The sequence below is a fragment of the Methylobacterium crusticola genome (genome assembly GCF_003574465.1).
Lineage (GTDB): Bacteria > Pseudomonadota > Alphaproteobacteria > Rhizobiales > Beijerinckiaceae > Methylobacterium > Methylobacterium crusticola.
The window spans coordinates 1-54,708 of record NZ_QOWC01000012.1 but is presented as its reverse complement, the minus strand read 5'-3'; the positions used below and the strand labels follow the sequence as shown (position 1 = coordinate 54,708).

Below are 54,708 nucleotides of genomic sequence, written 5' to 3'. Positions count from 1 at the left end.
GCCGGCGCTCGACGATCCGGCCGTGGCGGCGCGCAACGCCGAGCGGCAGACGCTGAGCGAGGCCCGCACCGCGCGGCTCGCCGAGCGGGCCGAGGCCCGGGCCGCCGAGGCGGCCCGGCTGACGGCCGAGCAGGCCGAGCGGCGCGAGCGCGAGGCCGCCGACCAGGCCCGGGCCGCCGCCGACGCGGTGGACCGGACCTCGAAGCTCCAGGCCGACCAGAAAGCGGCGCGCGACGCGCGCTACGCCGCCCGCAAGGCGCGCCGGCACGGCTGACGCGGCCGCCCTCCCCGCGCGGCCCAGGCGACACGCCGCGCGCACCGACCTTCGCCCGGAGACGACAACGCCCATGGCCCACAAATTCAAGCTTCGCCAACAGGTCCGCATGGTTCGGACCGGGTTCTCCGACAGCCAGGTGAATGCCGGCGAGACCTTCGAGGTCATCCGCCTGCTTCCAGAAGACCAGACCGGCGAGTTGTCTTACCGGATCCGGGCCGGCATGGCCGAGCGGGCGGTCCGCGAGAGCGAGATCATCCTGGCCGGCTGACCGGCGCCCCCGGCACAGCCGCGGGGCCCCGCACCCCGGAGCGCCGGCGCGGGGGCGGCCGGAAGCCCTTCGCCCTTCGCTCAGGCGGGACGGATGATCCGTCCGCCCACGGCAGGTGCCCCCGGCCCTGCCTCCCGGCACGGTGCCTCGTCCGCACGCGGACCCCGGCTTGCCGCGGCGCGCACGCGCTTGGTCGCGGGGTTCCGACCCTCCGGCGCGCGGGGTTGAGCTTGGCGGGGCGGCGCGGATCGCGTACCGGCCCGGGAGGGCGGTGTCCGGCGCGGGCACGCCCCTGCCGTCACCGCGGGGCCGTTCGATGCGAGGTGGAAGCGAGCCGACGACGCGGCGCCCCCGGGCCTGCCCGGCGCGGGGGTCCGGGCAGCCGGGCCGCGCGCCGCGCGGGCGGTGCCGCCGATGAGCGCCCGCACCCTCATGATCCAGGGCACCGGCTCCGACGTCGGCAAGTCACTGATCGTCGCGGGCCTCGCCCGCGCCTTCACCCGGCGGGGCCTGCGGGTGCGCCCGTTCAAGCCGCAGAACATGTCGAACAACGCCGCCGTCACGCCGGGCGGCGGCGAGATCGGCCGGGCGCAGGCGCTCCAGGCCCGGGCCGCCGGCGTGGCGCCGAGCGTCCACATGAACCCGGTGCTGCTCAAGCCCCAGAGCGAGACCGGTGCGCAGGTGGTGGTGCAGGGCCGCATGGCCGGCACAGCCCGGGCGCGGGAGTACCAGGCCTGGAAGCCGCGCCTCCTCGGCGCGGTGGTCGAGAGCTTCTCGCTCCTGTCCGCGCAGGCCGACCTCGTGCTGGTGGAGGGGGCGGGATCGGCCTCGGAGGTGAACCTGCGCCGGGGCGACATCGCCAACATGGGCTTTGCCCGCGCCACCGGGACGCCCGTGGTGGTGCTCGGCGACATCGACCGCGGCGGCGTGATCGCGAGCCTCGTCGGCACCAGGGCGGTGCTCGACCCGGAGGACGCGGCCCTGGTGCGGGGGTTCCTGGTCAACCGCTTCCGCGGCGACCCGGCGCTCTTTGCCGACGGCATGGACCTCATCGCGGCCCGGACCGGCTGGCCGGCGCTCGGCCTGATCCCGCACTTCCCCGAGGCCGCGCGGCTGCCGGCCGAGGACGTGCTGGGCCTCGCGGGCGCCGAGAGGCCCGGCGGCCGCGTGGTCGCGGTGCCGGTCCTGCCCCGCATCGCCAATTTCGACGACCTCGACCCGCTGCGCGCCGAGCCCGGCGTCAGCGTGGTGCTGGTCGAGCCCGGCCGGCCGCTGCCGGCCGCGGCCGACCTCGTGCTCCTGCCCGGCTCGAAGACGACGATCCCCGACCTCGCGTTCCTGCGCGCGCAGGGCTGGGACATCGACATCGCGGCCCACCGGCGCCGGGGCGGCCGGGTGCTCGGCCTGTGCGGCGGCTACCAGATGCTCGGCACCCGCATCGCCGACCCGCACGGCATCGAGGGGGCCGCCTGCGAGGTGCCGGGGCTCGGCCTCCTCGACGTCGCGACCACCATGACGCCCGAGAAGCGCCTGGCCGCCGTCGCGGGCGTGAGCCTGCCCGAGGGGACGCCCTTCTCCGGCTACGAGATGCATATCGGCGACACGGCCGGGCCGGACGCCGCCCGGCCGCTCCTGCGCCTCGCCGACGGCCGCCCCGACGGAGCGGTCTCGGCGGACGGCCGGGTCTGCGGCACCTACGTGCACGGCCTGTTCGCGGACGACCGGCAGCGCGCCCTCTGGCTCGGCCGGCTCGGCGCGGCGCCCGGGATCGAGGCCTACGAGGCCGGCATCGACGCCGTCCTCGACGGCCTCGCCGCCCACCTCGAGCGGCACGTGGATTGCGACCGGCTGCTCGCCCTCGCGGCCGCGGCGGGCTGAGCCGCGAGGCTCCGCCGGCCGGCGCCCGCCGCCCGCGGGTGCGGCCGGGCGCGGGCGAACGATCCCGGCGCCGCCGGGTTGTCCGGCATGGCATCACACCGTCCGCCCGCGCGGTCCCGCGGTCCCTCCCCGGGCATGGGGCTCGCCCTCGCGGGCGCGGCCGCGCTCGGGGCCTCGGCCCTCGTCAACCACCGCAACGCCGCCGAGGCCGAGCGCGCGACGCCGCCGGTCGGGCGCTTCGTCGAGGTCGGCGGCACCCGGCTGCACATCCTGGAGCGCGGCCGCGGGCCGGTCCTGGTCCTGCTCCACGGCAACGGCAGCCTGATCCAGGACTGGCTCGTGAGCGGCCTCGTCGAGCGGGCGGCCGCGCGCTTCCGGGTGCTCGCCTTCGACCGGCCGGGCTTCGGCTACAGCGACCGCCCCCGCAGCCGGATCTGGACGCCGGACATGCAGGCGGGGCTGATCCGCGGCGCCCTGCACCTCCTCGGTGTCGACGCCGCGACGGTGCTCGGCCATTCCTGGGGCAGCCAGGTCGCCCTCGCGCTGGCGCTGCAGGATCCCGGGCGCGTGCGCGCCCTGGTGCTCGCATCCGGCTACTACTTCCCGTCGCCCCGCCTCGACAGCGTGATGTTCGCCGGGCAGGCCGTGCCGGGCCTTGGCGACGCGATCAGCCACACCGTGGCACCCGTTCTGACGCGGCTGCTCTGGCCCTGCATCCTGGCGCGGCTGTTCGGCCCGAGCCCGGTGCCCGAGCGCTTCGCCGCCTTCCCGTCCGCCCTGGTGATGCGGCCCTCCCAGCTCCGGTCGGCGGCGGCCGAGTCCGTCCTGCTGGTGCCGGACGCCCTCGCGCTCCGCCCGCGCTATCCGGAGGTGCGCCCCCCGGTGACGATCCTGTCGGGCACCGGCGACCGCATGGTGGACCACGCCGGCCAGTCGGTCCGGCTCCGGGACACCATCCCGGGCAGCCGACTCGTCGCCGTCGCGGGCGCCGGCCACATGCTGCACCACAGCGCGCTGGACGCGGTCATGGCGGCGCTCGACGCCGCCCGGGCGGGCGCCGCGTAGAGCGCGGGAGCCGCGGGCGGCCGCGGCCGCCTCGGGCCCGGCTCATTCGGCGGCCCGCGCGAGCGCGGGCGCGCCGCCCGGCCCGAGCCTCGCCTCGTAGAGCCGCAGCAGGTCGGCGCCCTGCTCGGCGGCCGTGCGGATCGGGCGGGTGGAGGCCGGCCGCTCCCGGTAGCGGGCCGGATCGCGGTCGATCGCCTGGAGCGCCGCGCGCAGGCCGTCCGGGTTCGCGACGTCCACCACGAAGCCGTCGACGCCCGGCTCGATGTCCTCCCCGATGGCGCCCCGGTCGCTCGCCACCACCCACAGGCCGAGCGCCCTGGCCTCGCGGGCGACGAGCCCGAAGCTCTCCGGCCACAGGGAGGGCACGAGCAGCACGTCGAGATCCGCGTACAGGGAGGCGACCTCGCCCTGCGGCACCGGCCCGACGATGCGCACCGGGGTGGTGCCCCAGGTCTCCGCGTGGGCGTAGCCGCGCTCGACCGCGAGGTCGACGAGGGTGAAGCTCAGGTTCTCGAACGAGGTCGTGCGCAGCACCGCTTCGATCAGCGGCGCGCCCTTGTGGGCCTCGCGGCCGCCGACGTGGCCGAGCCGGACGCGGTGCGTCGCGGCGGGCCGGCGCGGCACCGGCGCCAGCGCCGGCAGGCCGTTCGGCACCGCCCGCGTGGCCGGGAAGCCGGCCTCGCGGTAGACCTGCGCGAAGGTCTCGGACACCGCCAGCAGGGCCTCGGCGCCCCGCAGCGCCTGGCCGAGCCGGCGGCGGCGCACGATGGCGGTGGCCTGCCCGCGGACCGGGTCGGGCTCGCTCGCCAGCCAGTCGGTGCCGGGACGGACCGGCCGGCCGCTGCGGTCGATCAGGAACTGGTGGTCGGAGATCCACCAGCCGTCGTGAAGGGTGACGAAGTACGGGATCCGGCGCGCCCTGGCGGCCTCGACGGTCGAGGCGGTGAGGCGCTGCACGCAGTGGAAATGGATCAGGTCCGGGCGGAGCCGGTCGAGGAGGGTGCCGAAGATCTCGCCGATCTCCGGGTTGAACGGGCGCCAGTCCATGTCGCGCTCCATCGGGGTCGCGATCCGCAGGACCGGCACGTCCCCATAGGCGTCGACGCGGACGCGGCCCACGGGCTGCGCGCCGTCGTCGCTCGCCACCACTGCGACGTCGTAGCGCCCGCCCGCCAGGGCGATCAGGGTGTCGAGGTTGTCGCGCACCACCCGCGTCGCGCCGCCGATGGTCTGGGGCGGGAAGAACACGTTGACGATGAGGAGGCGCGGCTTGCCCGGGCGACGGGCGGCCGGGAGGCCGGGCGACGCCTCGCGCCCGGACGCGCGGGCCGCCGGCGGCAGGACCCCCGGCGCCAGGACTCCCGGCGGCGCATCCGCCGGCGCCAGCCCATCCGGCGGCGGCAGGAAGGCCGCCAGGGTCGCGGCGGCGGCGTCGAGCGTGTAGGCGGCCAGCGCCTTGCGCCGCGCCGCCGCCCCGATGCGCCGGCGCAGGGCCGGATCGGCGACGAGGCGCTCGAGCGCGCCGGCCCACTCCTCCGGCGTGTCCGCCAGGAGGACGTCCTCGCCGTCGGCGAGGATCTCCCGGTAGGTGCGGGTGCGGCTCACCACCGAGGGCACGCCGCAGGTCGCGGCCTCGAGCCACTTGATCTCGCTCTTGGCGTCCGCGACCGGCCCCGGCAGCAGCACCGCGAGGTTGATGTCGACGCCCGACAGGATCTCCCAGTACTCCCCGACATCCGCCGTGAAGCCGAGGCGCCGGATCCGGTCCTCGAACGGCGCGAAGGCCGGGCCGAGCGTGAGGTGCCCGGCGATGACGAGCCGGGCCGCGGGGTGGCGCCGCAGGGTGGCGACGAGGGCCGGCCCGGCGAGCTCGGAGAAGTCCTGGTTGTGGGCCTTCGTGCCCGAGCCGTAGAAGATCGTGACCGGACCCTCCGGCGCCCCGGCCTCCGGCAGCGGACGGGCGAGGAAGCGGTCGTTGCGCTGGTCGAGGGCGTTGCGGACGACGTGGCAGACCTCGCGCCGCACCAGCGGCCCCACGGCCTCCGCCAGGGCCGGCGTCGAGGCCATTCCCTCGTCGCAGAGCGACATGGCGAACCGGAACAGCGGCACGCCGAACTCGAGGCCGACATACTCGTCGCGCGAGATCTGGCCCTCGAAGCTCGCGAACGGGTCGGGGTAGGCCGAGGGATCGAAGATCAGGTCGTCGATGTCGTAGAAGGTGGGCAGGCCGAGCGCCCGCGCCGCCAGGATGGCGGCCGCGATGTCGGGGAAGGCCGGCACCCGGTAGAAGATCGCCGCGCCCGCGCCCGGCAGCGCCTGGCGGAACCCCTCGACCTCGCCCTGCCCGAACACCCGCACGGACCAGCCGCCGTGCTCCAGCTGCCGGCGGCGCTGCTCGACCCGGTAATGCACGCATTGCGGCAGGTCGACGTTGGCGAGCATCACCAAGGTGGAGCGGTCCGCCGGGGGCAGCGGCGCCGGCAGCGGCTCGGCGAGGGGCCAGTCCTCCACGAAGGACCGGAGGGCGCCGGCCATGATCGCGTCGGCCTGCGCGCGCTCGCCGACCCGGTAGGCCGCCCGGGCGGCCTCGCAGCGCGCCTCGAAGGCGCGCCGCAGGATGCCGGCGGCCGCCGCGCGCCACTGGGCACTGCGCACGAAGAGCGGGCTCGAGGCCCTGACCTGCGCGAGGGCGCCCGCGAGGTCCCCGGCCTCGAACAGGCCGTCGGCCGCGTGGATGTGGCTCCACACCCCGGCCTCGGGCAGCGCCGCGGCGGCCCGGAAGTCGGCCGTGGCGGCGGCCTCGCCGAGCGCCCTCAGGGCATCGCCGCGGCCGTGCAGGCGCGCGGCGGTCGCTCCCCCGAGGCGCAGGGCCTCGTCGAAGGCCTCCCGGGCGAGCCTGAAATGGCTCTGGTGCAGCATCCGGAGGGCGAGGGCCGCGTAGAGGTCGGCGACGCCCGGGCCGGCGACACCCGCCCGGATGCCGGCCGCGAACCCGATGTCGCGCCAATGCTCCAGGGCGTGGATCCGCCCCGGCTTGTCGAGGTGCAGCGCCTTCGGGACGGCCCGCCGGTAGGCGTCGGCATCGAAGCAGGCGGGAAACGCCCGGGCGCCGATGGCCTCGAACACCGCCGCGGCCTCGTTGGGCGCCCGCCCGCGGCGGCATCCGGCGGCGAGCCAGTCGCGGTAGAGGTCGGCGTCGCAGAGGTCCGGGTCGACCGGGTAGGTGGCGCGGTAGAAGGCGGGATCGAACGCCAGGTCGCCGCCCAGCGGCGCGAGGCGGTCGATCCCGGATTCCACGAACAGCCGGATGCCGGCGGCGGTGCTGGCGGGAGGCGTCCCGATCCAGTCGGCGTTGAGCTGGTGGAATTGCGCGAGGTTGAACCGCGTCAGCCAGGGGCCGCGGTCGAGGCCGTGGGCGCGCAGGAAGCGCTCGAAGGCGTCCTCGGGCGCTGCCGGCAGGGCGTCCGGGTCCGCCAGCCGCGCCTCGGCGTTCAGGAGGTCGCGGAACGCGGCCGAGAGGTCGTCCGTCCCGGCCCGGTAGGCCCGGCGCTCGGCGCGGCCGTGCTTCAGGTAGTGGGCGCTGATCTCCCAGTCCTCGACCAGGATCGCGGAGAGCTCCGGGTGCAGCCAGCGGTAGGTCGCGGGAGCGAAATCGTCCGGCAGGGGTCCGAACGTGGCGGTGAGGTCCGCCATGTAGGCGGCCGGGTTCGGAAACCGGCCCTCCTGCCGCCCGTGGCGCTCGTAATGCGTGAACCAGGCGCCCGGCCCGGCCAGGTCGCGCACGTCGGGGTAGAGGCGCGCGTAGAAGTCGGGATCGAAATCCGGCGGGATTGCCCGCGCGGCCGGCGGCCTCCTGCGAAAGGTCTGGCGGACGCGTTTGGGGAGGGTCGAGAAGAGCTTCCGAGCTTGCCGCACGCCGTCGATCCCCGCCAGTCGGTGGGGCCTGCATGAGCCTTGCATTTCTGTCAATCTGATGTCGGCCGCCCGCGCGGCCCCGCCCCCGGCGGTTCGGTTGCGCCCCGCCCCGGGGGCACCGTCAGGCGGTCAGCCGGAACCCCGTGCCGGCGAGGGCGGGCGCGTCCGCATCGCGCAGGCCGGCCAGGCGCTCGGCCGCCTCGCGCTCGGCGTCCAGGATGGCCTGGGCGATGCGGCTCGCGAGGTCGCGGCCCGCGGCCTCGAGGGCGGCCTCGTCGGCGCCGTGGGCCGCCGCCGCCAGGGCAGCGCCCTCGTGCGCGACGATCGCGCGGGCGGTGCGGATCGCGTCCGCGACGGCTTCGTGGGGGCGTGGCATCACGAGCCCTCCTCAAGGCTCCCTCGGGGGCACCGGCCGGCGCAGGGGCAACGCTGCGGCACGCGGGGCCGCCTGTGGGGCTGGTAACGGCGCGGTGCCCGAACTGTTCCCGGTCCGATCTCCCGCGGCGCCGTCGTGGTTACGGATTCCCGAGGGCGGCCCGGGTGGCGGCGTCGCTGCCGATGTCGTCGGGACCGGTCATGCCCAGGACGTCGATGAGGCGTCCCCGCGCCCGGCTGACCCGGCTCTTGATGGTGCCGACCGCCACGCCGCAGATCTCGGCCGCCTCCTCGTAGGTGAAGTTCTGGGCGCCCACGAGCACCAGGGCCTCGCGCTGGCTCGGCGGCAGGGTGCTCAGGGCCCGCTGGAAGGCCGACAGCTCCACCCGGGCCTCCTGGTCCGGCAGGGCGGTCAGGCGCCCGGCCATGACGCCGTCGGCGTCCTCGACCTCGCGCCGGCGCTTGCGCTGCTCGGAGTAGAACAGGTTGCGCAGGATCGTGAACAGCCAGGCGTACAGGTTGGTGCCGCGCGCGAAGCTGTCGGACTTCGTCCAGGCCCGCACCAGCGTCTCCTGCACGAGGTCGTCGCTGCGGTCGATGTCGCGGGTGAGCGAGAACGCGAAGGCGCGCAGCGCCGGGATCGCGGCGAGAAGGAGGTCCCGCATCTCGGGATCGACGGGGCTCATCGGGGATCCTCCTGGTCGGGCGGGCCGCGCCGCGCCGCGCCCGAAGCGGGCTCGGCGGCCTCGAGGGCGGCGAGGAGCGCGGCGAAGCGGTCGGGAATCGGCGCCGCCATCAGGCCGGCGTAGTGCGCCCGCAGGGCGACGCCGATGCGCTGGCGGGTCCTCGGGTCGATGCCGGGGTCGGGACCGGACGCGCCGCCTCCGGGCCGGTTGCCGGCCCTGCCGCGCGCCCGTCCGGAACCGCCGGGGGCGCCTGTCTGGTCGTCGTGCATGCCACTCGCCTCGAGCGGCCGGAGGCCCCGGGCCCGACATCCGCACGTGTCGGGCCGCGGCGCGCCCGTCGGCCGCACCTGCTTCGATGCGTGCCGAAATAAAGCCATCGATTTTAATGCCGTCTGAAAAACGTATTCAGCCAATCTTAATGCAGCACCAGATCGTGTCGGACACCTTGACAGTAGAACCGGGGTAGCTTGGCCGTCCGGACCGGCGATATCTTGGCGCCCGCGCAAGCGCCCCGGACGGGCCGGCGGGGGTGTGACATTGCGCGCGGTGTCGGTTGCGGCGCAGTGTGGCCCGTCCGCGCTTGCCCGCCGGTCAGCGGCACCTACCCTAGGGCTCTCAGGCTCTCACGGGGATCGTCCCTTGGATTCGAAGTCTCTTCGCGTGCCGGCTGCCCTGGCGGCCCTCCTCACGATCTCCTCGGTCACGCCGGTCCTCGCCCAGCGGGACGACCCGGGCCTGCAGATGAACTGCGCGAGCGACTACTTCAAACTCTGCGCCGGCGCCGACCCGGACAGCCCGGAGGTCGAGCGCTGCTTCGCGCGCAACCGCGCCCGGCTCTCGGCCCAGTGCCGCGCCGCGATCAGCGCCTACGACCGCAACTCCGGACGGGGGGACCGCGAGCCCGAGTAGCGGGCCGTCACAGGCTCCGGTCGAGGCGCAGGATGCGGCACGGGTCGCCCGCGCGGGCGGCCGGGGCGTGGGGCGCGCGGATCAGCAGCGCCTCGGCGTGGGCCAGGACGGAGAGCATGGAGGAATCCTGGCGCGCGGCCGGGTGGGCCACCGGCAGCCGGTCGGGCGCGGTGTCGAGGCGCGCCCGCATGTAGTCCTGGCGCCCGTCGTTGGCCGGCAGGTCGCACCCGAGCCGGGCGGGCTCGGTGCGGTCGGCCCCCGCCAGGGGGTCGCCGAGGAGCGCCCGGATCAGCGGCCGCACGAAGACGAGGCCGCAGACCACCGACGAGACCGGGTTGCCGGGCAGGCCCAGCACCGCCATCGGGCCGAGGCGGCCGTGCATCAGCGGCTTGCCCGGCCGCAGCGCGACCCGCCAGAAGCCGAGTTCGAGCCCCTGGCGGGCGAGGGCCGACTGGACGAGGTCGTGATCGCCCACCGAGGCGCCCCCGAGGGTGATCAGGAGGTCGGCGCGGGCGTCCCGGGCCCGGCCGATGGCGGCCTCGAGGTCGGCGAAGCGGTCGCCCGCGATGCCGAGGTCGATCGCCTCGGCGCCGGCCTCGACCGCCATGGCGGCGAGGGCGAGCCCGTTCGAGGCCACGATCTGGTCCCAGGCGGCCGGCTCGCCGGGCCGCACCAGCTCGTCCCCCGTCGCGAGCACGGCGACCCGCGGGCGGCGCCGGACGCGCAGGTCGGGATGCCCGCCGGCGGCGGCGAGCGCCACGCGCCAGCCGTCGAGGCGCTCGCCGGCGCGCAGGAGGAGGTCGCCCTCGCGAAAGTCGAGCCCGCTCGCCCGGACGTGGCGGCCGGGCGGGTTGCCCTCGCGCACCCGGACGGCGTCGGCCTCGGTGTCGGCGTCCTCCTGGATCACCACGGTGTCGGCCCCCTCGGGCATCGGCGCCCCGGTGAAGATCCGCACCGCCTCGCCCGGCCCGACCGGCCCGCGCAGGCCGTGCCCGGCCGCGCTGGTGCCGATCACCCGCAGGCGGGCCGGCACCCGGGCGACGTCGTCGGCCCGGACCGCGTACCCGTCCATCGCCGAGGTGGTGAAGGGGGGCTGCGTGCGCAGGGCCGCCACGTCGGCCGCGAGGGTCCGGCCCGCGGCCTCCCCGATGGCGACGGTCTCGGCCTCGACCGGCGCGGCGTCCGCCAGGATGCGGGCGAGCGCCTCGGCGACCGGCAGGAGCGGGCTCACCGGGCCGCTCCCTCGGGGGAGGCCTCGTACAGGCCGGAGCGCCCGCCGCTCTTGCGCAGGAGCCGGATGCCCTCCACCCGCATGCCGCGGTCGACGGCCTTGACCATGTCGTAGACGGTCAGGCAGGCCACCGAGACGGCGGTCAGCGCCTCCATCTCGACGCCGGTGGAGCCCTGGACGCGCACCTCCGCGGTGACGCGGATGCCCGGGAGCGCCTCGTCCGGCTCGCACGCGACCCGGACCTTGGTCAGGAGCAGCGGGTGGCAGAGCGGGATCAGCTCGTGGGTGCGCTTGGCCGCCATGATGCCGGCGAGGCGCGCCGTGCCGAGCACGTCGCCCTTGCGGGCGTCGCCCTCGCGGATCAGCCGCAGGGTCTCGGGCCGCATCACCACCTGCCCCTCGGCCCGGGCGGTCCGGTCCGTCGCCGCCTTGTCGGTGACGTCGACCATGTTGGCGGCGCCGGCGGCGTCGAGGTGGGTCAGGGTCGGCATGCCGGGCTCCGGGCGGTCGGGCGGTCGCCCGTGCGCTTAGCACGGGGCGCGCGCCGGAGACCACCGCCCGATCCGCCCCCCGGGAGCGGCCCGCACGGGCGGTGCGGCTGGCTCGAGGACCGGTTCGGCCTGTCCTGGCGGGTCGTCGCGGCGTCGCCCGCCCCGACGGCAGACCCGGCCCGGGCGCCCCGCGTGATGGGCGCGCCGATGCGGACGACGAGGCTCGCCATCGCGGCCCTGCGGCGGGCCGGCGCCGGGTAGCGCCCCCGGGCTACTCCTTGTGGGCGAACAGGTAGGTGCCGCTCGCGAGCTCCAGGTTCTTCTCGTCGCTGAGCTGGCGGACGTAGGGCTGGTCGAGGAGCGTCAGGGGGTCGACCGCGAAGTCGGACAGCCGCCGGGACAGGAAGCGCTTGCGCGCCTCCGGCGGCAGGCCGGCCGCCCAGCTCTGGACCATCCAGGTCAGGCTCCAGATCGGCAGGAGCGAGGCCGGCACGTACTGGTGGTCGACCGCGAGATGGCGCTCGAACAGGTTGCGCAGCCCCTCCCCGGTCATGTTGTAGTAGTGGTGCGGGTAGCCGTGGAGCGGCTGCAGGAACGGCACCGCGCAGACGAGGCGCCCCCCGGGCTTGAGCACGCGGGCGATCTCCCGGGCGCACGCGAAGGGATCGCGGACGTGCTCGAGCACGGCGATCGAGATCACCGCGTCGAAGCTGGCGTCCCGGAACGGCAGCACCTCGCCGATGCCGAGCACGTCGGTGGTGTCGTAGTCGACGATCTCGAGGTTGACGACGTTGGCGTAGTAGCGCTCGCGCCGGCCGGCGCCGCAATCGAGGACGAGGCCGTCCGGGTAGGCGGCGATCAGCTCCTCGGCGTGGCCGTCGTAGGCGTTCTGCGAGACGTTGGCGGTCTCGTCCGCCCCGGCGAGCTCCCGCAGCGCGTCGCTGAGGTAGTCGTATTTCGGGCCGATGCGCCTGTGGGGCAGGTCGTCGCGCATGTGGGGGGCGAGGCGGTCGAGCTTGGCCGCCATCATGGCCTCGAGCCCCTCGGGGCGCCGCCGCTGCCGGCGGCCCTGGCGCTGGCCGTGCCGGTCGAAATGCGCCCGCCCGCTGGCCAGCCGCCCGGTGCGCACCGCGAGGTGCACGTCGGGGTTGGCCGCCAGGTAGGCGGCCTCCGAGAAGGTGGCCGCCGTCGCCGGCTCGACCAGATCGAGGAAGGGGACCATCGGTGACGCTTACAGCGTCTTCAGGAACCCGGCAAAGCGCATCAGCCCCTCGGGCCAGGGGCCGTGCCCGCTCTCGGCGTTCAGGTGGCCCGACTCGCCGGCATCGACAAGCTCGGCCCCCCAGGCGCCCGCGAACGCCTCCGCCCGCGCGTAGGCCGCGTAGGGATCGCTGCGGCTCGTCACCAGGACGGCCCGGAAGGGAAGCGGGTCGCGCGGGATCGGCGCGAAGGCGCGCAGGGGCGCCGGCGTGCCGGGACGCTCCACGTCGGGCAGCGCCACCAGGAAGGCGCCCCGGACCGCGCCCGCCGGCAGGTCGGGCGCCGCCTGCGCCACCGAGACCACGCCGAGGCTGTGGGCGACGAGCACCACGGGCCGCGCCGCCGCTTGCACGGCCGCGATCACGGCGTCGCGCCAGGCCTCGGGCTCGGGGCGATCCCAGTCCTCCTGCACCACGCGCCGGGCGGTGGAGAGGCGCTCCTCCCAGCGGCTCTGCCAGTGGTCGGGCCCGGACCCGGTGTAGCCCGGGACGACGAGGATGCAGCAATCGGCCGTTCTCATCGGCTCACCGTTCGAGGATGGTCGCGCCGGGCGGCCGGCGCCGGCCGGGGCGGGATGGGGAGTTCCCCCGGGCAGGGGCCCCGAGCCCCCGCGGGAGGCCAGGGCGCGCTCACGCGGCGGCGAGCGGCAGGGCGCGGGCGCCGACCTGCCCGGCGAGCGCCGTCGAGGCGAGGTTCTTGTGCTTGGCCTCGACTTCGATGTCGCACCAGGCGAGGTGGCGCGCCACGAGGTTGTTGAGGGCCCGGTTCCACATCAGGTCGGAATGCGCGGCGAGGTCCCGGCCCGTGAGCCCGGCCGCGACGAGCGCCGCGAAATCCGGCAGCCGGTCCGGGTCGTGGCCCGCGAGCACGTCCTCGCGCGAGACGCTGACGTGGCCGACCGGCCTCACCCCGCGCCAGGATTCCTGGACGCGGGCGACGAGGGGGTCGTCGGGCTCGATGTAGGCGCCCCGGCTCTGGATCCAGTGGTGGTGGAGGTCGAGCACCACCGGGACCACGTCGGCGAGGCGCAGCACCTCCTCGAGGCCGAAGGCGGATTCGTCGTTCTCGACCGTCACGAGGTCCCGGGCGGCCTGAGAGACCGCCGCCAGGTTCTGCCGGAAGGCGTCGATCCCGGGGTCCCGGGCGCCGACGTGGATGTTGACGTGGGCGCCGTGGGGGTGCCAGCCGCCGTGATAGCCCATGAGGGTCATCACCTCGGCGTGGTAGTCGAGCTCGGCGATGCCGTTCTGGAGCGCCGCCGGGTTGCGGCTCGCCAGGATGCAGAACGGGCCCGGGTGCATGCTGAGGCGCACGCCGCCGGCCCGGGCCGCCTCGCCGACGGCGGCGAGGCCCGCCTCGATCGCGCGGCGCAGGTCCGGGTCGGCGTAGAAGCCCCGCACCTCCGGGTGGGTGTAGCCCGGCAGGATCCCGCTCGCGAGGCGCAGGAGCCGCTCGAGCGGCGGCCGGCCCGCGACCCAGGCGATCTGGCGGGCAAGGGCCGCGAGGTTGTGCGTGACGACCTCGACCAGTTTCTCGCGCCCGGCCGGCGGGCCGAGGCGCCGCAGGTGGGCCATGGTCACGGTCGTGACGTTCATCGCCATCGCGGCTTCGCGGGCGGCCTTCAGGGTCGTGCCGGGGTCCGGCGCCTCGACCGGGATGAACTTGCAGCAGAAGCCGAGGCGGGGCGCGTCAGGAGGGGCGGAGCGGGTCATGGGCGGACAACGCGGAGGGGCGCGCAACGGGTCCGGCGGCGCGGGGTCCGGCGGCGCGGGCCCCGCGCACGACGAAGGCCGGCTCCGGGGAGCCGGCCTTCGGGTCCTCGCGCGGCGGGCGCCGGCTCAGTGGGTCTGGATCGTCCCGGTGGGGCGGCCCGGCTGCGGCTCGGGGCCCGCGCCGCGCTGCTTGAGCTCGTCGGTGGCCGCGGTTGCGGCCGCGGAGGCCGCGTCCTGCGCCTGGTCGAGGGCGGTCTCGACGAACTGGCGGCCGCGCTCGGTGGCGTCGCGGGCGTAGCGCATGCCCTGGTCGCGGACCTCGTCGGCCCAGGCGCCGACCGTGCGGTCCTCCTGACGGGTGCGCGGCAGGAGCGCGCCGAGCAGCAGGCCGGCGGCGAGGCCGACGACGCCCACGAGCACGGGGTTCTCGGTCACGAAGCGCTCGACGGCGGTCTGGCCCTGCGCCAGCCGGTCGGCGCCGAGGTCGCGCAGGTCGGCGTAGCGGCGCGAGCCCGTCTCGACGGTGTCGTTCGCCCAGTCGCGGGCCCGGTCGATGGCCTCGGAGCCCTGGCCCCCGATGGTGCCGTAGGCCTGGCTCGCCTGCGCGTGGGCGCGGGAGACGGCCTCGGTGGCGCCCTGCTTCAGCCGGTCGGCGGCGGCGTCGGCCTTGGCCCGCAGCTGCTCGGCGGTCTGGTTGATGGCGCCGCCCACGGAGGCGGCCGCCTCGCCGACGCGGTCGGACATGGCGCCGGCCGTCGCCTGGGCGTCGTTGGCCGCCCGCGAGGCCGAGCCCTGCGCCGCGTCGATGGCGCCGCGGACGGTGTCGTGGTCCTGATGCAGGTTCCGCTCCGGCCCGGTGGCGGGGGTGTGGGCGGAGGGCGCCCCGGGATTCGCGGGGTTGATGGTGTGCTCTGCCATGGGTCTCGACTCCTCGATGGTCGGGCGCTGCCGGCGGCGCGGTCGGGCGCCGGCGGCGGCGCGTCAGATCGTTGCGCCGGCGTCGCCGGCGCCCGCGACGCGGTCGGCGGCCGGGTGGGCGGTCGGCCGGTCCGGGTCGTAGACCCGGGCCGCGCCGGTCTTGATCACCGGCACCGCCTCGGCGCCGTCGACCGCCGCCCGGATGTGGCGCTTGCGCTCGGCCTCCTGCGCCATGCGGTGCACGAGCCAGCCGACGCCGGCGACGATCAGCATCACCGGGACGGGGTTGCGCCGCACCGCCGCGAGCGCCCCGTCGTAGGCGCCGCTGAGGGGCGACTGGCGCACGGTGCCGAGCATCTCGTCGACGATGCTCGTCGGCGACAGGCGGTCCTGGATCCGGTCGATGGTCTGGTCGAGCCGCGCGCGGGTCTGCTCGATGTCGTGCTCGAGATCGCTGATCGACTGGCTCATCCCGACACCCTCTCGGACAGCACCCGGGCGTCCTGGCGCACCTGCCGGGTGGTGCGGGTCGGCGCGAGGGTCGAGAGCGACATCGTGCTCCGGCCCCACAGGGCGAGGCCGACGGCGACGACCAGGAAGGCCAGGCCGACGATGAGGGCGGCGAGCGCCTCGGAATGCACCACCGTGGCGAGCCACTTCACCAGGGCGTCCGTGAGGACGAGCAGGGCCACCACGGCGAAGACCGCCGCCCCGACGATCATGCCGAGCCCGAGGAAGAGCGACCTCAGGTTGTTCGACATCTCGGTGCGGAAGAGGGCGATCTCCTTGCGGGCGAGGTCGGTCGTCTCGCGCAGGGCGTCCGCCAGGAGGCCCTGGATGCCGCCCGGCGGGGCGCTGCCGGGAGCGCCGCCCGGGGGGCGCGCGTTGGGGTCTGCCATCGGGACGCTCTCCTCAGGCAGGGTAGCGGGTGCCGCGGTGGGCGTCGCCGGTGCGGTAGGGGTCGGGCCGCGCCACCTCGCCGCCCGCGAACGCCTCGCGGCCCTCGAAGACGTGGGGCGGGTGGGCCGACGACTTGATGAAGCGGGCCGCCAGGAAGCCGGTGAGGAACGTCGCGACGGCGACCGCCGCGGGGCGGCGCCGGGCCACCGCCTCGATGTCGCTGTAGAAATCCTCGAAGCTGCGCTCCTTGATCGAGCCCGAGAGCTGCTCGAGCCCCTCGGCGGCGCTGTCGAAGAAGGCCTTCACGTTCGGCTGCTGCTCGAGCCGCCCGCCCGATTCGCGCAAGGCCTGGGCGAGGTCCGAGACGGACTGGGCCGCGTCGCCCTTGCGCCGGTCGACGTAGCCGTTGACCTGGTCGCGGGCGGCCTCGACGAGGCCGTAGCCGCGCTCCATGGCGACGTCGCCGAGCTGGCGCACGTCCTGCCGCAGGCCATCCCAATCCGCCGGATGCTCGGCAGGCGCGCCCGCGCCCGCCGTCCGGTGCTGTCCGTTCTGATAGCCGGCGCTCATGATTGCGACTCCTGTGCGGGCGCGGCGTGTCACGCGGACCGCCGCACCGATGCATCGACGATATTGCGGGTAACCACAGCCGGGCTGGACGGTTCCGGTGCGCCGGAGCCCGGCGATTCCTGTGGAGCGAGCCGACCCGCGCGCCCTCGCGCGGCTGCACGGCATCCCGCGCGGTCGCACGGCATGCAGCCGACAGGGTTGACCAACGCTCAAGGATCGCGCTTGCTTCCCGCGCGTTCTAACCTCGTGTCGCGCGGGCGGCCGTGACGTCCGCGACCCCCGGGCTCCCGGCCCGAGGGTGCGTCCCAAGATCCGTGCAGCCGGAGTCCGTAACTGCCGTGTCACGCCTCATCATCGTGTCGAACCGCGTCGCCGTCCCGGATGCGGCCTCCAAGGCGGTCGCGGCCGGCGGGCTCGCGGTCGCCCTGAAGGAAGCCTTCACGGCCTACAAGGGGCTGTGGTTCGGCTGGAGCGGCAAGATCACCGAGACCCCGGCCACCGAGCCGGTCATCGCCGACCGCGGCCGGGTCCAGTACGCGGTGATGGACCTCTCGCCCCAGGACCACCGGGAATACTACAGCGGCTTCGCCAACCGGGCCCTGTGGCCGATCATGCACTACCGCCTCGGCCTCGCGGCGTTCTCGCGGGCCGACTACGCGGGCTACCAGCGCGTGAACCGCATCTTCGCCCAGGCGCTCGCGGGCCTGATCGAGCCGGGCGACCTGATCTGGGTCCACGACTACCACCTGATTCCCCTCGCCTCGGAGCTGCGGGGCCTCGGCGTCTCGAACCCGATCGGCTACTTCCACCACATCCCCTGGCCCTCGGGCGAGGTCTTCAACACCCTGCCGGCCTCGACCGAGCTCCTGCGCGCCGTCGCCGACTACGACCTCATCGGCCTCCAGACGGACAGCGACGTCCACAACCTCTCCCGCAACCTCGTGGACGAGCTGCGGGCGATCCCGCTCGGCGGCGGGTCGCTGATGGTGGACGGGCGCCGCACCCGCATCCGCAGCTTCCCGATCGGCATCGACGTCGACGGCTTCCGCCAGGCCGCCGAGCGCGCCGGCATGAACCGGACGGTGCGCGACACGATGGCGGGCCTGCGCACCCGCAAGCTCCTGATCGGCGTCGACCGCCTCGACTACTCGAAGGGGGTGCCCGAGCGGATGGAGGCGGTGGAGCGCTTCTTCGCCTCGAACCCCGACCAGCGCGGCAACGTGGTGTTCCTGCAGATCGCGCCGAAGTCCCGCACCGAGGTGCCGGAGTACGAGCAGCTCAGCCGCGACGTGAACGAGGTCCTCGGCAACATCAACGGCTCCCTCGGCGAGCCGTCCTGGACGCCGATCCAGTACGTCACCAAGGCCTACCCGCGCGCCGTGCTGGCGGGCCTCTACCGCGCCGCCCGGGTGGGCGTCGTGACGCCGATGCGCGACGGCATGAACCTCGTCGCCAAGGAGTACGTCGCGGCCCAGAGCGACGACGATCCCGGCGTCCTCGTGCTGTCGAAGTTCGCGGGCGCCGCCCGCCAGCTGCCCGAGGCGCTCCTCGTCAACCCCTACGACCGCTTCGAAGTCGCGGAGGCGATCCGGGCCGCCCTCTACATGCCCAAGGCCGAGCGCCTGGAGCGCTGGAAGCCGATGTTCGAGCGCATGGCCCGCGAGGACGTGGACTGGTGGGCCCGCACCTACCTGACGGAGCTCGAGGGCTTCCGCACCATCGAGCGCGAGCCGCCGACCACCGCCGAGGCGGCGCAGTAGGGCCGGCTCAGACCTTGCCGGGCCGCAGGATCAGCCGGCTGCCGCGCACCTCGTAGGAGGCGAGGCGCTCGAGGAAGCTCATGCCGAGGAGGTTGAGGCTGAGGGTCCCGGGCCGGGTGACGAGGGCCGGCACCCGCCGCTCGCTGATCGGCCCGACCGCCACCGTGTCGAGCACCACCGGCGCCGCCGCGGCGCGCCCGTTGGCGGTCTGCACCGCCACCACGTAGGCGCCCGGCGCCGGCCGGATCCCCAGGGCGGCGGCGCTCTCGGCCGTGAGCACCATGGTGCTGGCCCCGGTGTCGAAGGCGAAGCGCTGCTCGCGGCCGTTCACCCGCGCCTGCACCGTGAAGCTGCCGTCCGCGCGCCGGGCGATGGTGACCTCGCCGCCCTGCCCGGCGACCGGCCGGCCCGGGCTCACCTCGCCGAGGGCCCGGAACGCCGCCTCCCGGGCCTCGTCCCGGTAGGCGTAGAGGGCGGCGCCCCCGGCCCCGACGGCCGCCCAGAGGCAGAGCGACCACAGCCCCTCGCCGAACCCGGCCCGGAACCGCTGCGCGACGCCGCCGAGGATCACCAGGAGGGCGGCCGCGGCGGCGGCGAGGCCGGCCCCCTCCTGGGGGCTGAGGCCCGCGACGTCCCGCTCCCCCAGGGTGACGAGCGCGCAGGCGCACCCGAGCAGCAGGAGGCCGATGCCGAGGGCGCCCGGCACGGGCTCAGGCCGGCTCGGCCGCGGGGCGGGCCGGGAGGCGGCGCCGCAGCGCCAGGCGGGCCGGCAGCCGCGCCATCAGGCGGCGCCGCTCGGCCTCCGAGAGCCCGCCCCAGGCCGCGATCTCGGCGCGGGTGCGGCCGCAGCCCTCGCAGAGGCCGGTGCCGGGGTCGAGGACGCAGAGCTTGGTGCAGGGAGTCGAGACCGGCATCAGGCGGGGATCGCGATCAGGAGGGCGAGCAGCGCCGCGATCTCGGCGATCTGCTGGCAGGCTCCGACCACGTCGCCGCTCTGGCCCCCGATCAGGCGGCCGGCGAGGCGCGTCACCGCCCAGGCGGCGGCGAGCGCCAGGAGGGCCGCGAGCCCGAGGCCGTGCCAGGGCAGGCCCAGGAGGCCCGCCAGCGCCAGGACCACGAGGCAGAGCGCCCAGGCGGTGGCGTGCGTGGCCGGGTCGGGCCGGCCGACCGCGTGGGCGGCCCCGTCGGGGCGCGCCGGGCCGAGCCGGCACATCGGCCAGAGCGCGGCGGTGCGCGAGAGCGCCGCGACCGCGAGCACCGCGAGGGCGGCGCGCCAGCCCGCCCGGTCGGCGAGGGTCGCGAGGGCGCCGATGCGCAGCGCGTAGGACAGGATCAGGGCCGCGGTCCCGTAGGCGCCGATGCGGCTGTCGCGCATGATCTCGAGGCGGCGCGCCGGCGTCGCGCCGCCGCCGAACCCGTCGGCGACGTCCGCGAGGCCGTCCTCGTGCAGGGCCCCGGTCACCAGGGTGGCGAAGGCGAGGGCGAGCGTCGCCGCGATGTAGGGCCCGAGGCCGAGCTTGACCCCGCCCACGAGGGCGAGGGCCGCCGGCAGCCCGATCACCAGGCCGGCGAGCGGCAGCATCCGGGGCGCGGTGCGGAAATCGGGGGTGGCATGCGCGTCCCCCTCCCCGGGCAGGGCCGGCACCGGCAGCCGGCTGAAGAACCGCAGGCAGGCGGCGAGGTCGAGGAGCGGCGGCCACGGCCCGGAATCGGGCGGCGGCGGCTCGAATTCGTCGTCAGCCTCGTCCGGCACGGCCGGCCCCGCACTCAAACCCGCACCCTCGGCCATACCCGCCCGCCTTCACCCGACGCCGTCGGCGCAGTATAGCCCGGCCCGCGGCCGGCGTCCCCGGTCGGAGCGATGTTCCGCACGCCCGTTCGTTCCCTCTGCACGCCCGATCGTGCGTCCGCGCGCTCCCGCGTGCGGCCTCGCCCCTCGCCGGAGCCCGACCATGCCCGATCCCGTATCCGATTCCGCCCCCTTCGCGGACATCCGCCGCCTCGTCGCCACCATGCCGGGGCCGGACGAGGCCGCCGTCGCGGCGGTCGCGGCCCGGGACGCGACCCTGACGAAGCCCGCGGGCAGCCTCGGGCGGCTCGAAACCCTCGTCGCGTGGCTGGCGGCCTGGCAGGGCAAGCCGGCGCCGAGCCTCGACCGGCCGCTCGTCTGCGTCTTCGCGGGCAGCCACGGCGTCGCCGCGCAGGGCGTCTCGGCCTACCCCGCCGCCGTCAACCGCCAGATGCTCGACACCTTCGCGGCCGGCGGCGGCGCCATCAACCAGATCTGCGCGGCCTACGGCCTCGGCTTCAAGGTGTTCGACCTCGCCCTCGACGTGCCGACCGGCGACATCACCCGCGAGCCGGCGATGACCGAGAAGGCCTGCGTCGCCACGATGGCCTTCGGCATGGAGGCGGTGGCGGCCGGCACGGACGGGCTCGCCATCGGCGAGATGGGGATCGGCAACACGACCGTGGCGGCGGCCCTCTACGCGGCGCTCTACGGGGGCGAGCCCCGGTCCTGGGTCGGCCGCGGCACCGGGGTGGACGATGCCGGCCACGCCCGCAAGGTCGCGGCGGTCGAGGCGGCGCTCGCGCGCCACGCCGGCCACCTCGGCGACCCGCTCGAGGCCCTGGCCCGCCTCGGCGGGCGCGAGGTCGCCGCGATGGCGGGGGCGATCCTGGCCGCGCGCCTCCAGCGCGTCCCGGTGGTGATCGACGGCTACGTCGCCACGGCGGCGGCGGCGGTGCTGCACGCCCTCGATCCCGCCGCCCTCGACCACTGCGTCGCCGGTCACCTCTCGGCGGAGGGCGCGCACGGGGCGGTGCTCGAGCGCCTCGGCCTCGTCCCGCTCCTCTCCCTCGGCATGCGCCTCGGCGAGGGCACCGGGGCGGCGCTGGCGCTCGGCCTCGTCAAGGCCGCCCTCGCCTGCCACCGCGACATGGCGACCTTCGCGCAGGCCGGGGTGTCCGGGGCGACCCCCCCGGGCGGGCCCGCCTGAGGCCGGACCGGCCGCCGGGCCGCGCGGCCGCGAGCTCCCGGCAGGGCCCGGGGCTCACCGCGTCTGCGTGTCCGGCCGGTCCCGCAGGCAGACCAGGGTCTGGAGCCCCGTGGCGCAGAGCGTGCGGGCGCCGCCCGCCTCGGCGTAGACCTTCAGGTCGCAGATCGTCAGCGTGCGCCCGGACCGGACCACCTCTCCCACCGCCACCAGCCGCTCGCCCCGGGCCGGGGCCAAAAGGTTGATCTTGAACTCGGCGGTCAGCACCGAGCTGTCGGCGGGAAACAGCGTGAAGCCGGCGTAGCCGCCGGCGGAATCCGCGATCGCGCTCGTGGCGCCGGCGTGGAAGAGGCCGTGCTGCTGCGTCAGCTCCGGGCGGAACGGCAGCACGATCGCGACGAGGCCGGGCTCGACCCGCGACAGGCTCGCGCCCAGCGTCGCCATCAGACCCTGCCGGCCGAAGCTGTCGCGCACCCGTGCGGCGAAATCCGGGTCCGGCGGGGCGTGCGGGCTCATGGGGTCCTCCCGGGAGCGGAGCGGGGCCGCGACGATGGCGAAGAACCCGCCCCGATGCCAGCGCAGACCTGGCCCGATTCGACACGGGGCGGGCGCGCTTCGACAATGGCGCCGACGCGAGCGCCAAGGACAGCCCCGGGGACACGCCATGTCGGGACACCGCACCCTCACCCTCGTCCTGCCGGGCCTCGCGGAGCCGGCGGAGATCCGCATCGACCGCTGGGGAGTGGCGCACATCTGCGCGGCCTCCCGGGGCGACGCCTTCCGGGTGCAGGGCTTCAACGCCGCCCGGGACCGCCTCTGGCAGCTCGATCTCTGGCGCAAGCGCGGCCTCGGGCGGCTCGCCAAGGATTTCGGCCCGGGCTACCTCGCGCAGGACCGGGCCTCGCGCCTGTTCCTGTACCGCGGCGACATGGAGGCCGAGTGGGCCGCCTACGGCTGCCCGGACACCCGCGCCGTCGCCGAGGCCTTCGTCGGCGGGCTCAACGCCTTCGTGGCGCTCACCGCCGCCGACCCCGCCTGGCTGCCGCCGGAATTCGCCAGCCTGGGGACGCGGCCCGAGCCCTGGGAGGCCGCCGACGTGGTGCGCATCCGCAGCCACGCGCTCGTCCGCAACGCCCTGTCGGAGGTGGCCCGGGCCCGGGTCGCCGCGCGGGGGGCCCTCGCCCTCGACCGCTACCGCAAGGCGCTCTCGCCGGCCCACGACCCGGTGCCGCCGGCGGGCCTCGATCCCGCCTGCATCCCGGCCGACGTGCTCGACGAGGTCCGCCTCGGCACCGCGGGCGTCGGCTTCTCGCCCGAGCGGCTGGCGGCCCGCCGGGACGAGGCCTGGCAATGGTGCCGGGTGACCGAGCACGGCGAGGTGGTCGCCCGGGCGCCGCCTCCGGCCCCCGCCGCCGCGGCCCCGGAGGGCTCGAACAACTGGGCGGTCGGGCCCGGGCGCACGGCCACCGGGCGCCCGATCCTGGCGAGCGATCCCCACCGGGCCTACCAGCTGCCCTCCCTGCGCTACGTCGTGCACCTCACCGCGCCGGGCCTCGACGTGATCGGGGCCGGCGAGCCGGCGCTGCCCGGCATCTCGATCGGCCATAACGGCCGGGCCGCCTTCAGCCTGACCATCGCGCCCCTCGATCAGGAGGACCTCGTCGTCTACGAGACCCATCCCGACGACCCGGACCTGTACCGGTACGGCGGGGATTGGGAGCGGATGCGGCGCCGCGAGGAGCACGTCGCGGTCCGGGGCGGGCCGGACGAGGCCGTCTCCCTTGCCTTCACCCGCCACGGCCCGGTCGTGCGGGAGGACCGGACGGCCCGCCGCGCCTTCGCGCTGCGCACGGTCTGGACCGAGCCCGGCAGCGCCGCCTACCTGGCGAGCCTCGCCTACCTCGACGCCGCCGACCCGGATGCCTTCGGGGCGGCGCTGCGGCACTGGTCCGCGCCCTCGGTGAACCAGGTCTACGCCGATGCCGGCGGGCGCATCGCCTGGTTCATGGCCGGCAAGGCGCCCCGGCGCCCGACCTGGGACGGCCTGATGCCGGTGCCGGGCGACGGCAGCCACGAGTGGGACGGCTTCCACCCGCCCGAGGACCTGCCGCGGGCCATCGACCCGGACCGCGGCTTCGTCGCCACCGCCAACGAGATGAACCTGCCGGAGGGCTACCCGGCGCAGGCGCGCAAGCTCGGCTTCGAGTGGCTGGAGCCCTGGCGGGCGAGCCGCATCCACGCGGTCCTGGAGGCCCAGCCGCGCCACAGCCTCGCCGATTCGGTGGCGCTCCAGGGCGACGACCTCTCGCTGCCGGCCCGGCGGCTCGCGGCGCTGGCCGCCGGCCTCGCCGCCCCGGGCGACGCCGGGCCCGGGCCGGACCAGACCGGCACGGCGGCGGGCCCGGCCGGCGCCGGGCCGGACGAGGCCGGCGCCGCGCGCGCGCTCCTGGCGGGCTTCGACGGCCACCTGCACGAGGGCAGCCCGGCCGCCGCGCTCGCGGAGGTGTGGTGGATGCACCACCTGCGCCCGGCGCTGCTGCGCCGCGTCGCACCCAACCCGGCGACCGCGGCCCTGCTGCTGCCGGGCGACCCGGAGACGCTCCTCGACCTCCTCGAGGGCGCGCCCGCGGGCCTCGACGGCGCGCCCGCGAACCTCGGGCCTGCCGCGCGGGACGCGCTCCTGCGCGACACCCTGGCGGCCGCCTACCGGGACTGCGCCTCGCGCCTCGGCGCCGACCCGTCCGCCTGGGCCTGGGGCCGGCTGCACCACGCGTTGTTCGCCCACCCGCTCTCCGGGATCGCCCCGGCGGGGCGCGACGTCGGGCCCCTGCCCGTCGGCGGCTCGGGCGCGAGCGTGATGAACACGACCTACCGGCCCGACACGTTCCGCCTCACGGTCGGCGCCTCGTTCCGGATGGTGGTGGATGTGGGGAACTGGGACGCGAGCGTGTTCGTGAACGCGCCCGGCCAGTCGGGCGACCCGCGCTCGGCGCATTACGACGACCTCGCGGGGCTCTGGGCCGCGCGCGCGGCCGTGCCGCTCCTGTTCTCCGCCGCCGCCGTCGAGGCCGCGACCGAGCAGGTGATCGCGCTGCGCCCGGCGTCCGCGGACGACGCCTGAGCCGGCCGCGGCGCCCGCCGTCCCGCGCGTCCGGGACGAGCCGGCGGGCGGGCAAGCTGTACGCGCGGCAACGGCGGCTTCAGGCCCGGTTCAAGGCGCCGGCACGATCCTTAGGACCCATCGGCGCCCCTCGGGGGCGCCTTCCCCCAGGGAGTTCCGGTCCATGACGCGCCTCGCCGCCGCCCTCGCGCTGGTCCTGGCGGGCCTCGCGCCGCAGGCCCATCCTGCGCGCGCGGCCGACTTCGACGAGCCCCCGCCCTACGCCGGACTCCGGGACGAGGGGCGTCCCCCGCCGCGCTTCGCCCGGCCGGAGCCGTCCGAGACCTGCCGGGTGTTCGTGAAGCGCCGCATCGACCCGGACGGCGAGGAGGTGGTGCGCCGCGTGCGGGTCTGCGACGACGGCCCGGCCTACCGCGAGCACGGGCGCTGGGGCGGCCCGCCGCCCTGGGCCCGCGGGCGGCCCGGCGGCTGGGGCGGCGCGCGCTTCGAGCGCCCGCCCGCGCCCGGCCAGGACCCCACCGGCGAGGGCGCCCCCGGCGAGGGGCCCGAGCCCTGGTAGGGCGCGGGCGCTTGCGGGCGCGGCGGCCCGGCACGATCTCTCGGGGGAGGACGCGGGCTCTCCCGCGCTCCCGCTTCCCCGCCGCCGCCCGATGCCCACGCCCCCACCGACAGCCCGAACCCGGCCGCCCGAGGGGCCGCGGCGCCCGCCCGCCGACGCCCTCGCGGGCTCCGTCGAGCGCGTCACGTTCCACAACGCCGAGAGCGGGTTCTGCGTCCTGAAGGTCAAGGCGCGGGGCCGGCGCGACCTCGTCGCCCTGGTGGGGCACGCCCCGGCGGTCGCGGCCGGCGAGTGGATCACCGCCACCGGGGCCTGGGTCAGCGACCGCACCCACGGCCTCCAGTTCCGGGCCGACACCCTCGCGTGCACGCCGCCGACGGGCGCCGAGGGCATCGCCCGCTACCTCGCCTCCGGCCAGATGCGCGGCATCGGGCCGGCGATGGCCAAGCGCATCGTGGCGGCGTTCGGGCCCGAGACCTTCGCGGTCATCGAGGCGACGCCCGAGCGCCTGACCGAGGTCGCCGGCATCGGGCCGACCCGGGCGGCGCGCCTCGTCGCGGCCTGGGCCGAGCACAAGGTGGTGCGGGAGATCATGATCTTCCTGCACGCCCACGGCGTCGGCACGGCGCGGGCGGTGCGCATCTTCAGGACCTACGGCACCGAGTCCGTCGCCGTGATGACGGAGGATCCCTACCGCCTCGCCCGCGACGTGCGCGGCATCGGCTTCCGCACCGCCGACGCGATCGCGCGCCGGCTCGGCCTGCCCCCGACCGCACCGGCGCGCCTGCGGGCCGGGCTCTCCTACGCGCTCCAGGCCGCCATGGACGACGGCCACTGCGCCCTGCCGGTGCCGGAGCTGGTCGCGCGCGCGGCGACGCTGCTCGAGGTCGAGGCCGGCCTGATCCGCACCGCCCTGGTGGAGGAGCTCGGCGGCGACGCCGTGGTGGCGGACACCATCGCGGGCACGCCCCACGTCTTCCTGCGCGGGCTGCACGCGGCGGAGCGGACCATCGCCGAGCGGCTCCTCGCCCTCGACGCGGCCCCCCTGCCCTGGCCGGAGATCCCGGTGGCGGCGGCGCTGGCCGCCGTCGAGGCCGGGACCGGCCGGGCCCTATCGCCCTCGCAGCGCGAGGCCGCCGCCACGATCCTCAACGCCAAGGTCGCGGTGATGACCGGCGGGCCCGGGGTCGGCAAGACCAGCACCCTCGACGCCCTGCTGCGGATGCTCGGAAGCGTGGACGCGCGGGTGCTGCTCGCCGCTCCCACGGGGCGCGCGGCCAAGCGCATGACCGAGCAGACCGGGCGCGAGGCGAAGACCCTCCACCGCCTGCTCGAGGTCGACCCCCGGGCGGGCGGCTTCCAGCGCAACGAGCACAACCGCCTGGCCTGCGACCTCCTGGTGGTGGACGAGGCCTCGATGATCGACGTGCCGCTGATGAACGCCCTGACGCGGGCGCTCCCGCGCCACGCCGCGCTCTGGCTCGTCGGCGACGTCGACCAGCTGCCCTCGGTCGGCCCCGGCCAGGTGCTGTCCGACGTGATCACCTCGGGGCGGATCGCGGTGGCGCGGCTCACGGAGGTGTTCCGCCAGGCGGCCGAGAGCCGGATCATCGTCAGCGCCCACCGGATCAACGCCGGCCGGATGCCGGAGGGCGCGCGGGACCCCTCGGGCGACTTCTTCCTCGTCGAGATCGACGATCCCGACGCGGGCGCCGACACGCTCGTCGAGATCGTTGCCCGCCGCATCCCGCGCCGCTTCGGGCTCGATCCGGTGCGGGACGTGCAGGTGCTCTGCCCGATGACCCGCGGAGCCCTCGGGAGCCGCAACCTCAACCAGGCGCTCCAGCGGGTGCTCAACCCGGACCCGCCGGTCGCGGTCGAGCGCTTCGGCTGGCGCTTCGCCCCGGGCGACCGGGTGATGGTGGGGCAGAACGACTACGACCGCGAGGTCTTCAACGGCGACCTCGGGCGCGTCACCCGGGTCGACCCGGAGGAGGCCGTCCTGAGCGCCGCCTTCGACGGTCGCGAGGTCGCGTGGCCGTTCGACGAGCTCGACGCCCTCAGCCCCGCCTACGCCATCACGATCCACAAGGCGCAAGGGTCGGAGTACCCCGCCGTGGTGATCCCGGTGGCGCTCCAGCACTACACGATGCTCGCCCGCAACCTGCTCTACACGGGCGTCACCCGGGGCAAGCGGCTGGTGGTCCTGGTGGCGCAGACCCGCGCGGTCGCCATCGCGGTCCGGGGCGGGGCGGGGCGGCGGCGCTTCACGAAGCTGCGGGAGTGGCTGGCCTGAGGGCGCCGGACGCTTCGCCCCGGCGGCGTCAGTAGCCCTTCTTCACCTCGGCGAGCGCCCGGGTCAGCCCGTCCGCCACGGTCTGGCGCTCGGCCGGCGAGGCGTCGCGGGCGACGGGAACGCGCTGGCCGCGGGACACGACGGCGAGCGAGAGCAGCCCGTACTCCTCGTCCTCGACCTTGTGCAGCCGCGTCCAGAGCGGGTTGAAGCGCCACTCCGCCCGCTCGCCCCGGTGGCTGACGCGGGCGATCAGCACCTCGATCTGGCTGATCATCACTTCCTCGAAGGAGCGTCCGCGGCGGGCGTTGAGCGTCAGGGCGAGCCAGAGGGCGGCGATGTCGAGGCCGAAGAAGCCGGTGACCGGCCACATCCCCATCTGCAGGAAGGCGAGCCCCGTCACCAGCGAGACGACTCCGCAGAACCCCATGACGACCCGGAAGCCGAGGCGCGACAGGGAGCGGTGCGGCCGGATCGTGGCGGCGAAGACGGGGCGCTCGATCGCGTCGGGATCGCGCCCGTAGGGATGCCGTCCCGTTCCCCGATCCGGTGCCTTGCCGCTCGCCATCCGCCCCATATAAGGCGGGCATGACACGACGGAACCAGGCCTCCCGCGGGAAAATCGCCGCGCCCCCGGGCGCCGGGCCGGACACCGGTCCGGACACCAGTCCAGACGCCCGGCCGGCCGCGAAGGCGGGCGCGCGGCTCGTCGCCCCCCTCACGGCCCGCGCCGCGCCCGTGCCGCGCGAGCCCGTGGACGCCGCAACGCTCGCCGAGATCTTCGCGCGCCTGAGCGCCGCCGACCCGGCGCCGCGCTCCGACCTCGCCTACCGCAACCCCTACACGCTGCTCGTGGCGGTGGTGCTGTCCGCCCAGGCGACGGACCGGAGCGTGAACCTCGCGACCGCCCCGCTCTTTGCCCGCGCCGACAACCCGGCCGCCATGCTGGCGCTCGGCGAGGAGGCGGTGCGCCACCACATCCGCACCATCGGTCTGTTCAACACCAAGGCCCGCAACGTCATCGCCCTCTCGCGCATCCTGGTGGAGGAGCACGGCGGCGCCGTGCCGCGGGCGCGCGAGCACCTGGAGGTGCTGCCGGGCGTCGGCAGGAAGACCGCCAGCGTGGTGCTGAACGTCGCCTTCGGCGAGCCGACCATCGCGGTCGACACCCACATCTTCCGGGTCTCGAACCGGATCCCGCTCGCGCCCGGCACCACGACCGACAAGGTCCAGGCCGGCCTCGAGGCGATCGTCCCGGCGCCCTACCGCCTCAACGCCCACCACTGGCTCATCCTGCACGGCCGCTACGTCTGCAAGGCGCGCCGGCCCGAGTGCTGGCGCTGCCTGATCGCCGATCTCTGCCGCTATCCGGACAAGACGCCGGGGCCCGGGTAGGACGCCCGGCGGCGCCGGTCCGCCGCGGCATCCCGACGACGCGGACGCCCGGCGGCGGCGCGAAGGCTCACGGCCCCGGCCGCTCGAACCGGGGCGGGCGCCGCGCCCCGGGGACGGCGCGCGACCGGCCCGGCCGCCGGAGGGCCGCGCCGGGCGGGCGGCGGCTCACGCGGCCTCGTCGTAGGAGAGCGACCAGCCTGAGCCCATGAACCAGGACCGATCCGAGGGGGGCCGCCGCCAGCGCAGGGACCGGACGAACTCCACCCCGCCGCGCTCGAACGCGCCCCTCAAGACTTCGCGCTCGGCGTCGCTCCCCACCATCTCGCCCTCCCCGCCCTCGGCGCAGACGAAGTACGCCGCGCCGAGCCACCGCGCCGGAAAATCGCCCGCACCCCGGCGCTCGACATGGATGGCCGCCCCGTGCATGGCGTGGCGGCCACCTCCCGCGTTGCGACCGGGCCGGGGCACGCCGAGCGGGAAGATCAGCCTGCCGCCGTCTCCCAGGCGATCGAGCCAGGCCGCGGCCGGGCGCTCGACCGAGAAATTCACGCAGACGCAATCGACGGCGTCTCGGGGCCACTGCGCCGCGTCGCCCTGGACCACCGACACGTTCGGCAGGTGCGCGAGGTTCGTCCCCGCCTGCCCGGCGAGGCCGGCGTCGCACTCCACCGCGGTCACGCGGCCGCCCGGTCCGACCAGATGCGCGATCAGCGCCGTGTAGTAGCCGGTGCCCGCTCCGAGATGCACGACCCGGTCGCCGGACTTCAACCGGCAATGGTGCAGCCAGCGGGCGTGGAGCGTCGGGCTGCCGTTGTTGACGCCCCGCTCCGGCGCGAGCGCGAACAGGCGGTCCTGGTAGGCGAGGACCGGATCGGTGCCGGGCAGCGCGACGTAGCCCGCCGGACCGGAGACCCGCCAGGGCGGCGGGCCGAGGTAGCGCTCGCGCGGCACGCTCGCGAAGGCGTCCTCCAGCCGGGGATCGTCGGCGACGCCCGCGACCGCCAGCGTCTGGATCGCGAAGGCCCGGCGCACGACGGCGAGATCCCGGTCGTCGAAGGTCGAGGTCGTCTGCATCGTTCGCGCCGGGGTCCAACCGGACCCTGTGTAGACGCTTCGCCGCGGGCCCGCCACGGGTCGGGGGGACCCGGAGGGGTCCCGTCGCCCCGAGGCCCGCCCCCAACGGGCGCCGGTTCGCGCGTTGCCTCCTCTTGATACATACTAGTATGTACAGTAGTGTCGCGCGGGCTGCCGATGCAGCCGTGGAGGTCACCGATGCCCCTGGTCCACATCTCCCTCAAGCGCGAGCGCTCCGGCGCGGAGCGCCGCGCCATCGCGGACGCGGTCCATGCCGCCCTGGTCTCGGCCCTCGGCGTGCCGCCGGACGATCGCTTCCAGATCGTGTCGAGCCGGTTCGACGACGTGTTCTACGACCCGGGCTTCCTCGGCATCGCGCGCGGCGACGACCTCGTGATCGTGCAGGTCCACCTCTCGAGCGGGCGCAGCGTTGCGCAGAAGAAGGCGCTGTTTGCCGCCGTCGCGGAGGGGCTCGGGCAGCGGGGCGTGCGGCCCGAGGACGTGTTCGTGAACCTCGTCGAGACCGCGCGCGAGAACTGGTCCTTCGGCCACGGCCTCGCCCAGTACGCGGACGCGCCGCCCCCGCACCTCGCGGCCACGGCCTGATCCTTCCGGGAAGGCCGGGCTGGCCCCGGCGCGCGCGCGGCGGCATACCGGTGCCGGTTGTTCGGAGGCGGCGGCGTGGCGCGGCAGGGACCATCGAAGCGCGAGGCGATCGTGGAGGCCGCCAAGGCCCTGCTCTGGGAGCGCGGCTACGAGGCGACGAGCCCGCGCGACGTGCTCGCGCGCAGCGGGGCGGGCCAGGGCAGCCTCTACCACCACTTTCCCGGCAAGCGGGAGGTGGCGGCCGCGGCGCTCGCCGAGATGGCGGCGGAGGAGATCGGCGCCGTCGACGCGCTGTTCGGCGCCCCCGCGCCCCCGCTCGCGCGGGTGCGGGCCTACCTCACCCGCGAGCGCGAGGCCCTGCGCGGCTGCCGCCTGGCGCGCCTCGCCAACGAGGCCGCCATGGAGGAGCCCGCCCTGCGCGCCCCGGTCGCCGCCTATGTCGGGCGCATCCAGGCCGCCCTGCGCGGGTGCCTGGAGGAGGCCCGGGCCGCCGGCACGCTCGCCGCGACGGTCGAGCCCGGGAGCCTCGCCGCCCTCCTCATCGCCGCGGTCGAGGGCGGCTACGTCCTCGCCCGGGTGCACTGGGACCCGGGCGCCATGCGCGCGGCGCTCGACGGGGCCGTGCAGGTCCTCGACGCGGTGAGCCGCCCGGAGGGCGCGGCGCCCCCTAGCCGCCCGCCAGCGCCCGCTCGCGGATCTGCGTCAGGGTCTGGCCCGGCGTGATCGCGTCCGTGGAGATCCTGAGATGGAGGATCGCGGGCAGCCCGGAGCGCTGCGCCGCCGCGAGGGCGTCCGGGAACTCGGCCGTCGTCTCGACCGTGGCGCCGAAGCCCCCGAAGGCCCGCGCGTAGGCGGCGAAGTCGGGATTGTGCAGGTCGGTGGCGGAGACGCGGCCGGGGAACTCGCGCTCCTGGTGCATCCGGATGGTGCCGTAGCTGCCGTTGTCGGCGACGATGACCACGATGGCGAGGCCGTACTGCACGGCGGTCGCGAATTCCTGCCCGTTCATCAGGAAGTCACCGTCGCCGTTGATCGAGATCACGGTCCGCCCGGGCCAGAGCCGCTTGATCGCGACGGCGGCCGGCACGCCGTAGCCCATGGAGGCCGAGGTCGGGGCGATGTGGCCCGCGAAGGTGCGGAAGCGGAAGTAGCGGTGGATCCAGGCCGCGTAGTTGCCGGCGCCGTTGCACAGGATCGCGTCCCGCGGGAGGGTGTCGCGCAGGTGCGTGATCACCGCCCCGAGGTTGACCCCGCCGGGCTGGGGCGTCGGGGTCTCGCCCCAGGCCAGGAACTCCGCGTGCGCGGCCCGGGTCTCGGCGGACCAGCGGATCGGCCCCTGCGGCGCGAGGCCCGCCAGCGCCGCGGCCGTGCGGGCGGGCGCCGCGTTGATGGCGAGGTGGGGGCGGTAGACCCGGCCGATCTCCTCGGGGCCGGGATGGATGTGGACGAGGCGCGTGCGCGGGCCCGGCACGTCGAGGAGGCGGTAGCCCTGCGACGGGATCTCGCCGAGGCGGCCCCCGAGCAGGATCAGGAGGTCGGCGGCCTTCACGCGGGCGACGAGCTTCGGGTTCGGCGCGAGGCCGAGGTCGCCGCCGTAGCACGGGTGCAGCGCGTCGAAGAGCGGCGCGCGCCGGTAGCTCGTCATCACGGTGAGGTCGTGGCGCTCCGCGAAGCGCCGGATGTCGGCGCAGGCGTCCTCCGTCCAGCGGCTGCCGCCGAGCACCAGGACCGGCCGCTCCGCCTCGGCGATCAGGCCCGCGAGGCGCGCGAGGTCGTCGGCCCCCGGCGCCGCCTCCACGGCCTCGAAGGGCGGCGCCAGGGGAGCCGCGGTCTCGGCCGTCAGCACGTCCTTCGGCAGCGCGATCACCACCGGGCCGGGCCGGCCGCCGGTGGCGGTGTAGAAGGCGCGCGAGACGAATTCGGGCATCCGGTCGGGATCGTCGAGCTCGGTCGCCCACTTCGTCATCGGGCCGAACACCGCCCGGTAATCCAGCTCCTGGAACGCCTCGCGCTCCCGCAGGGAGCGCTCGACCTGGCCGACGAACAGGATCATCGGGGTCGAGTCCTGCTGCGCCACGTGGATGCCCGCCGAGGCGTTGGTGGCGCCCGGGCCGCGGGTGACGAAGCAGAGGCCGGGCTGGCCCGTGGCCTTGCCGTGGGCCTCCGCCATCATGGCGGCGGCGCCCTCCTGGCGGCAGGTCGTGACGGTGATGCCGGAATCCCGCAGCGCGTCGAGGACCGGCAGGAAGCTCTCCCCCGGCACCGTGAACACGTGCCGCACCCCGTTCGCCACCAGCTGGTCGACCAGCACCCGCGCGGCCGTGCGCCGCGTCCCGCTCGTGTTCATCTCGCAAAGGCTCCGCTCGAAGGGGGTCACGGCCCGTAGATCACGCCCTCGGTGTAGGCGAGCTCGCCCAGGCGGGGCGGGTTCGGCCCGCGGTAGTACTTGTTCTGGTGCTGGCTGATCCGGCGCCCGACGAGCCCCGGGACCGGGCCGTTGACGTCGAGGAGGACCGTGGGCTTGGCCCGCCGCAGCAGGTAGCGGCCGAGCGCGCCGGAGAAGCGCACGAAGTCGGCGAGGTCGCGGCTGTAGACGAGGTGCGTCGTCGGCACGAGGCGCTTCAGCACGCGCCTCGGCGCGAACACGAAGGGATGCAGCCCGTCGCGGGCCTCGACCACGAGGCTGGTGCAGCCGAAGGCCGCGTGGGCCTCGAGGAGGTCGCGCTCCGCCGCGTCGCCGAGGCCCGCGGGGGCGCCGTCGCGCACGCGGTGCAGCCGCACCGGCTCGGTCACCGGCTGGAGCGCCGGCACGCTGAGGAGGAGCCCGCGGCTGAAGGCGCGGAAACCCTGCGCCTCGATGATCGGCTGCACGTGGGGCGCCGGCGAGACGTTGATGTAGGTGACGGACTTGTCGCGCAGCGCGTAGTTGAGGAGCAGGGGCGCCTGGGCGGCGAAGCCCGGCTCGACGTGCCAGCTCGACAGGTTGCAGCGGACCGAGCGCACGCCGTCCCGGGCGATCTCGGAGAAGATCATCAGGAGCACGCCCACCGGGCGATCCTCGCATTCCAGCATGTAGCCGAAGCGCGGGTAGCCCTCCGGCACCGGCCGGGCCGCCTGCCGGGTCAGGCCGCGCAGCCACCACTGCTTGGGGCGCAACCGGAAGCCGTGGCTGAGCAGTATCGCCACCGCCTCGAGGTCGGATTCCAATATCTGGCGCCGCCGCACTGCGGGCCGGACGGCTGTGACCATGTTGTTCACCCTAGGGAGGCTAAGACCTTGCCCCGGCGCCTTCGCCACGGATATACATCGAAGCGTCACCCGGAGACATGATCGTTATGTCTACAAGGTTAACAATTCTATCAAACATGAAACAAATCGCCGAGGAGCAGGATAAGACCTTGCCGGCGCTCGGGGATCAGACCGTGCTGGTCGAGTCGGGCCTCGACTCGCTGTGCTTCGCGATCCTGGTGGCGCGGCTCGACGCGGAGCTCGGCGTCGACCCGTTCACGACGGCGGAGGACATCGTCTTCCCGGTGACGGTGGGCGACTTCGTGCGGCTCTACGACCAGGCCGTGCTCGATGCCGCGGCCTGAGCCGGGCTGCCTGCGCGACGCGCTCCTGCGTCGCCTCGAGGGCGACGCGGCCCGGCCCGGACCGCCGGGCCGGCTCGCGGGGCCGGGCGCGGAGGTGTCCCTCGGCGCCCTCCCGGGCCTGACGCAGCTCGGCGGCGCGCGCGACGCCCTCGCGGGCCGCGCCGTCCTGATCGCCACCGCCACGCAGTTCTGCGCCGCCGTGGCGCTGATCGAGCTCGACGGGCTCGCGGGGCGGATCGTGCTGGCGCCCCCGGACCTCGACCGGGACCACCTTCCGGAGATCCTGGACCGGGCCGGGATCGAGGCGGTCGTGACCGATCCCGACGGCCCGGCCGTCCTCGGGCAGCAGGCCGGCGGCCGCCTCGTCTGCCCCTGCGGCCCGCTCGCCGCGGCGCCCGCGCCCGCCGCCCCGGCCCGCGCGACCGAGTGGGTGCTCCTCACCTCCGGGACGACCGGGGTGCCCAAGATGGTGGCGCACAGCTTCACCGGCCTGACCGGTGCGATCCGGCCCTGGCCGGTGAACGCCCCGCCGCCGGTCTGGTCGACCTTCTACGACATCCGGCGCTACGGCGGCCTCCAGATCCTCCTGCGGGGCGTGACCGGCACCGGCTCGATGGTGCTGTCGGGCGACGAGCCCGTCGCGGACTTCCTGCGCCGCCTCGCCCGGGAGGGCGCCACCCACGTCTCGGGCACGCCCTCGCACTGGCGCCGGGCCCTGATGAGCCCGGCCGTCGAGGGCTTCCGGCCGCGCTACGTGCGCCTCTCGGGCGAGATCGCCGACCAGGCGGTGCTCGACGCCCTGCGGGCCGCGTTCCCGGAGGCCTCGATCGGCCACGCCTACGCGTCGACCGAGGCCGGCGTCGGGTTCGAGGTCGAGGACGGCCTCGAGGGTTTTCCCGAAGCCTATGTCGGGCGCACCGGGACCGGGGTCGAGCTCCGGGTCGTCGACGGGTCGCTGCGGATCCGCTCCGCCCGGACGGCGAGCGGCTACGTGGGCGCCGACGGGACGGCTCTGCGCGACGCCGGCGGCTTCGTCGACACCGGCGACATGGTGGAGAGGCGAGACGGGCGCTACCACTTCGTCGGGCGCCGCGGCGGCATCATCAACGTCGGCGGGCTCAAGGTGCATCCCGAGGAGGTCGAGGCCGTCATCAACCGCCACCCCCGGGTGCGGATGTCCCTGGTCGAGAGCCGCCGCAACCCGATCACCGGCGCCCTCGTCGCCGCCACGGTGGTGCTGCATCCCGGCGAGGCCGCGCCCGAGGCGGTCAAGGCCGAGATCCTGGCCGCCTGCCGCGGGGCGCTCGCCCCCCACAAGGTGCCCGCCACGCTGCGGGTCGCCGAGGCGCTCGCGGTGACGCAGGGCGGCAAGCTCGCCCGCCCCGGCGCCGGTCCCGCGCGCGAGGTCGCCCGCCATGCGTAACGTCATCGTCACCGGGGGCAGCCGCGGCCTCGGCCTCGGCATCGCCCGCAAGCTCGCCGCCTCGGGCTTCCGGGTGATCGCCGTGGCGCGCCGGCCGAGCGAGGCGCTCGAGGCCGCCGCCGCCGAGGCGCAGGAGGCCGGGACCGGCGCCATCCTGTTCCAGGCCGCCGACATCGGGGTGATCGAGGCCCTGCCGGACCTCGTGCGCGGCATGCGGCGCGCCCACGGGCCGCTCTACGGCCTCGTCAACAACGCCGGCCTCGGCACCGAGGGCCTGCTCGCCACGATGCCGAACGCCGACATCGAGGCGCTGGTGCGGGTCAACACGCTCGCCCCCATCGTGCTCACCAAGTACGCGGTGCGCCAGATGATGGCCGACGGCGCCGGGCGGATCGTCAACGTCAGCTCGATCATCGCCTTCACGGGCTACAACGCCCTGTCGGTCTACGCCGCCACCAAGGCCTCGCTCACCGGCTTCACCCGCTCCCTCGCCCGCGAGGTCGGCAAGCTCGGCGTCACCGTGAATGCCGTGGCGCCCGGCTTCATCGACACCGAGATGACGCAGGCCTTGGGCGAGTCCGAGCGGGGCCGCATCGCCGGCCGCAGCGCCCTGCGCCGGCTGGCCGAGGTCGCCGACGTCGCCCACGCGGTCGACTACCTGATGGGGGACGGCGGGCGCAACGTCACCGGCACGGTGATGACCATCGACGCGGGCAGCACGGCCTGACGCCGCGCCGGCCGCCGGCCGGCGCGCAGCAAGCCGCCCGCGGGCGCGGCCTGCCGGTCGGGCGCGGGGTCGGCGCAGCGGCCCGGAACGCGGAAAAGAAAGGGCGCGGCGCGGGAGAGATCCCGCGCCGCGCCCTTTCTCCGCGCGTCCGGGGCCCGGCGTCAGACCCCGAGGGCCTCGCGCACGCCCGCCGGCCAGCCGGCGGTCTCGAGGCCGTGGGTGGCGAACAGCGCCACGGCCAGGCGGTCGATGCCGAAGGCGACGCAGCCGGTATGGGCGGGCTCGCCCGCCGCGTCGCGCAGGTTCCAGGTCGTGCCGAAATGCTCGCGGTGATAGTTGAAGCTCATGCAGGCGGTGCCGGGGCCGTCGCCGCGCAGGGGCACCAGCAGCTCGAACTTCAGGGCCTGCTCGAGCTGGTTCATGGCCATGAGCTGGCCGACGCGGCCGAAGAAGGGGTCGCTCGCCTGCACCACCTCGTAGGCGAGGCCGAGCCGGTCGGCGAGGGCCGTCGCCTTGTCGACCCAGCGCTGGCGGAACGCCTGGATCTGCGCGGGGCTGCCGATGCAGACGTACTCGCGCATCCGGAACGATTGCAGCCGGTCGAGGTCCCGGGAGGGCTCGCGGCGGAAGCAGTCGCAGGCGACGTCGAAGCGGTAGCCCTCCTCCGGCACCGCGCCCCGCGCCGCCGCGATCGGGTAGACCGGGTAGCAGGCGGCCGGCGTCAGCACGAGGTCGGCGGTCTCGAGGGCGCTCGTCCAATCGCCGCCGGCGTAGTGGCGGTCCACCGCCTTGCGGATGTCGCCCTCGCCGCCCTCCAGGCAGGAGACGCAGCCGAGGAGGTTGGGGAAGCTCTTGAGGTAGCCGTGGGTCTCGAGGTGCCGGCGGCTCATCACCGGCGGGAAGCGGAAGATCTCGGTGCCCTCCTCGCGCTGGCGGGAGATCAGCGCCTGGAGCGCCTCGACGACGCCCTCGTAGCGGCCGGTGCGGGCGTAGACGCCGTCGGCGTTCATCGGCCGGAACAGGCCGTCGAAGAGGCTGTCGAGGGGATCGCGGACGGGCGCCGCGACCTTGGGGCGGATCGGCATGTTCATGGCGTGGGGGTGTCCGTGGTGGCGGGGATGGAGCGGGATCTCAGTCGCGGAGCGAGCCCGGGACGGTGGCCATCAGGGAGGTGGCGGCGAGGTTCGCGACGATCCGGTCGTTGTGGATCATGATCGGCGCCGAGAGGATGTCGCGCAGCGCCCGGCCGACGCTGAAGGCGCCGTCCTGGCGGTAGCCGGCGAGCCCGCAGGCGCGCATGGCGCTCGTCACCGAGGCGACGGCGAGCTCGGAGGTCTCGACCTTCAGCATCGTGATGGCGGTCTGGAAGTCGAGGCTGGCGAGGGCGCGCGGCTCGGCGCTCGCCGCCCGGTAGCGGTCGAGCGCCGCGGCCACGAGGGCCCGCAGGGTCTTGAGCGAGGCCGCCGCCCGGCCGTAATGGGCGGCGCCCGGGGGCATCTGGCCGCCGGCCTGGCGCGCGGCCTGCCGGGTGAAGCCCTGCGCCCGCTCGACCGCCCCGGCCGCGATGCCGGCCCAGGCGCTCGACCACAGGATGTGGGAGACCGGCGTCATCGTCTCGGCGTGGATGGTCTGGTAGGGCACGGGCAGCACCTGCTCGGGCAGGCCGCGGGCCCGCAGGCGGAAGCCGGCGCTGCAGGTGCCGCGCATGCCGAGGGTCTCCCAGCCGCTCAGGCGCTCCAGCGCGTAATCCTCCTTGAGGAAGACCGCGAGCACCTGGTCGGAGGACGCGGCGTCGGGGCCGCGGCGGGCCGTCGTCACCACGCCGTCGGCCTGGGCCCCGTACGAGATCACGCTCGCGGCCCGCTCGAGGGTGACGTGGGCGCCGTCCGGCTCGATGGCGGCGGCGCTCGAGCGCACGTTGCCGCCCCCCTGCCCCTCGGTCGTGGAGGAGGCGAGGAGCAGCTGCTCGGCGCAGAGCCGGCGCAGCAGCGCGTCGTGCCAGGGCTGGCCGCGCCCGTGGTCGACGAGGCACGCCACCTTGGTCTGGTGCATGGCGAAGATCATCGCGGTCGACGCGCAGGCCCGGCCGAGGGCGTAGGTCACGTCCGCCACGCCACCCAGGCCGAGGCCCTCGCCGCCGAGCTCGACCGGCACGAGCAGGCCCAGGAGCCGCTGCGCCCGGGCCGCCGCGAGGGCCTCGGCGGGGAAGCGCGCGTCGCGGTCCACCGCCTCGGCGGCCGCCGCCGCGATGCCGGCGACCACCAGCGCCCGCAGGGCCGGCTCGCCCGGCACCGCCGCGCCGTCCGCCCGCGCCGTCCCGCCGTTCCCGTAGAGATCCTGAATGGTCATGCCGACCTCGCCTGTTCGATGCCGCCCGCGGACGCTGTCGTGACGGCCCTGACCGAGAGGCCGCTGCGCCCGTTCTCGTCGCCACGATGGGACGAAAAAATCTAAGACATGGTGATCCGTCGCGAGATCGTCGGATCTCGCTTCACAAGTGGTGAAGACGATCCCGTACGCCAAGTTTTAAGGCTAATTCGCCGAAAGCTTTGACCGGGCCGGCCGGCCCGATTAACCCTGAGGAACATGGAGGCGGGCTGCACGGCGGCCCGGTCCATTCCACCACGCAGCGAGAGCACCGATGCCGGAGACGACGGCGACCGACACGACGGGCCGGACGGCGGCCCTGGTCCAGGGCATCCTGGAGCAGAAGGGCGCCACCGCGCAGCCCGGCCCGGAGACCTACCTGACCGAGGCGGGGCTGACCTCCCTCGACCTCGTCAACCTGATGTTGGCGATCGAGGCCGAGTTCGACATCATGATCCCGTCGAGCCACCTCAACCCGCAGAGCTTCCGCACCGTGGCGACCATCGCCGCCATGGTGGACGCCGTGCGGCGGGACGCCTCCCTGGCCGCCTGAGCGCGGGAACGGTCCCGGACCGGCCCGGCCCGCCCCGCGGGCCGGGTCTCTCGCGTCGGCGCGCGCGGCCGTGCCGGTCGTCACGGGCGCCCCCCGGCGAGGTGCTCGCGCAGCAGGGCCGCCGCGAGGCCGATCAGCAGCCCGAGCACGAGGCCGGCGAGCACCACCATCGCGCGCGACGGCCCGGTCCGGGTGAGCGGCGGCGTCGCGAGGCGGATCAGGCGGGCGTTGATGGTCTCGAGGGTGTGGCGCTCCTGCAGGTCCTTGGCGCGGTTGAGGAAGGCCTCGTAGACGCCGCGGTCGGCGGCGGCCTCCCGCTCGAGCTCGCGCAGGTGGACCTGCGCCTCGTTGGCGGTGGCGGCCTCGCCCTTCAGGGTCCGGATGCGGCGGTCCAGGATCGCCTCGCTGGAGCGGGCCCGCTCGGCGTCGGCGGCCGCCGCCCGGGCGATGCGGTTGAGCTCGTCGTCGAGCTGCTGGCGCGCCGCCCGCACCCGCAGCGCCATGCCGGTATTGGCCGGGTGGCGGGGGCCGTACACGAGGGCCGTCTCGGATTCGGCCCGCCGGGCCTCCGCCAGGGCCGTGCGCAGGGTCGCGAGGTTCGTCGACTGCAGGGCCTCCGTGGTCCCGTCCGGCAGGTCGCCGCCCCGGCGCAGGCGCTGGATCTGCTCCAGGCGCGCCGCGGCCTCGGCGCTGCGGGTGCGGGCGAGGGCGAGCTGGTTCGTCAGGTCGCCGAGCTGCTGGTCGCCCACGAGGCGCCCGCCGGCGCCGATCAGGTCGCGGCGCTGGCGGTAGCGCTCGACCGCGGCCTCGCTGCGCTGGAGCCGCTCGCGCAGCTCGCCCAGGCGGGCGTCGAGGGCCTCGCTCGCCCGCCCGACCACGAAGGCGCGGGACTGCCCGAGCTCCCGCAGGAAGGCCTCCGAGACCGCGTTGGCGATGCGGGCCGACTTGTCGGCGTCGCTCGTCGTCACGCCGATCTCGATCACGAAGGTCTTGTCCGTGCGGCGCACCGACAGGGAGCGGTCGAGGGCCCGCACGGCCCGCGCCTCGGGCGTCTCGCCCCGGCCCGGCGTCGTCTCGGCCGGGCCGAGCAGGCGCGCCGCGAGGACCGACAGGAGGCCCGGCTCGGGAGCGCCGAAATCCGCGTCCGCGTCGAGGCGCTCGGTGCGCACCACGCCGGTCAGCACGCTGGTGGAGCGCACCACCTGCGCCTGGCTCTCGCTGATCAGGGCCGATTCGTCGCCCGTCGCGGCGCCGGGGTTGAGCTCGTTCTGGAACACCTGGAGGTTGCGCGGGTCGAGGAGGACCCGGGCGGTGGCGTCGTAGCGGGACGGCATCGAGAGCGCGCCGGCGACGGCCACGAGCCCGGCGAGGCCGGTGGCGCCGGCGATCCAGCGCCAGCGCCGGAGCAGGCTCCCCAGGATGCCCCGCAGATCGATGACGGCGGCCGGCATCGGCTCCGCCGCCACGAGCTTGGGCGCACCGACCGTGATCCGCTCCATCCGACCCATTCCAAGCCTCCACTCGCGGCCGCCCGCTCGGGGCCGTGCGGCCCGCCGGGGGCCGGACGGCTCCGGACCCGTCCCGCGATGGGACGGACGGCACCCGTCCCGGCGCGGCCATGCCGGATGACTGCAAGCGGGGGACCAGGGCGCGGGGAGCGACCGAGCGGGGCCGCCCGGCCCCCGCCCGGGCCGCCTCAGCGGTCCGGCAGGACCACGATGCGGGTGAGGGCCGGCTCGGCCGCGAGGCGGCCCGTGAGCACGACGGCCTGGGCCGGCGCGAGGTGGCCGAAGCGCGCCGAGTGGACGGCCCCGGGCTCGCCGTTCCGGAGCAGGGCCGTGCCGAAACCGGACGGTGGCACGAAACGGCACAGCGGCCCGTCCGCGCCCGCGACCATCACCTCCCCGTCCCTCTGCGCGACGGCGAGGTCGGGATGGAGCAGGAAGCGCACCTCCACGGGCAGGGGCCGGGGCGCGCCCTCGAGCCGGTCCGCGATCGCGAGGCCCTCCGGCGTGCGGCTCAGGCGGCGGACGTGGCGCGCGCCGAAGCGCCGCGCGTAGCCCGCATGCGCGCCGGTCACCGACCAGAACCGGCCCGGCTCCTGCGCGGTCAGCGCGGCGTCGGCCCGGCTCGACCAGCTGAAGCCCGCCGAGGCGACGCTCTGGGAGGCGCCCGCGATGCTCAGGGTGTTGTGGGCCGGGCTCTCCCGCAGAGCCGTGCGGCGGGCGCGGCCGGAATGGTACAGGTAGGTCCCGGCGTCGATCAGCACCGGCTGGCCGTCGATGCCGAGCCAGAGCGCCAGGGCGTCGGCGTGGCCGTGGGCCGCGAGCGCGAGGTAGCCGAGGGGCCCGTGGTCGAGGACGACGTGGACGCTCCTCCCGGCGACGCGCTCCCGGGCCGCGCTGTAGCCGCCCTCGGGGAAGACCCGCAGGCCCTCGGGCAGCGCCGCGGGCCGGCGCGCGCCGCGGGTGCCGAACACGGCGTCCCGCAGGTGGAGATCGCGGTCCGGCGGCAGCAGGTCCGGCCGCCCGGTCAGGCCTGCCACCGCCGCCGTCACGGAGGCGACGTAGCGCGGCTCCCGGTCGGGCGGCTGGGCGAGGACGCGACCCTCGTCGTCGTCGCCGATCGCCGGCACGTGGCCGGCCTCGTCCATCAGGGCGAGCAGGAACGCGGCGCCGCGGGCGAGCCGGTCGCCGATTCCGGCCGCGAGCGGCCGGCCGGCCCCGCGGGCGAGCAGCGCCGCGAGGGCGAGCATCTCCATGGTGAAGGCCTGGTAGGTCGGCGATTGCTCGGCCCCGACGCCGTCGGGCAGGATCTGGCGCTCAGCCTCCGCCTCCAGGATGGCGCGGCCCTCCCCCTCCCAGGATGCCCCCCGCTCCGGCAGGAGCAGGCCGGCGACGAGGAGCCCGAGCCCCTCGGCCACCCGGTGGTTGTTGGCCGAGGAATGGAGCGACGGGAACGCCGCGAGGTGGTGCGCGTGGGCCGCCGCGACCTGGCGCACCAGCGCCCGGTCGGCCGGCTCCAGCCCCTCGGGGCCCGCCGCGGCGGCGAGGAGCGCCACGCTCACGAGGCGCATCGCGAGCTCGATGCCCGAGACCCAGTGCACGCCGCCGTAGGGCGGGTTCGCCTCGGCCCAGGAGCGCAGGAGCCCGGCGGCGGCCGGCCCCGCCCAGGCCTCGCCGGCCGCGAGCGCCGCCGCCAGGGGATGCAGGAGCTGGAGCCGGCTCGGCTCCCAGACGTACTTGACGTCCCCGAGCGTCCCGTCCGGGCCCGGCGCGTCCGAGGTGGAGCGCACGTCGACCCGGAACGACGAGGCCTCGGCGCCGGGCCAGCGCCCGCCGGTGACCGGGTCGTGGAGCCAGAACCCGCTCGCCTCGCCCGGCACCTCCAGGAAGGCCGGCGGCCAGTCGCGGCCGAGGAAGCGCAGGCGCCGCTGGCGCACCCGCTCCAGGCTCTCGCGCACCGCCGGCACGTCCGCCGCGGCCGCGAGCCCGGCGCGCAGGTCCGGGAACCCGGGCAGCGGCCCCTCGGCGCCCGGCGGGGCGGCGTCCCAGCCGACCGGGCGGCGGCGCCAGCGCCGCTTGCGCCCCGCCTCCGCGAGCCGGTGGCCGATCTCCGCCGGGCTCATGGCCCGCAGGCGCGCGAGGTACCAGCCGAGGCGCGCCATCCGGGGCGTTCGCGGCCGCGGGGGCGGCGCAGGTCCGGTCTCAGATTGAAACATGTCGAATCCCGATATGACCGGAGCGGCTACAATCCAGAAGCGCAGCCATAGGATCAGTATCGGAAAACGACACTTTTCGGCAGTCCCTGGCTGGTGCCCGTCTTGCTGAACCCGGTGTCATCCGGGCGATGGACGCCCGACAGGGTGCAGGCTCCAATGAAGATCCTTTCCGTGTTCGGAACGCGACCGGAGGCGATCAAGATGGCCCCGGTGATCGCGACGCTGCGGGAGACGCCCGGCGTCACCTCGCGGGTGTGCGTGACCGGGCAGCATCGCGGCATGCTCGACAGCGTGCTGGCCACCTTCGCGATCCGTCCCGACGACGACCTGGCCCTGATGCGGCCCGACCAGACCCTCTCCGACGTCTTCGCCGGGGTGATGACGGGCCTCGACGGCATCCTGGCCGAGTGGCGCCCGGACTACGTCCTGGTCCAGGGCGACACCGCCACCAGCACGGCGGCCGGCATGGCGGCGTTCTTCCGCCGGATCGCCGTGGGGCACGTGGAGGCGGGCCTGCGCACCGGCAACCTCGCGAGCCCCTGGCCCGAGGAGGCCAACCGGCGCGTCACCGCGGTCCTGGCCGAGCGCCACTACGCCCCGACGCAGCGGGCGCGCGCCGCCCTCCTGATGGAGGGGATTGCGGCCGACCGCATCCTCGTCACCGGTAACACGGGCATCGACGCGCTGCTGCGCACCGCCGAGGCGGTCGCGGTCCCGGGCGCGACGCGGTCGCGGCTGGAGGCGGCCTTCGGCTGGCTCGAGGCGGGCGCGCGGACGATCCTTGTCACGGGCCACCGGCGCGAGAGCTTCGGCTCCGGCTTCGAGAGCATCTGCGAGGCCCTCGCCCGCATCGCCGGCCGTCCCGGCGTGCAGGTCGTCTACCCGGTCCACCCGAACCCGAACGTCCGCGGCCCCGTGCACGCCCGCCTCGGGGGGATCCCGGGCATCCGCCTGATCGAGCCCCTCGACTACCCGGAATTCGTCTACCTGATGACCCGCGCCAGCCTGATCCTGACGGATTCCGGCGGCGTGCAGGAGGAGGCGCCCGTCCTGCGCAAGCCCGTGCTGGTGATGCGCGACACGAGCGAGCGCGCCGAGGCCGTCGAGGCCGGCGTCGCGCGCCTCGTCGGCACCGACCCGGCGACCATCGTGTCGGCGGTCCACCGGCTCCTCGACGATTCCGCGACCTACGCCGCGATGGCGAGCGGCGCGAGCCCGTTCGGCGACGGCCACGCCAGCGACCGCATCGTGGCGGACCTCGTGGCCCATGCCGGAGCGCCGATGCCGGTGCGCCTGCGCCCGCTCATCCCGCGCGAGTTCGCCGATCCCGCCCGGGCCGCCCGCGGCGCCCAGCGCATCGCCTGACCCCGCCCCCTTCGATCCAGATTCCTTCCCGGAGACACGCGTTCATGACCACGACCCGTCAGACCATCTCGGTGATCGGCCTCGGCTACGTCGGCCTGCCCACCGCCGCGACCTTCGCGTCCCGCGGCCTCCAGGTCATCGGGGTCGACATCCGGGAGGACGCCGTCGCGCGCATCCGCTCGGGCGAGGCCCACTTCATCGAGCCCGACCTCGACATCGTGCTGCGCGCCGTCGTCACCTCCGGCAACCTGCGCGCCACGACGGTGCCCGAGGCCGCCGACGCCTTCCTGATCGCGGTGCCGACGCCGATCCGGGACGACCGCAGCGCCGACCTCGGCGCCGTGCGGGCCGCCCTCGCGTCGATCGCCCCGGTGCTGAAGCGCGGCGACCTCGTGATCATCGAGTCCACCTGCCCGGTCGGCAGCACCCAGAAGGCCGCCGAGCAGCTCCGCTCCCTGCGCCCCGACCTCAGCTTCCCCGACACCGCGCCGGAATGCTCCGACGTGCTCCTGGCCTACAGCCCGGAGCGCATCCTGCCCGGCCAGACCCTGCGCGAGCTCATCGACAACCCGCGCACCTACGGCGGCCTCGACCGGCGCAGCGCCGTGGCGGCCCGCGACCTCTACGCCGCCTTCGCGACCGGCCCGAACCGGCTGACCACGGCGCCCGCCGCCGAGCTCTCGAAGCTCGTCGAGAACGCCTACCGGGACGTCAACGTCGCCTTCGCCAACGAGCTGTCGCTGGTCTGCGACGCCTTCGGCCTCGACGTCTGGTCGGTGATCCGCCTGGCGAACCTCCACCCGCGGGTGAACATCCTGTCGCCGGGCGCCGGCGTCGGCGGCCACTGCATCCCGGTCGATCCCTGGTTCATCCACGAGGCGCTGCCGAACCACACGCCGCTGATCCGCGCCGCCCGCGAGGTGAACGACAACAAGCCCCACTTCCTGGCCGACCGCATCGCCACGATCGCGTCGCGCTTCCGCGAGCCGACGATCGCGCTCCTCGGGCTCGCCTACAAGCCGAACGTCGACGACCTGCGCGAGAGCCCGGCCCTCCACATCGCCAACGCCCTGGCGGAGCGCCAGGCCGGGCGGCTGATGATCGTCGAGCCCCACATCCGCGAGCTGCCCGCGAGCCTGCGCGGCCGCAACGACGTCGTGCTCTCGTCCCTCGGCGAGGCGGTCGCGTCCGCCGACATCGTCGGCATCCTGGTGGCGCACGACCGCTTCCGCGGCCTCAACGCCGGCACAGTCGCCTCGAAGATCGTGGTCGACGCCGCCGGCCTCCTCGCCAACGCGGCCGAGGCCGCCTGATCCGCCGCCCCCATCGAGGACACAATCCCATGCGCGTCGAGCTCCTCGGCCTTCCGGTCGACCTCCTCAGCCACCGCGAGACCGTCGCACGGGCGCTCGCCGCCATGCGGGGCGAGGCGCCGCGGTGCCAGCACGTCGCCCTCAACGTCGCCAAGCTCGTCACCGCCCGCCGGGACCCGGAGCTCGACCGCGACGTCCGGGAGAGCGACCTCGTGGGCATCGACGGCGCCGGCATCGCGCTGGCACTGCGCCTCCAGGGGCACGGCCGGCCCGAGCGCGTCGCGGGCATCGACCTGTTCGAGAGCCTGATGGGCGCCTGCGCGGCTGAGGGGTTCCGGCCCTTCCTGCTCGGCGCCAAGCCCGACGTGGTGGCGGATGCCGGCCGCGCCCTGGTGCGGCGCCACCCGGGCCTCGCGCTCGCGGGCAGCCACCACGGCTACTTCCGCCCCGACCAGGAGGCGGAGATCTGCCGGCGCATCGTCGCGAGCGGGGCCGACTGCCTGTTCGTGGCCCTGCCGACGCCCCAGAAGGAGCGCTTCATGCACCGCCACCGGGACGCCCTCGGCGTGCCCTTCGTGATGGGGGTCGGCGGCTCCCTCGACGTCGTGGCCGGCCGGGTCCGGCGCGCGCCCCGGCTCGTGCAGATCATGGGGGCCGAGTGGGCCTACCGGCTCGCCCAGGAGCCCCGGCGCCTCGCCTCGCGCTACCTTCGCACCAACGCCGTCTTCGCCGGGCTCCTCCTCGCCGACGCGGCCCGTCGCCTGACCGCCCGGCGCCCCGGCGCCGTGCCCCGGACGAGGACCTGACACGATGGCGCGCGCCGCCTACACCCTCTACTTCGTGGCCAACCTCGCGCCCCGGGCGCTGATGTTCGTGCTGCTCCTCGTGCTCACCCGCCTGATGCCGATGGCGGAGTACGGGCTGTTCGTGCTCGTGATCACGACGGGCGAGCTCTTCGACATGGCGCTCGGCAACTGGGTCCGGGTGTTCGCCCTGCGCAGCGAGGGGGGCAGCGGGCGGGTGCGGCCGCGCCGCTTCGGGCGGATCGTCGCGCTGACCGGGGTGACGACCGGCGTCTCCCTCGCCCTCGCGGCGGCGAGCGGCCTCGTGCGCCAGGAGCAGGGCACGCCCTTCGCGCTCGCGGTCGCCGCCTACCTGATCGCCTTCGCGCCCCTGCGCCTGTCGCTGATCCTGCTGCAGATCCGGCGCATGCACCGCTCCTACGCGGCCGTCGAAGCGCTGCGGGCGGGCGGCACCCTGCTGGCCGCCACGGGCGCGGCCCTCGCGGTCGGCCCGAACTTCCTCGCGACCGCCCTGGGCCTTGCCGGGGCCACGCTGCTCGCGGGCCTCGTCGGCCTGGCGCTCGCCCTGCGGGGCGTCGCCCCGCCCCAGCGGGCGCGCACCGGCTACGGCGCCGCGCTGGCGTTCGGCCTGCCGATCATGCTGGCGAGCCTGCTGGCCTACACGCTGGGGCTCGTCGACCGCTACGCCGTCGACGTCCTGATGGGCCCCCACGCGGTCGCGGTCCTGGCCGCCGCCTACTCGCTCTCGCGCCAGCCCGTCGACCTCTTCGCCGGACCGCTCAACAGCTACGCCTTCCCGCACCTCGTGCGGACCTACGAGCGGGACGGCGCCGCCGCGGCCGGCCAGGCGCAGGCGGGCCTCCTCATGACCCTGATGATGATCGGGGGCGCGATCGTGGCCGGCCTCGCCCTGCTCGCCTGCCCGCTCCTCGCCGTCGTGCTGCCCGAGGATTACCGGCCGGACGGGGCCCTGCTGGTGCCGTGGCTCGCCCTCGGGTCGCTGTTCATCATCACGAAGTTCTTCATCTTCGACAACGCCTTCCACCTCTCGAAGCGGACCTGGCTGCAGCCGGTCTCGATGCTGCCCTCCGCGCTCCTCGGGCTGCTGCTCTGCTGCGTGCTGATCCCGCGCCTCGGCATCGTGGGGGCGGGCATCGCCTACGCGATGGCGGGCGCCGCCGCCTGCCTGGTCACCGGGCTCGTCACCTCCCGGGTCGTGCCGATCCCGATGCCCTGGGGCGGGCTCGCGCGGATCGCGGCCTCGAATGTCTGCGCCGCCCTGGTGCTGGTCGGCGTGCGCAACCTCCTGGGGCCGGCCGGCCCGCTCGCGGTGCTGGTCGGCAGCACGCTCGCCTACGGGGTGGTCTACGCCGCGGCGCTGACGCTGCTCGGCGTCTCGATCCGCCGGGCCCTCGAGGCGCCCTGGGACCTGCCGGGGTCAGCCGCGGAGGCGGGCGTCACCCTCAAGGCCCTGCCGAGGACCTCCTCCCTGCGCAGAACCTCCTCCCTGCCCGAGACCTCCCTGCCCGAGACCTCCCTGCCCAAGCCCTGAGGCGGTCTCCCGGATCACGTCGTCGAACAGGGCGAGGTAGTCATGCACCACCCGATGCGTCGCGTAGCGCTGGGCCCGCGCGACCCGCGGCGCCGGATCGCCCGGCCGGGCGAGCGCCCCGGCGAGGGCGCGCGCCAGCCCGTCCACGTCGCCGACCGGCACGAGGGCGCCGTGCCGGCCGTCCTCCAGGATCTCGCGGGGGCCGCCGCAATCCGTCGCGACGACCGGCAGGCCGGAGGCCAGGGCCTCGACCACGACGTTGCCGAACCCCTCGCTGAGGGACGAGAGGGCGAAGACCCGGCCCTCGCCGTAGGCCGGCCAGGGGTTCGCGGCGTAGCCGGGCAGGACCAGGCGCGCGCCGAAGCCGAGGTCGTTGGCCAGGGCCTGCAGCGCGCCCCGCTCCGGCCCCTCGCCGTGGATCACCAGGGTCGCGTCGCCGGGCAGGCGGGCGGCCGCCCGGATCAGGGTGGGAAAATCCTTCTCGCGCACGAGGCGGCCGAGGGCCACGATGGTGGCCGGCCGGGCGAGCAGCTCCGCCTCGCCGAGCGCGGCGCGGGCCGCCTCGACCGGGATGGCGTTCGGGATGGCGACGACCCGGGCGGCGAGGCCCCGCCACTCCTCGACGAGGTGGCGCCGCAGGCTCTGCGAGACGCAGACCGTGCGGGCGGCGCGGCGGGTCAGGAGGGGGCTCAGCGCGAAGGCGGCCCAGCCGAGGCGCCCGCGGCCGACGTCGGAGCGCCCGTGGAACGACAGGACGATCGGGATGCGGCCGGCGCGGGCGAGGGCCTGCGCCGCCGCGAGCTTCAGGTTCGCGGCCCCGCCGACCGCCAGCACCACGTCGGCGGTCCCCGCCGCGAGGTGGCGGGCGAGGGCCCGCACGGCGCCGGCATGCGAGCGGCCGAGGGGCACGACGGCGACGGCCGGATCCAGGAAGCCGCGGTTCTCCGCCGCCTCGAAGTCCACGAACAGCCGGACCTCCGCCCCCGCGGCCCGGAAGCCGGAGGCGAGGATCGCCGCCGCGCGCTCCGCCCCGCCCCCGACCAGGGCCGGGACGTAGACGGCGATGCGGGGCAGGGTCGCGGTGGGCATCGGGCGTCTCCCACGATGGCGGCGGCGAGACCCGTGGGTTTCGCGCGCCGGCCTCCATCGAAACACAACCTTTGGCGGGTAGGCCTCGGCCCGGATGGAAGGGTCTCCCGCCGGTCGCCCGGGACCCTAGGCCCCACCGGTTGCAGAGCGATGAACGCGGGAGGACCGCACCCATGAACGCCCTCGACGTCGCACGGGGCGCCTACGCGCGCCTCCCCCTCGGCACGCGCCTCGGCCTCGGCCGGGTCCTGCGCCACGTCCCGCCGGCCCTGAAGTACGGCGGCACCTACCGGACCTGGCGCGCCCGCATCGCCCGGGCGGGGCGCGACCCGGCCTTCGCGCAGGCCGCGCAGGACGCCGCCCTCCTGGCCCTCGTCGCGCGGGCCCGGGACGCGAGCCCCGCCTGGAGGGCGCGGCTCGCGCCGGCGCTCGGGGACGGGCCCCTCGACGGCGCCGCGCTCCGGGCGGCCTGGGCCCGCATCCCGGTCCTGACCGGGGCGGAGGTGGTGGCCGAGGGACGGCGCCTCTGCACCAGGGATCCCTCCCGGCTCGACGAGTGCGTCACGGGCGGCAGCTCCGGCCGGCCGGTCAAGTTCCTCATCGACCGCGGCCGCTCGCCGATCGAGTACGCCTTCGTGCACGACGCCTGGGCCCGGGCCGGGTTCGGCCCCGGCGACACCCGGGCGGTGTTCCGCGGGGTCGACATCGCCGGGCCGGACCACATGCACGACGAGCCGGCCCTGGGCGAGCTGCGCTGCTCGGTGTTCCACCTCTCGGACGGCGTGATGGCCGGCTACCTCGCGGCGATCCGCGCCCGCGGCATCGCGTTCCTGCACGGCTACCCCTCGGCGCTCGCGATCTTCGCCGCCTACGTCCTGCGGGCGCACGCGCCCCTGCGGCAGATCCGGGGCGTGCTGCCGGTCTCCGAGCGCATCCCGGCCCCGCTGCGGCGCAACCTGGAGCGGGCCTTCCCGGAGGCCGTGCTGGCGCCCTTCTACGGCCTGTCCGAGAAGGTCGCCTTCGCCAACGAGGTCCGGGGGGAGCCCGACACCTACGCGTTCGAGCCCCTCTACGGCCTGACCGAGATCGTCGATCCCGCGGGCGAGCCGGTGACGCGGCCGGGCGGGCGCGGGCGGCTCGTCTCGACCGGCCTCCTGTTCCCGGGCATGCCGCTGATCCGCTACGAGACCGGCGACGAGGCCGAGCTCGTCGAGGCGGCGAGCCCGCAGAACGGCGCCCGCCTGCGCGTCCGCCGCATCGTGCCGCGGCACGGCCACGACTACCTCGTCGGGCGCTCCGGCATCCTGGTGCCGCTCTCCGGCATGCTCCAGGTCGACGAGGAGATCCTGGGCGTCGGCGAGTTCCAGTTCGTCCAGGAGGAGCCGGGCCGCGTCTCGCTGCGCATCGTGCCCCGCAACGGCGCCGTGCCGGACTTCACCGGCTACCTGCTGCGGGCGAACCGCAAGGCGGCCGGGGAGCTCGAGATGCGGCTCGAGATCGTCGACCAAATCCCCACCACGGTGCGGGGCAAGCGGAAGTTCATCGACCAGCGCCTGCCCGTCGCCCGCGACGCCGCCCGCCTCGCGGATTCCGACCTCGCGGACGCCGATGCGGCGGCGGACTAGGGCCGGTGCGGGCGAGCGGGTCAGGGCCGGCCGGCGACCTCGCGGTAGAGCGCGGCCAGCCGGTCGGCGAGGGCGTCGAGCGTGAAGCTCTCCTCGTAGTGGCGGCGCGAGGCCGCCTGCATCGCCCCGAGCCGGGCCCGGTCGCCGATGAGGCCCGCGAGGGCGTCCGCGACCGCCGCGGGGTCGCGCGTCACGATCAGGCCGTTCTCGCCGTCGCGCACGATGGCCCGGGTCTCGGCGATCGGCGTCGCCACCAGGGCGGCGCCCGCGCAGGCGCCCTCGATCAGGGAGAGCGGCATGTTCTCGGCGAGGGAGGGCAGCACCACGATGTCGGCCTCCCGCATCAGGCGGTGGACCTCCTCGGGCGGCGTCCAGCCGGTGAACGCGACGCGCCCCGACAGGCCCGCCTCCGCGGCGAGCCGCCGGCAGCGCTCGACCTCGCCGTTGCCCGCGACCGTGCAGGTCCATTGCGCCTCCGGGGGCAGGCGCGCCAGGGCGGCGATCAGCACCGGCACGCCCTTGCGCTCGCCGACCTCGCCGGCGAGGAGGAGGCGCACCGGGCCCTGGCCTGCCACCTTCGGCAGGGCGAGGTCGCGGGCGAAGTCCGCGATGCCGTTCGGCACGACCCGGACGCGCTCGGGGCGCACGCCCGCCGCCTCGATGAAGCGGCCCCGCGACACCTCGCCGAGGGCCACGACCCGGTCGGCGAGCCGGCACAGGGCCACGAAGAGCCGTCCCGCCGCGTCCCGGGCCGCGATCCCCTCGAGGGGGAACTGCCCGTGGAAGTGGATCACCACCGGGTGGCCGAAGGCCCGGGCGAGCCGCGCCAGGGCCCATTTGCGCGGCAGGCTGCCGCCGGTCGCGAAGTTGAGGTGGACGACGTCGGGGCGGAACCGCGCCAGGGCGAGGGCGAAGCCCGCCGCCCGGACGGGGAACTCCGCCATCCAGCGCCGGCCCTCGGCGGGGCCGCGGCTCGCGAGGTAGCGGGTCTCGAGCCCGTCCCCCGCCCCGAGGCGGCCGGCGCCCCGGAGGTAGCGGTAGAGCCGGTCGATGCCCCCCCGACCCTCGGGGCCCGTGGGCGTGACGCACAGCACGCGCAGCGGCCGCGGGTGCGTCCCTGCGGCCGGCGGGGCCCCGGCGTGGATGGTCACGGGCGACTCCCGGCTCTCGGCATCGCGCGAGCCTGGGCCGCCCGGCCTCAACAAAGCCTTACGGCCCGCCGCGAGGGCGGGCCGGACCGGCCGGGATTCCGGCGCGGGCGGGGCGGGGCGCGGGAATATTGTGTGGATCGAGACGCAATATTAACCGTTCTGCCGTGTTGCTGGCCCGCCACGTCGTTTACGGATCGCCACGACGCAGCGGAATGGCGGCGATGAGCAGTCTCGACAGGACCATCGAGGGGCAGCCGGACGGCAGGGCGACGCCGCTCTACTCTGCTCTGTTCCTGTCGTTCGCGGGCCTGATCCTGGCGCGGATCGCCGTGAATTCCCGCCTGCTCGACCTCGTGATGAGCTACACGTCCGAGGGCGGATCGATCGTGGAGAAGATCCACCCGACCTTCTGGGGACTGCTCGCGGTCGGCGTGGTCGTGCTGCTCAACTTCCGCATCGTGCTCACGGAGTGGGAATTGCGGGTGGTGCGGGCCCTGATGGCGTTCTGCGCCACCGCCGCCGGCCTCCTGGTCTTCGCCTCGGTCACCGGCCACAGCAGCTCGGTCGGCTACCTCCTCGACAGCTACGTCACCCACATCGCCCTGGTGCTGCTGTTCGCGTTCCCGCAGGCCTGGCGCCGGGGGCTCGGGCACGCGCTCCTCGGCTACATGGTGCTGAGCGCCCTCGTGGCGGTCGCGGAGTTCGTCCTCAAGGTGCGGGTGATGCCGTTCAGCGAGGGCGAGGCGGTGTTCCGTCCGACCGGCCTGACCACCCACCCCCTGGAGCTCGGGCTCTGGTGCGCGGTCGCCATCGGCTTCGTGGCGGCGGGCGACTGGCCGCGGGGGGGCAAGCTCGCGGCGGGCGCCATCCTGCTCGCGGGCTGCGTCGTCTCGGGCGCGCGCCTCGCCACCCTGGTGGGGGGGGCCTGCGCGCTCGTCCTGATGGTGGCGCAGGCCGGCGCCGGCCTGGAGCCGCGCCGCCGGCAGGAGCGCCGGCTGCTCGTGGCGCTCGGCGCCGTCCTCGTCGGCCCGGTCGTGCTCGCCGGCCTCGTCGCGGCGGGCGCCCTCGGCCGCTTCGGCGGCGGCATCGCCGACGAGAACGCCTCGGCGCGCATCGAGGTCTACGGCGTGCTCGCCTTCCTGCCGTGGCGCGACATCCTCCTCGGCGGCGACATCGACGCCGTGCTCAAGCTCGTGCAGGAGAAGTACGGCCTGCCCTTCATCGAGAGCTCACTCCTCGTCTTCGTGGTGCAGTTCGGGCTCTTCGGCGCCGCCCTCCTGCTCGGCATGATGGCGCGCCTCGTCCGGGTCATCCTGCGGGGCTCGCGCCCGAGCGCCGCGATGGCGGTCGTGGCGTTCTTCGCCATCGCGCTCAGCAACAACGGCCTCTCGACGAAGACCTCCTCGGTGTTCCTGATCATCGTGCTGGCGGTGACCATGCATCCGGGCGGGCCGCCCCGCCGCGCGCCCGGCCCGGGGGCCGCGTGATGCTGGAGGGCGGGCTCACCCCGCGGGAGGGCCCTGCTCCCGGGCCGGGCGGGCCCGCGGCCCCGGAGGGCGCGGCGCGCATCGTCGTGCGCCTCGACCCGCAGCGGCTCTGGCGCTGGCAGGTCTGGCTCCTCGACGCGCTGGCGGCGCTGCCCGGCCGGCGCGTCGCGGTGGCGTTCGCGGAGGGGCGGCCCTACCCGGCGGCGCTGCGGCTCCTCCTCGAGCTCGAGCGGCCGGTCTTCCGCCTGAAGGGCGAGCAGGCGGCCGACCTCGTGGCCTCCGGCCCGGTCCGGTCGGCCTGGCCGGTCCCGAGCGGCCCGGCCGACCTCCTGATCGATCTCGCCGAGCCCGCGGCCGACGGGGGCGCGGGCCTCTGCCCGCTCTACAACGGGTGCGCGGGCGACGAGGGGCTCGTGGCCGCCGTCATGGCGGGCGCGCCGATCCGCCTCCGCCTGTCGGGCGGCGCACGCCCGGCCGGCGGAGACCTGGCGGGCGGAGACCTGACTGGCGGAGACGTGATTGGCGGAGACCTGGCCGGCGAGGATGTGGCCGGCGACGATCCGGAGCTGCTGCCGGCGGTGGAGAGCCGCACGGTGCTGACCCGGGCGCTCAACCGCGTCTTCAGCGCGGTGCTCACCCTCTGCCTCGCCGAGGCCGGCCGGCCCCTGCCGGCACCCTCCCCGGGCCGGACCGCCCGGCCGGGGCCGCGGGTCGGCGCCGCCGCCGTGGCGGGGTTCGCCGCCCGCACGGGCGCCCGCAAGCTCGCCGAGCGCCTGACGGACCTCTGCACGCGCCCCGAGCGCTGGCACGTCGGCTGGCGCCGCCTCGCGCACGAGGACGCGTTCCTCGGCCGCACGCGACGCCTGCCGGAGGGCGGCTACACGGTCCTGCCCGACGACGGGCGGCGCTACTACGCCGATCCGTTCCTGTACCGCGCGGGCGACCGGCGCTTCCTCTTCGTCGAGGAATACTGCTACGCCCGCCGGAAGGGCCTGATCTCGGCGGCCGAGATCGCCCCGGACGGCAGCATCGGGACGCCGCGCCCGGTCCTCGAGGAGGCCCACCACCTCTCCTACCCGTTCGTGTTCGGCCATGCCGGCGCGGCCTGGATGATCCCGGAGAGTTCCGTCGCGGGCCGCGTCGAACTCTACCGGGCCGCGGCGCTGCCCGACCGCTGGGAGCGCGCCGCCATCCTCCTCGACGGGATCGCGGCCTCCGACGTGACCCTGACGCGGGCGGGCGGGCTGTGGTGGATGTTCGCCTGCACGCATCCCTTCCAGGCCTCGGTGCGCGACACGCTGAGCCTGTTCTCCGCCCCCGACCTCCTCGGCCCCTGGACGCCGCACCCGCGCAACCCCGTGGTGCTGGACCTGCGGGCGGCGCGGCCGGGCGGCCACCTCTACCGGCTCGGCGGCGAGCTCTGGCGCCCGGCCCAGGACGCCAGCGGCGGCTACGGGTCGGCGCTGGCGCTCTGCCGCGTCGACGCCCTCACGCCGACCGCCTACCGCCAGACCCTGGCGGCCGTGGTCGCGCCGGGTCCGGCCTGGGCCCGGTCGGGCCTCCACACCCTCAACCGGGACGGGACGCTCGAGGTCGTGGACGGCATGTTCTGAGGCCCGGCGCCGGCGGGCCCGGTTGCCCGCCGGGAGCGGGCCCGGCCGCCCGCCGGGAGCGGGCCCG

Annotated in this window: 51 protein-coding genes (1 of these 51 only partly in view); 24 read left to right on the top strand and 27 right to left on the bottom strand. The window is 75.8% G+C overall.

The window, feature by feature from the left end; all coding sequences use genetic code 11:
- The 4 genes from DT057_RS10245 to DT057_RS10230 all read left to right on the top strand — a co-directional run.
- A protein-coding gene (locus tag DT057_RS10245) for a DUF6481 family protein (RefSeq protein WP_203236241.1) crosses the window boundary here: on the top strand, nucleotides 1–274 show its 3' portion. Its footprint begins 89 nt before the window's first position; 274 of the gene's 363 nt are visible here — the last part of the coding sequence; its start codon lies off the left edge, out of view; it ends in the stop codon at nucleotides 272–274.
- 73 nt (nucleotides 275–347) lie between these two features.
- Nucleotides 348–545, top strand: a complete 198-nt coding sequence (locus DT057_RS10240; protein WP_128561991.1) for a hypothetical protein — start codon at nucleotides 348–350, stop codon at nucleotides 543–545.
- 414 nt (nucleotides 546–959) lie between these two features.
- A complete protein-coding gene (locus DT057_RS10235) occupies nucleotides 960–2,423 on the top strand; it encodes a cobyric acid synthase (RefSeq protein ID WP_238312662.1) in 1,464 nt (487 codons plus the stop codon).
- 87 nt (nucleotides 2,424–2,510) lie between these two features.
- Entirely contained in the window at nucleotides 2,511–3,488 is a 978-nt protein-coding gene (locus tag DT057_RS10230; protein WP_238312664.1) for an alpha/beta fold hydrolase, read from the top strand.
- A gap of 42 nt (nucleotides 3,489–3,530) precedes the next feature.
- Here DT057_RS10230 and DT057_RS10225 read toward each other — a convergent pair whose 3' ends face one another.
- The 4 genes from DT057_RS10225 to DT057_RS35455 form a co-directional block, all read right to left on the bottom strand.
- On the bottom strand, nucleotides 3,531–7,403 hold the full coding sequence (locus DT057_RS10225; protein WP_238312666.1) for a glycosyltransferase: 3,873 nt from the start codon (nucleotides 7,401–7,403) through the stop codon (nucleotides 3,531–3,533).
- 121 nt (nucleotides 7,404–7,524) lie between these two features.
- Nucleotides 7,525–7,779: a hypothetical protein gene (locus DT057_RS10220; protein ID WP_128561989.1), complete on the bottom strand. Its 255-nt coding sequence runs from the start codon at nucleotides 7,777–7,779 to the stop codon at nucleotides 7,525–7,527.
- A gap of 139 nt (nucleotides 7,780–7,918) precedes the next feature.
- A complete protein-coding gene (locus tag DT057_RS10215; RefSeq protein WP_128561988.1) occupies nucleotides 7,919–8,464 on the bottom strand; it encodes a sigma-70 family RNA polymerase sigma factor in 546 nt (181 codons plus the stop codon).
- Complete coding sequence (locus tag DT057_RS35455; RefSeq protein WP_162501369.1) at nucleotides 8,461–8,733, bottom strand: NepR family anti-sigma factor; 273 nt, start codon at nucleotides 8,731–8,733, stop codon at nucleotides 8,461–8,463. The genes DT057_RS10215 and DT057_RS35455 overlap by 4 nt, the downstream gene beginning before the upstream one ends.
- Nucleotides 8,734–9,103: 370 nt before the next feature.
- On the opposite strand from DT057_RS35455, the gene DT057_RS10205 reads away from it, so the two are divergent.
- A complete protein-coding gene (locus tag DT057_RS10205; RefSeq protein WP_128561986.1) occupies nucleotides 9,104–9,373 on the top strand; it encodes a hypothetical protein in 270 nt (89 codons plus the stop codon).
- Nucleotides 9,374–9,380: 7 nt separating this feature from the next.
- On the opposite strand, the gene DT057_RS10200 is transcribed toward DT057_RS10205, so the two are convergent.
- The 9 genes from DT057_RS10200 to DT057_RS10160 form a co-directional block, all read right to left on the bottom strand.
- Nucleotides 9,381–10,604 (bottom strand): molybdopterin molybdotransferase MoeA, encoded by a 1,224-nt coding sequence (locus DT057_RS10200; RefSeq protein ID WP_128561985.1) that lies wholly within the window; start codon nucleotides 10,602–10,604, stop codon nucleotides 9,381–9,383.
- Nucleotides 10,601–11,095: a cyclic pyranopterin monophosphate synthase MoaC gene (moaC, locus tag DT057_RS10195; RefSeq protein WP_128561984.1), complete on the bottom strand. Its 495-nt coding sequence runs from the start codon at nucleotides 11,093–11,095 to the stop codon at nucleotides 10,601–10,603. Before moaC ends, DT057_RS10200 begins: the two co-directional genes overlap by 4 nt.
- 271 nt (nucleotides 11,096–11,366) lie before the next feature.
- Nucleotides 11,367–12,317, bottom strand: coding sequence for a class I SAM-dependent methyltransferase (locus DT057_RS10190; RefSeq protein ID WP_128561983.1), 951 nt, complete (start codon nucleotides 12,315–12,317; stop codon nucleotides 11,367–11,369).
- A 9-nt stretch (nucleotides 12,318–12,326) separates the two neighbouring features.
- Nucleotides 12,327–12,875, bottom strand: coding sequence for an RBBP9/YdeN family alpha/beta hydrolase (locus DT057_RS10185; protein ID WP_128561982.1), 549 nt, complete (start codon nucleotides 12,873–12,875; stop codon nucleotides 12,327–12,329).
- 109 nt (nucleotides 12,876–12,984) lie between these two features.
- Nucleotides 12,985–14,067 carry an apurinic/apyrimidinic endonuclease family protein gene (locus DT057_RS10180; protein WP_128561981.1) on the bottom strand — a complete coding sequence of 361 codons (1,083 nt, stop codon included), beginning with the start codon at nucleotides 14,065–14,067 and terminating at the stop codon, nucleotides 12,985–12,987.
- Nucleotides 14,068–14,193: 126 nt separating this feature from the next.
- A complete protein-coding gene (locus tag DT057_RS10175) occupies nucleotides 14,194–14,985 on the bottom strand; it encodes a hypothetical protein (RefSeq protein ID WP_128561980.1) in 792 nt (263 codons plus the stop codon).
- A 63-nt stretch (nucleotides 14,986–15,048) separates the two neighbouring features.
- Nucleotides 15,049–15,456, bottom strand: coding sequence for a DUF3618 domain-containing protein (locus DT057_RS10170; RefSeq protein ID WP_128561979.1), 408 nt, complete (start codon nucleotides 15,454–15,456; stop codon nucleotides 15,049–15,051).
- Nucleotides 15,453–15,884: a phage holin family protein gene (locus DT057_RS10165; protein ID WP_128561978.1), complete on the bottom strand. Its 432-nt coding sequence runs from the start codon at nucleotides 15,882–15,884 to the stop codon at nucleotides 15,453–15,455. Before DT057_RS10165 ends, DT057_RS10170 begins: the two co-directional genes overlap by 4 nt.
- 13 nt (nucleotides 15,885–15,897) lie before the next feature.
- Nucleotides 15,898–16,455 (bottom strand): hypothetical protein, encoded by a 558-nt coding sequence (locus DT057_RS10160; protein ID WP_238312668.1) that lies wholly within the window; start codon nucleotides 16,453–16,455, stop codon nucleotides 15,898–15,900.
- A 338-nt stretch (nucleotides 16,456–16,793) separates the two neighbouring features.
- Here DT057_RS10160 and DT057_RS10155 point away from each other — a divergent pair, with 338 nt between their 5' ends.
- Nucleotides 16,794–18,215: an alpha,alpha-trehalose-phosphate synthase (UDP-forming) gene (locus DT057_RS10155; protein ID WP_128561977.1), complete on the top strand. Its 1,422-nt coding sequence runs from the start codon at nucleotides 16,794–16,796 to the stop codon at nucleotides 18,213–18,215.
- 7 nt (nucleotides 18,216–18,222) lie between these two features.
- Here DT057_RS10155 and DT057_RS10150 read toward each other — a convergent pair whose 3' ends face one another.
- From DT057_RS10150 to DT057_RS10140, 3 genes are read right to left on the bottom strand one after another with little or no spacing between them, the layout of a single operon-like run.
- The gene (locus DT057_RS10150; RefSeq protein WP_128561976.1) at nucleotides 18,223–18,921 is read right to left on the bottom strand and encodes a retropepsin-like aspartic protease family protein; all 699 of its coding nucleotides are present in this window, start codon (nucleotides 18,919–18,921) and stop codon (nucleotides 18,223–18,225) included.
- 4 nt (nucleotides 18,922–18,925) lie between these two features.
- Entirely contained in the window at nucleotides 18,926–19,129 is a 204-nt protein-coding gene (locus DT057_RS10145) for a DUF1289 domain-containing protein (RefSeq protein WP_128561975.1), read from the bottom strand.
- Nucleotides 19,129–20,004, bottom strand: coding sequence for an adenosylcobinamide-GDP ribazoletransferase (locus DT057_RS10140; RefSeq protein ID WP_128561974.1), 876 nt, complete (start codon nucleotides 20,002–20,004; stop codon nucleotides 19,129–19,131). The genes DT057_RS10145 and DT057_RS10140 overlap by 1 nt, the downstream gene beginning before the upstream one ends.
- 163 nt (nucleotides 20,005–20,167) lie before the next feature.
- Here DT057_RS10140 and cobT point away from each other — a divergent pair, with 163 nt between their 5' ends.
- Nucleotides 20,168–21,214, top strand: a complete 1,047-nt coding sequence (gene cobT / locus DT057_RS10135; RefSeq protein ID WP_128561973.1) for a nicotinate-nucleotide--dimethylbenzimidazole phosphoribosyltransferase — start codon at nucleotides 20,168–20,170, stop codon at nucleotides 21,212–21,214.
- 54 nt (nucleotides 21,215–21,268) lie between these two features.
- Here cobT and DT057_RS10130 read toward each other — a convergent pair whose 3' ends face one another.
- Nucleotides 21,269–21,727, bottom strand: coding sequence for a PaaI family thioesterase (locus DT057_RS10130; protein ID WP_128561972.1), 459 nt, complete (start codon nucleotides 21,725–21,727; stop codon nucleotides 21,269–21,271).
- A 148-nt stretch (nucleotides 21,728–21,875) separates the two neighbouring features.
- Here DT057_RS10130 and DT057_RS10125 point away from each other — a divergent pair, with 148 nt between their 5' ends.
- The 3 genes from DT057_RS10125 to recD2 all read left to right on the top strand — a co-directional run bounded on the left by DT057_RS10125 (nucleotide 21,876) and on the right by recD2 (nucleotide 27,187).
- A complete protein-coding gene (locus tag DT057_RS10125; protein ID WP_128561971.1) occupies nucleotides 21,876–24,332 on the top strand; it encodes a penicillin acylase family protein in 2,457 nt (818 codons plus the stop codon).
- A 163-nt stretch (nucleotides 24,333–24,495) separates the two neighbouring features.
- Entirely contained in the window at nucleotides 24,496–24,891 is a 396-nt protein-coding gene (locus tag DT057_RS10120) for a hypothetical protein (protein ID WP_128561970.1), read from the top strand.
- Nucleotides 24,892–24,982: 91 nt separating this feature from the next.
- On the top strand, nucleotides 24,983–27,187 hold the full coding sequence (gene recD2, locus DT057_RS10115; RefSeq protein ID WP_128561969.1) for an SF1B family DNA helicase RecD2: 2,205 nt from the start codon (nucleotides 24,983–24,985) through the stop codon (nucleotides 27,185–27,187).
- A gap of 28 nt (nucleotides 27,188–27,215) precedes the next feature.
- Here recD2 and DT057_RS10110 read toward each other — a convergent pair whose 3' ends face one another.
- A complete protein-coding gene (locus DT057_RS10110; protein ID WP_128561968.1) occupies nucleotides 27,216–27,752 on the bottom strand; it encodes a DUF2244 domain-containing protein in 537 nt (178 codons plus the stop codon).
- A 20-nt stretch (nucleotides 27,753–27,772) separates the two neighbouring features.
- Between DT057_RS10110 and nth the strand changes: the two genes are divergently transcribed.
- Nucleotides 27,773–28,579: an endonuclease III gene (gene nth / locus DT057_RS10105; protein ID WP_238312671.1), complete on the top strand. Its 807-nt coding sequence runs from the start codon at nucleotides 27,773–27,775 to the stop codon at nucleotides 28,577–28,579.
- A gap of 165 nt (nucleotides 28,580–28,744) precedes the next feature.
- On the opposite strand, the gene DT057_RS10100 is transcribed toward nth, so the two are convergent.
- The gene (locus tag DT057_RS10100) at nucleotides 28,745–29,653 is read right to left on the bottom strand and encodes a protein-L-isoaspartate O-methyltransferase family protein (protein ID WP_128561967.1); all 909 of its coding nucleotides are present in this window, start codon (nucleotides 29,651–29,653) and stop codon (nucleotides 28,745–28,747) included.
- Nucleotides 29,654–29,851: 198 nt separating this feature from the next.
- Here DT057_RS10100 and DT057_RS10095 point away from each other — a divergent pair, with 198 nt between their 5' ends.
- Entirely contained in the window at nucleotides 29,852–30,259 is a 408-nt protein-coding gene (locus DT057_RS10095; RefSeq protein ID WP_128561966.1) for a tautomerase family protein, read from the top strand.
- 75 nt (nucleotides 30,260–30,334) lie between these two features.
- Complete coding sequence (locus tag DT057_RS10090) at nucleotides 30,335–30,982, top strand: TetR/AcrR family transcriptional regulator (RefSeq protein WP_162501368.1); 648 nt, start codon at nucleotides 30,335–30,337, stop codon at nucleotides 30,980–30,982.
- Here the strand turns inward: DT057_RS10090 and DT057_RS10085 are convergent.
- A complete protein-coding gene (locus DT057_RS10085; protein ID WP_128561964.1) occupies nucleotides 30,927–32,606 on the bottom strand; it encodes a thiamine pyrophosphate-binding protein in 1,680 nt (559 codons plus the stop codon). The two genes, DT057_RS10090 and DT057_RS10085, sit on opposite strands and share 56 nt — an antisense overlap.
- Nucleotides 32,607–32,632: 26 nt before the next feature.
- Complete coding sequence (locus DT057_RS10080) at nucleotides 32,633–33,508, bottom strand: hypothetical protein (RefSeq protein WP_128561963.1); 876 nt, start codon at nucleotides 33,506–33,508, stop codon at nucleotides 32,633–32,635.
- 116 nt (nucleotides 33,509–33,624) lie between these two features.
- Here DT057_RS10080 and DT057_RS10075 point away from each other — a divergent pair, with 116 nt between their 5' ends.
- From DT057_RS10075 to DT057_RS10065, 3 genes are read left to right on the top strand one after another with little or no spacing between them, the layout of a single operon-like run.
- Nucleotides 33,625–33,852 (top strand): acyl carrier protein, encoded by a 228-nt coding sequence (locus DT057_RS10075; RefSeq protein ID WP_162501367.1) that lies wholly within the window; start codon nucleotides 33,625–33,627, stop codon nucleotides 33,850–33,852.
- The gene (locus DT057_RS10070) at nucleotides 33,839–35,275 is read left to right on the top strand and encodes an ANL family adenylate-forming protein (protein WP_128561961.1); all 1,437 of its coding nucleotides are present in this window, start codon (nucleotides 33,839–33,841) and stop codon (nucleotides 35,273–35,275) included. The genes DT057_RS10075 and DT057_RS10070 overlap by 14 nt, the downstream gene beginning before the upstream one ends.
- Nucleotides 35,268–36,002: an SDR family NAD(P)-dependent oxidoreductase gene (locus tag DT057_RS10065; RefSeq protein WP_128561960.1), complete on the top strand. Its 735-nt coding sequence runs from the start codon at nucleotides 35,268–35,270 to the stop codon at nucleotides 36,000–36,002. Before DT057_RS10070 ends, DT057_RS10065 begins: the two co-directional genes overlap by 8 nt.
- Before the next feature lie 161 nt (nucleotides 36,003–36,163).
- On the opposite strand, the gene DT057_RS10060 is transcribed toward DT057_RS10065, so the two are convergent.
- The gene (locus DT057_RS10060; RefSeq protein WP_128561959.1) at nucleotides 36,164–37,093 is read right to left on the bottom strand and encodes an amino acid--[acyl-carrier-protein] ligase; all 930 of its coding nucleotides are present in this window, start codon (nucleotides 37,091–37,093) and stop codon (nucleotides 36,164–36,166) included.
- A 40-nt stretch (nucleotides 37,094–37,133) separates the two neighbouring features.
- Nucleotides 37,134–38,351, bottom strand: coding sequence for an acyl-CoA dehydrogenase family protein (locus tag DT057_RS10055; RefSeq protein ID WP_128561958.1), 1,218 nt, complete (start codon nucleotides 38,349–38,351; stop codon nucleotides 37,134–37,136).
- Nucleotides 38,352–38,643: 292 nt separating this feature from the next.
- Between DT057_RS10055 and DT057_RS10050 the strand changes: the two genes are divergently transcribed.
- A complete protein-coding gene (locus tag DT057_RS10050; protein ID WP_128561957.1) occupies nucleotides 38,644–38,922 on the top strand; it encodes a phosphopantetheine-binding protein in 279 nt (92 codons plus the stop codon).
- A gap of 80 nt (nucleotides 38,923–39,002) precedes the next feature.
- Here DT057_RS10050 and DT057_RS10045 read toward each other — a convergent pair whose 3' ends face one another.
- Both DT057_RS10045 and DT057_RS10040 read right to left on the bottom strand, forming a co-directional pair.
- Nucleotides 39,003–40,430, bottom strand: coding sequence for a GumC family protein (locus DT057_RS10045; protein WP_128561956.1), 1,428 nt, complete (start codon nucleotides 40,428–40,430; stop codon nucleotides 39,003–39,005).
- Nucleotides 40,431–40,618: 188 nt separating this feature from the next.
- Nucleotides 40,619–42,589 (bottom strand): heparinase II/III family protein, encoded by a 1,971-nt coding sequence (locus DT057_RS10040; RefSeq protein WP_162501365.1) that lies wholly within the window; start codon nucleotides 42,587–42,589, stop codon nucleotides 40,619–40,621.
- A gap of 210 nt (nucleotides 42,590–42,799) precedes the next feature.
- Between DT057_RS10040 and wecB the strand changes: the two genes are divergently transcribed.
- From wecB to DT057_RS10020, 4 genes are read left to right on the top strand one after another with little or no spacing between them, the layout of a single operon-like run.
- The gene (gene wecB / locus DT057_RS10035; RefSeq protein WP_128561954.1) at nucleotides 42,800–44,008 is read left to right on the top strand and encodes a non-hydrolyzing UDP-N-acetylglucosamine 2-epimerase; all 1,209 of its coding nucleotides are present in this window, start codon (nucleotides 42,800–42,802) and stop codon (nucleotides 44,006–44,008) included.
- A gap of 44 nt (nucleotides 44,009–44,052) precedes the next feature.
- Entirely contained in the window at nucleotides 44,053–45,321 is a 1,269-nt protein-coding gene (gene wecC, locus DT057_RS10030) for a UDP-N-acetyl-D-mannosamine dehydrogenase (protein ID WP_128561953.1), read from the top strand.
- A gap of 29 nt (nucleotides 45,322–45,350) precedes the next feature.
- Nucleotides 45,351–46,127 carry a WecB/TagA/CpsF family glycosyltransferase gene (locus DT057_RS10025; RefSeq protein WP_128561952.1) on the top strand — a complete coding sequence of 259 codons (777 nt, stop codon included), beginning with the start codon at nucleotides 45,351–45,353 and terminating at the stop codon, nucleotides 46,125–46,127.
- A 4-nt stretch (nucleotides 46,128–46,131) separates the two neighbouring features.
- The gene (locus DT057_RS10020; RefSeq protein ID WP_128561951.1) at nucleotides 46,132–47,676 is read left to right on the top strand and encodes a lipopolysaccharide biosynthesis protein; all 1,545 of its coding nucleotides are present in this window, start codon (nucleotides 46,132–46,134) and stop codon (nucleotides 47,674–47,676) included.
- On the opposite strand, the gene DT057_RS10015 is transcribed toward DT057_RS10020, so the two are convergent.
- Complete coding sequence (locus DT057_RS10015) at nucleotides 47,563–48,765, bottom strand: glycosyltransferase (RefSeq protein ID WP_128561950.1); 1,203 nt, start codon at nucleotides 48,763–48,765, stop codon at nucleotides 47,563–47,565. The two genes, DT057_RS10020 and DT057_RS10015, sit on opposite strands and share 114 nt — an antisense overlap.
- Before the next feature lie 173 nt (nucleotides 48,766–48,938).
- Between DT057_RS10015 and DT057_RS10010 the strand changes: the two genes are divergently transcribed.
- On the top strand, nucleotides 48,939–50,390 hold the full coding sequence (locus DT057_RS10010) for a phenylacetate--CoA ligase family protein (RefSeq protein ID WP_203236240.1): 1,452 nt from the start codon (nucleotides 48,939–48,941) through the stop codon (nucleotides 50,388–50,390).
- 20 nt (nucleotides 50,391–50,410) lie between these two features.
- Here the strand turns inward: DT057_RS10010 and DT057_RS10005 are convergent, their stop codons facing one another.
- A complete protein-coding gene (locus DT057_RS10005) occupies nucleotides 50,411–51,541 on the bottom strand; it encodes a glycosyltransferase family 4 protein (protein WP_128561949.1) in 1,131 nt (376 codons plus the stop codon).
- Nucleotides 51,542–51,762: 221 nt separating this feature from the next.
- On the opposite strand from DT057_RS10005, the gene DT057_RS10000 reads away from it, so the two are divergent.
- On the top strand, nucleotides 51,763–53,028 hold the full coding sequence (locus tag DT057_RS10000) for a VpsF family polysaccharide biosynthesis protein (protein WP_128561948.1): 1,266 nt from the start codon (nucleotides 51,763–51,765) through the stop codon (nucleotides 53,026–53,028).
- Nucleotides 53,028–54,641 carry a glucosamine inositolphosphorylceramide transferase family protein gene (locus DT057_RS09995; protein WP_128561947.1) on the top strand — a complete coding sequence of 538 codons (1,614 nt, stop codon included), beginning with the start codon at nucleotides 53,028–53,030 and terminating at the stop codon, nucleotides 54,639–54,641. Before DT057_RS10000 ends, DT057_RS09995 begins: the two co-directional genes overlap by 1 nt.
- Nucleotides 54,642–54,708: the final 67 nt, after the last annotated feature.

Bases quoted from the DNA above. Each gene is read 5' to 3' on its own strand.
- DT057_RS10175 (WP_128561980.1), bottom strand. From the start codon at position 14,985: ATGGCAGAGCACACCATCAACCCCGCGAATCCCGGGGCGCCCTCCGCC.
- DT057_RS10015 (WP_128561950.1), bottom strand. From the start codon at position 48,765: ATGCCCACCGCGACCCTGCCCCGCATCGCCGTCTACGTCCCGGCCCTG.
- DT057_RS10045 (WP_128561956.1), bottom strand. From the start codon at position 40,430: ATGGGTCGGATGGAGCGGATCACGGTCGGTGCGCCCAAGCTCGTGGCG.
- DT057_RS10100 (WP_128561967.1), bottom strand. From the start codon at position 29,653: ATGCAGACGACCTCGACCTTCGACGACCGGGATCTCGCCGTCGTGCGC.
- DT057_RS10020 (WP_128561951.1), top strand. From the start codon at position 46,132: ATGGCGCGCGCCGCCTACACCCTCTACTTCGTGGCCAACCTCGCGCCC.
- DT057_RS10235 (WP_238312662.1), top strand. From the start codon at position 960: ATGAGCGCCCGCACCCTCATGATCCAGGGCACCGGCTCCGACGTCGGC.
- DT057_RS10185 (WP_128561982.1), bottom strand. From the start codon at position 12,875: ATGAGAACGGCCGATTGCTGCATCCTCGTCGTCCCGGGCTACACCGGG.
- DT057_RS35455 (WP_162501369.1), bottom strand. From the start codon at position 8,733: ATGCACGACGACCAGACAGGCGCCCCCGGCGGTTCCGGACGGGCGCGC.
- DT057_RS10220 (WP_128561989.1), bottom strand. From the start codon at position 7,779: ATGCCACGCCCCCACGAAGCCGTCGCGGACGCGATCCGCACCGCCCGC.
- wecC (WP_128561953.1), top strand. From the start codon at position 44,053: ATGACCACGACCCGTCAGACCATCTCGGTGATCGGCCTCGGCTACGTC.
- DT057_RS10125 (WP_128561971.1), top strand. From the start codon at position 21,876: ATGTCGGGACACCGCACCCTCACCCTCGTCCTGCCGGGCCTCGCGGAG.
- DT057_RS10165 (WP_128561978.1), bottom strand. From the start codon at position 15,884: ATGGCAGACCCCAACGCGCGCCCCCCGGGCGGCGCTCCCGGCAGCGCC.
- DT057_RS10240 (WP_128561991.1), top strand. From the start codon at position 348: ATGGCCCACAAATTCAAGCTTCGCCAACAGGTCCGCATGGTTCGGACC.
- moaC (WP_128561984.1), bottom strand. From the start codon at position 11,095: ATGCCGACCCTGACCCACCTCGACGCCGCCGGCGCCGCCAACATGGTC.
- DT057_RS10075 (WP_162501367.1), top strand. From the start codon at position 33,625: ATGAAACAAATCGCCGAGGAGCAGGATAAGACCTTGCCGGCGCTCGGG.
- cobT (WP_128561973.1), top strand. From the start codon at position 20,168: ATGCCCGATCCCGTATCCGATTCCGCCCCCTTCGCGGACATCCGCCGC.
- DT057_RS10010 (WP_203236240.1), top strand. From the start codon at position 48,939: ATGAACGCCCTCGACGTCGCACGGGGCGCCTACGCGCGCCTCCCCCTC.
- DT057_RS10160 (WP_238312668.1), bottom strand. From the start codon at position 16,455: ATGAGCGCCGGCTATCAGAACGGACAGCACCGGACGGCGGGCGCGGGC.
- DT057_RS10025 (WP_128561952.1), top strand. From the start codon at position 45,351: ATGCGCGTCGAGCTCCTCGGCCTTCCGGTCGACCTCCTCAGCCACCGC.
- DT057_RS10190 (WP_128561983.1), bottom strand. From the start codon at position 12,317: ATGGTCCCCTTCCTCGATCTGGTCGAGCCGGCGACGGCGGCCACCTTC.
- DT057_RS10065 (WP_128561960.1), top strand. From the start codon at position 35,268: ATGCGTAACGTCATCGTCACCGGGGGCAGCCGCGGCCTCGGCCTCGGC.
- nth (WP_238312671.1), top strand. From the start codon at position 27,773: ATGACACGACGGAACCAGGCCTCCCGCGGGAAAATCGCCGCGCCCCCG.
- recD2 (WP_128561969.1), top strand. From the start codon at position 24,983: ATGCCCACGCCCCCACCGACAGCCCGAACCCGGCCGCCCGAGGGGCCG.
- DT057_RS10055 (WP_128561958.1), bottom strand. From the start codon at position 38,351: ATGACCATTCAGGATCTCTACGGGAACGGCGGGACGGCGCGGGCGGAC.
- wecB (WP_128561954.1), top strand. From the start codon at position 42,800: ATGAAGATCCTTTCCGTGTTCGGAACGCGACCGGAGGCGATCAAGATG.
- DT057_RS10060 (WP_128561959.1), bottom strand. From the start codon at position 37,093: ATGAACATGCCGATCCGCCCCAAGGTCGCGGCGCCCGTCCGCGATCCC.
- DT057_RS10070 (WP_128561961.1), top strand. From the start codon at position 33,839: ATGCCGCGGCCTGAGCCGGGCTGCCTGCGCGACGCGCTCCTGCGTCGC.
- DT057_RS10180 (WP_128561981.1), bottom strand. From the start codon at position 14,067: ATGACCCGCTCCGCCCCTCCTGACGCGCCCCGCCTCGGCTTCTGCTGC.
- DT057_RS10120 (WP_128561970.1), top strand. From the start codon at position 24,496: ATGACGCGCCTCGCCGCCGCCCTCGCGCTGGTCCTGGCGGGCCTCGCG.
- DT057_RS10145 (WP_128561975.1), bottom strand. From the start codon at position 19,129: ATGCCGGTCTCGACTCCCTGCACCAAGCTCTGCGTCCTCGACCCCGGC.
- DT057_RS10230 (WP_238312664.1), top strand. From the start codon at position 2,511: ATGGCATCACACCGTCCGCCCGCGCGGTCCCGCGGTCCCTCCCCGGGC.
- DT057_RS10170 (WP_128561979.1), bottom strand. From the start codon at position 15,456: ATGAGCCAGTCGATCAGCGATCTCGAGCACGACATCGAGCAGACCCGC.
- DT057_RS10050 (WP_128561957.1), top strand. From the start codon at position 38,644: ATGCCGGAGACGACGGCGACCGACACGACGGGCCGGACGGCGGCCCTG.
- DT057_RS10110 (WP_128561968.1), bottom strand. From the start codon at position 27,752: ATGGCGAGCGGCAAGGCACCGGATCGGGGAACGGGACGGCATCCCTAC.
- DT057_RS10000 (WP_128561948.1), top strand. From the start codon at position 51,763: ATGAGCAGTCTCGACAGGACCATCGAGGGGCAGCCGGACGGCAGGGCG.
- DT057_RS10140 (WP_128561974.1), bottom strand. From the start codon at position 20,004: ATGGCCGAGGGTGCGGGTTTGAGTGCGGGGCCGGCCGTGCCGGACGAG.
- DT057_RS10080 (WP_128561963.1), bottom strand. From the start codon at position 33,508: ATGGTCACAGCCGTCCGGCCCGCAGTGCGGCGGCGCCAGATATTGGAA.
- DT057_RS10095 (WP_128561966.1), top strand. From the start codon at position 29,852: ATGCCCCTGGTCCACATCTCCCTCAAGCGCGAGCGCTCCGGCGCGGAG.
- DT057_RS10040 (WP_162501365.1), bottom strand. From the start codon at position 42,589: ATGGCGCGCCTCGGCTGGTACCTCGCGCGCCTGCGGGCCATGAGCCCG.
- DT057_RS10130 (WP_128561972.1), bottom strand. From the start codon at position 21,727: ATGAGCCCGCACGCCCCGCCGGACCCGGATTTCGCCGCACGGGTGCGC.
- DT057_RS10215 (WP_128561988.1), bottom strand. From the start codon at position 8,464: ATGAGCCCCGTCGATCCCGAGATGCGGGACCTCCTTCTCGCCGCGATC.
- DT057_RS09995 (WP_128561947.1), top strand. From the start codon at position 53,028: ATGCTGGAGGGCGGGCTCACCCCGCGGGAGGGCCCTGCTCCCGGGCCG.
- DT057_RS10085 (WP_128561964.1), bottom strand. From the start codon at position 32,606: ATGAACACGAGCGGGACGCGGCGCACGGCCGCGCGGGTGCTGGTCGAC.